The organism is Enterobacter sp. PL1 (genome assembly GCF_945957325.1).
Taxonomy (GTDB): Bacteria; Pseudomonadota; Gammaproteobacteria; order Enterobacterales; family Enterobacteriaceae; genus Enterobacter; species Enterobacter roggenkampii.
On sequence record NZ_CAMFKT010000003.1, the window covers coordinates 114,762 to 170,867 of the forward strand.

Below are 56,106 nucleotides of genomic sequence, written 5' to 3' on the forward strand. Positions count from 1 at the left end.
TCGTGCTCCGGCAGCTTTTTGCCCCCCGCGATAACGATCGGCACCGGGCAGCTGGCGGTCACTTTTTCAAAACCCTGATCCACGTAGTAGGTTTTGACGAACTGCGCCCCCATTTCGGCGGCGATGCGGCTTGCCAGCGAGAAATAGCGCGCGTCACGCGCCATCTCTTTCCCCACGCCCGTTACCGCCAGCGTCGGCATGCCGTAGCGCGCCCCTGCATCGACAAGCTTGATGATGTTGTTGATCGACTGATGCTCAAACTCGCTTCCGATGTACACCTGCGCCGCCACCGCGCAGACGTTCAGGCGCAGGGCGTCTTCCATCGCCACCGCCACGCACTCGTTGGAAAGTTCGCCCAAAATCGAGTTACCGCCGGAGGCGCGCAGCACCACCGGTTTGTTCGTCGCGGCGGGCACCTGGCTCCTGAGGATGCCGCGGGTACACATCAGCACGTCGGTTTCACCAAACAGCGGCGCGATAGAGAGGTCGATACGCTCAAGGCCGGTAGTCGGCCCCTGAAAGTAGCCGTGGTCAAAGGCCAGCATCACCGTACGGTTGCTCTGCGGATTGAAGATGCGCGCCAGCCGCGACTGCATGCCCCAGTCCAGCGAGCCGCAGCCCTTCAGGGTGAACGGCACATTTTGCTGCGGCGTGCCGATGCCAAAATCCTTGCCGTCTTTGATGTCGTCTAAATCAGCCATTTGCTCCCCCGTCAGAAATCGTATTTGCTGATGTTCTCTTTGGTGAACACCACGCGTTCCGGCAGCAGCACGATGCCGTTGCCCTTCGCCTCATACTGGTAGCCCTGCACGCTGTTCGGCTCGACCTTCAGCGTCCCGATATTTTTCACGTCCACGCTGTCGCCAACGTTAAGATCGCCTTTTTTCAGCAAACGATCGGCGACATTGACCGCAATTTTGCCCTGTTGCACCACGTCCCACAGGCCGAAGGCCTTCACCGTGCCGCGCTCAACGTACGGGCGCATCACGTTCGGCGTGCTGAACCCGACAATCGCCACCCCTTCCCGCTTCAGGTTTTCTGCCGCCTGCGCGGCAGCAGGAAGCGCGTTGGCGTCCGGGGCGATAATCGCATCCAGATCCGGATACGCTTTTAAGATCCCTTCGGCGGTCTGCAACGATTTGGTGGCGTCGTTATAGCCAAACTGGGTGGTGACGATCTGCCACTGGGGATGGTCTTTCTCGATTTTGGCCTTCGCCTCTTTCACCCACTGGTTCTGGTCGGTGACGGTCGGGCTGGAGTAGAAGAACGCCACTTTCGCGTTCGGTTTGGTGACCTGCTTGCCCGCCATCTCCACCAGCAGGCCGCCCAGCTGTTCCGGCGTCCCCTGATTGATGTAGATGCTGCGGCACTCCGGTTTGGTGTCGGAATCCCAGGTCAGAACCTTGACGCCGCGCTGCATCGCGCGCTTCAGCGCCGGACACAACCCATCCGGCGACACGGCGGAGACGATAATGGCGTTATAGCCCTGGTTGACGAAGTTATTGATGAGCTGCACCTGGCCGGAGACGCTCGGCTCGGTTGGGCCGTCGTAGGTCACGTCCACGCCAAGATCTTTCCCCGCCTCTTTCGCACCGTTGCCGCCGCTGGTGAAGAAGCCGACGCCCACCAGCTTCGGGATAAAGGCAATGCGGTCCGCCGCCTGCGCCGAAGCGAAGCTGAGGGCCATTGCCAGGACGAGCAGTTTTGTTTTCATCTTACGCTCCGGATAGTTTTCTAAAGAGAGATCGCACCCATTCGCGGTGCAGACTCAGCGAACGCCCCATCACCACCACAACCAGCAGCGCCCCCGACAGCGCGCTCGACACCTGGTTGGGGATGCCGACCATCTGTAAACCCTGTTGCAGGTACCCCACCAGCAGCGCCGCCAGCGCCGTACCGACAACCGAACCTGACCCGCCGTAGATATTGGCTCCGCCGAGCACGGCGGCGGTGAGCGCAGGCATTAAAAGATCGCGCCCCAGATCCGAACGCGCGGAGCCGAAATAGGAGACCATCACCAGCGCGGCAATCGCCGAGGCCACGCCCACCAGGCCGTACAGCACGTAGGGCATGCCGTTCACCGGCAGCGCCGCATAGCGCGCCGCGCGCGGGTTCTGCCCAATCAGGAACAAATGACGGCCAAAGCGCCCGCGGTGGGTAATGAGCCAGAAGAAGACGGTGATTACCGCGAACAAGACCAATGGGATCGGCAGACCCAACACCGTGAGGTTAGCGAACGCCGTGAAGCTGTCCGGGAAGCCGCCGATGCCCTCGTAGCCCGTCGCGCCCGCCATGCCGGAGAGCAGCAGCGCGCCGCCGCCGTAGAGGTAGAGCGTGCCGAGGGTGATCACCAGCGGGCTGATGCCGGTGTAGTGGATCAGCGCCGCATTCACCAGCCCGCACAGCAGACCCAGCAGCAGCGTCAGCGGAACGGCAACCGCCATCGGCCACCCGGCCTGCATCATCACCCCCAGCGCAATCGCGCACAGGCCGATGGTCGAGCCGAGGGAGATGTCGATCCCGCCGCTAATGATCACCAGCGTCAGCGGCAGCGCCACGATACCGATGCAGATGAAGTCGCTGGTGCTGAACAGCAGCATGTTGACGTCGAGCATGCGCGGGTTGATGGCGCCAAAGAGCAAGATCTCCAGTACCAGTAAAATCAGCAGCGCGCTTTCCCAGTTAAGCCTCATTTACGCCACCTCTTTTTTGCGTTTGGGAAACGGGGTGACGTGCTTTCCCCCTCTGTTGCCCGGCTGGAAACGACCGTACTTCAGCGCCCGCTGGTGACGCGCCAGCGCCTGACGCAGACGCCCGTCGAGCACCAGCACGCCCAGCAGCACCAGCCCGGCGATAAAGTCGTTCCACCAGGCCGGAAGCCTGAACAGCACCAGCACGGTGTCGATTTGGGTGAGGAAGAACGCACCGAGCAGCGCGCCGATCAGCGTGCCCGTGCCGCCCAGCAGTGAAATGCCCCCCAGTACGCAGGCGGCGATGGCTTTCATCTCCAGCCCGCTGCCGGTCTGGTTGGGCACGAAGCCAATCTGTGCGGCAAAGACAATCCCAGCGCAGGCCGCCAGCATGCCGTTGAGGGTAAAGGCGATCATGCGGGTGCGATTCACCGCCACGCCCAGCTGGCGCGCGGCGGCGAGGTTATCCCCCACCGCGTAGAAATCACGCCCGAACGCGGTGCGCGACAGCGTCCACGCGCCGGTGACCACGATAATCAACACCACCATGCCAAGGGGCGACACGCCGATGGCCGCAGGCTCAGAGAGGGATTTCAACCCCGGCGGCAGCCCTTCAATCCACTTTCCTCCCGTCCAGAGCAGCATCGCTCCACGGTACAGCCCCAGCGTGCCGAGGGTGGCGACAATCGCCGGGATGCGTAATCCCACCACCAGAAAACCGTTGAATGCCCCCGCCAGCGCGCCAACTGACAGCGCGAAGAGAATGGAAACGGGCAGGCTGTAGCCACTGTTCAGCGCCACGCCGACGGCGATGGCGGACAGCCCGACGGTTGACCCCACGGAGACGTCGATATTGCGGGTCAGCATCACCAGCGCCGCGCCGATCGCCAGCAGGATCAGGATCTGCGAGCTGGCGAAGATCATCCCCAGCGTCTGCAAACTCAGGTACGACGGATTGAGCGCCACCAGCACGGCGAACAGCGCCAGAATGGCGAGAAACGCGCTCAGCTCGCGGTTTTTCAGTATGATCTTCATGATTGCCCTCCAAACGCCAGCGCCATCATGCGATCGAGGCTGACCGCATGGCGCGGCAGCTCGCCGCTGAGTACGCCCTGATGCATCACCAGCACGCGATCGGCAAGGCCGGGAAACTCATCAAGATCGCTTGAGATCATCAGCACCGCCACGTTCTGCGCCGCCACGCTTTTGATAAGCTGGTAGATATCGGCGCGCGCCGAGACGTCCACCCCGCGCGTCGGTTCATCGACGATCAGCAATAACGGGTTGGCTTCCAGACAGCGTGCCAGCAGCACCTTCTGCTGGTTGCCGCCGGAGAGCGTGCGCACGGATTGATCCGCATGGTTGAGCTTGATCCCCAGCGCCCGGTGATAGCGCTCCACCACCGCGGACTCTCTTTTCCGCTGCTGCCAGAGCGACGGCTCGTTCAGCGCCACGGTGTTCCAGCGGATCGGCGCGTCGAGGAACAGGCCGGACACCTGCCTGTCTTCCGGCAGGTAGACCAGGCCTTTGTCCAGACGTGAACTTACCGGTGCGGCGGTGATGTCCTGGTTCTCCAGCCAGACGCGCCCCCCGCGCACAGGCCGCAGGCCATAGAGCGTTTCGGCAAACTCGGTGCGCCCGGAGCCTACCAACCCGGCCAGGCCGACGATCTCCCCGGCGTAGATCTCAAGGCTCAGATCGATAAACCCTTCCCCGGTAAGATCCTCCACCCGGAGCACCGGAAAGTCCTGCGGCTGGGTGCGACGATTGCCCGGCAGCGCCAGCCACAGCTTTTGCGTATCGCTGAGGGATTTCTCGCGGCTTACCGGCGTCATGGCGGCGATCAGGGCGCTATCGTCGAACTGCGCGGTTTCACCGCTGAGCACCACCGCGCCGTCGCGCATCACCGAGACGTGGCTCGACAGCATGCGAATTTCCGGCAGCTTGTGCGAGATAAACACGATCCCGACGCCGAGCGCCTGCAGAGCGCGGATCTGACGAAACAACCGTTCGGTTTCACCCGGCGTGAGGGAGGCCGTGGGCTCGTCGAGGATCAGGATCCGGGCGTTGCGCATTAATCCGCGCAGAATCTCCACCATCTGCTGATCCGCCACTTCCAGGGTGCTGGCGGCGGCGTCGAGGTTCAGCCGGCACTGCAGCTGCTCAAGTTTCTCCGCCAGCCGCTTTTCCCGATCGAGTTCGCGCGGCAGGCGGAACAGGATGTTTTCCCGCACCGTCAGGTTGGGGAACAGCAGCGGCTCCTGCGGCACGAGGTAAATGCCGAGCCTGTGCGCCTGCACGGGCGTCAGCCGCGCATATGACTGCCCCTCGACGGAAAGTTCACCCTCATCCGGCGTCTCGACTCCGGCGATGATCTTCATCAGCGTCGATTTTCCCGCGCCGTTCCCGCCCATCAGCGCGTGCACCTGGCCCGCAAGCAGCGTGAAATCAATGCCTTTTAGAACCGGCACGCCTGAGAACTGCTTGCTGATACTTCGCGCGTCGAGAAGTGGGATCATCATCGCTCCGCTATTGAACAAATGATTTTTAGATTTAATAATGTTCAAAAGCGTAGACGGTGAACTATATTTACAACCGTGCAGGGATCACAGTTTTATCGATTGAGATTCAGATAAACCAGAAACGATCGAAATGATCCGTTTTGTCGCGTGGCTCACAATTTCCCTCCGCGTCATCACGAACATATGATCTAAATTTTTATAAGAGTTCAATTATGAGCGATAAACGCACTGCGGAAGAAGGACGGTTTGCCGGGCTGGCGCTGGCGGAAGAGGAGCTGGTGGCGCGCGTGGCCTGGTGCTACTACCACGACGGGCTGACCCAGAACGATATCGGCGAGCGGCTCGGGCTGCCGCGATTAAAAATCTCCCGCCTGCTGGAGAAAGGCCGCCAGTCCGGGGTGATCCGCGTGCAGATCAACTCCCGCTACGAGGGCTGCCTGTCGCTGGAAACCGAGCTACAGCAGCGCTTTGGCCTGAAGCTGGTGCGCGTGATGCCTGCCCTAAATACGCCGCCGATGAACGTGCGGTTAGGCATTGGCGCGGCGCAGTCGCTGATGGGCGTGCTGGAGCCCGGCCAGCTGCTGGCGGTGGGGTTCGGTGAAACCACCATGAGCAGCCTGCAGCACCTGAGCGGCTTTATCAGCTCGCAGCAGATCCGCCTCGTGACGCTCTCCGGCGGCGTCGGGCCGTACATGACCGGTATCGGCCAGCTGGACGCGGCCTGCAGCGTCAGCATGATCCCCGCCCCGCTTCGCGTGTCTTCCGCCGAAGTGGCCGGGATCTTAAAACGCGAGACCAGCGTGCGGGACGTGATCCTCGCCGCCACCGCAGCCGACGTGGCGGTAGTTGGTATTGGTTCAGTAAACCAGCGCCGTGACGCCACGATCCTGCGCTCCGGCTATATCAGCGAAGGTGAACAGCTGATGTACGCCCGCAAAGGCGCGGTCGGCGACATTCTCGGCTATTTCCTCAATGCCGAAGGGGAGTGCGTTGAGGAGCTGGAGATCCACAAAGAATTACTCGGCGTCTCACTTGATGAGCTGGCGCAGCTGCCCACCATCGTTGGCGTGGCCGGCGGGGAAGAGAAAGCCGATGCGATTTATGCCGCACTGAAGGGTCGCCGTATCAATGGCCTGGTGACGGAAGAGACGACAGCCCGCGCGGTGCTGGCTCTGGCCAAATAAGAGCCCGCCCTGCGCTAACAGCGAGGCAAGCTCATGAGTTACCTTTTAGCGTTAGATGCAGGGACCGGCAGCGTTCGCGCCGTGATTTTCGATTTGCAGGGCAACCAGATTGCCGTCGGCCAGGCCGAGTGGAAACACCTGAGCGTGGAAAACGTGCCGGGGTCGATGGAGTTTGACCTCGAGACCAACTGGCAGCTGGCCTGCCGGTGTATTCATCAGGCGCTGACGCGCGCGAATCTGGGCGCGGCGGATATTCAGTCCGTCGCCTGCTGTTCGATGCGCGAAGGGATCGTGCTTTACGACCGTAACGGCGAGGCCATCTGGGCCTGCGCCAACGTCGACGCCCGCGCCAGCCGCGAGGTGGCCGAACTCAAAGAGATCCACGACAACCGTTTTGAATCCGAAGTGTATGACGTCTCCGGCCAGACGCTGGCGCTGAGCGCCATGCCGCGCCTGCTGTGGCTGGCGCACCACCGTCCGGATATTTACCGCAGGGCCGCGACTATCACCATGATCAGCGACTGGCTGGCGGCGAAGCTCTCCGGCGAGCTGGCGGTCGACCCGTCGAACGCGGGCACCACCGGCATGCTGGATCTCTTCTCCCGCGACTGGCGTCCGGCGCTTCTCGACATGGCCGGGCTGCGCGCCGATATCCTCTCCCCGGTGAAAGAGACCGGCACCGTACTGGGTGCTATAACCCGGGAGGCCGCGCAGCAGAGCGGCCTGCGCGAAGGCACGCCGGTGGTGATGGGCGGCGGCGACGTGCAGCTGGGCTGTCTGGGGCTGGGCGTGGTTCGCGCCGGACAAACGGCGGTGCTGGGCGGCACCTTCTGGCAGCAGGTGGTCAATCTGCCGCAGGTACGCACCGACCCCGACATGAACATCCGCGTGAATCCGCACGTCATCCCCGGCATGGTGCAGGCGGAGTCGATCAGCTTCTTTACCGGGCTGACCATGCGTTGGTTCCGCGACGCCTTCTGCGCGGAGGAAAAGCTGATTGCCGAGCGGATGGGGATGGACACCTATTCCCTGCTGGAAGAGATGGCCAGCCGGGTGCCGGCGGGCTCCCACGGGGTAATGCCGATCTTCTCCGACGCGATGCATTTCAAGCAGTGGTACCACGCCGCGCCGTCGTTTATTAACCTCTCCATTGACCCGGAAAAATGCAATAAAGCGACGCTGTTCCGCGCCCTGGAAGAGAACGCGGCGATTGTTTCGGCCTGCAACCTGGCGCAGATTTCACGCTTTTCCGGCGTGACGTTTGAGAGCCTGGTGTTTGCGGGCGGCGGGTCAAAAGGTGCCCTGTGGAGCCAGATCTTAAGCGACGTCACGGGCCTGCCGGTGCGCGTGCCGGAAGTGAAAGAAGCCACGGCGCTGGGCTGCGCGATTGCTGCGGGTACGGGCGCGGGGCTGTTTGCCGATATGGCCTCGACGGGCGAGCGGCTGGTGAAATGGAGCCGCGAGTTCACGCCAAACCCGGCGCACCGCGAGCTGTACGACGGCATGATGCAGAAATGGCAGGCGGTATACGCGGACCAGCTCGGGCTGGTGGACAGCGGACTGACCACGTCGATGTGGCAGGCGCCGGGGCTGGTGCGGGCAGCAGCGCCGTAAATAACGCCGGATGGCGCTACGCTTATCTGTCCTGGGGATTTGTAGACCCGGTAAGCGCAGCGCCACCGGGGAAGTTCTTTGAGATCTATCACAATCATTCGATCCCGCTTTTACCTTTCCGCTGCCGCTGGCTAAATTAGTAACTCATCCGACCACATAACAATAATTTTACACTGGAAGAGACTATGAGCCGCTACCCGTCGTTATTCGCCCCTCTCGATCTGGGGTTCACCACACTCAAAAACCGCGTGTTGATGGGCTCGATGCACACCGGGCTGGAGGAGCATCCGGACGGGGCCGAGCGTCTGGCGGCCTTCTATGCCGAGCGCGCGCGCCACGGGGTGGCGCTGATTGTCACCGGCGGCGTGGCCCCTTCCCCTTCCGGCGTCGGCATGGAGGGCGGTGCGGTGCTGAACGATGCAGCACAGCTGCCGCATCACCGCATTGTGACCGACGCGGTACACAACGAGGGCGGTAAAATCGCCCTGCAAATTCTGCACACCGGACGCTACAGCTACCAGCCGAATCTGGTTGCGCCATCGGCCATTCAGGCGCCGATTAACCGCTTCACTCCGCATGCTCTGAGCCACGACGAGATCCTGGCGCTGATTGACGACTTCGCCCGCTGCGCCGCGCTGGCGCGTGAAGCGGGCTATGACGGCGTTGAGGTGATGGGCTCCGAAGGCTACCTGATTAACGAGTTCCTCGCCGCCCGCACCAACCAGCGCGACGACGAATGGGGCGGCGACTATGCCCGCCGGATGCGCTTTGCCGTGGAGGTGGTGCGCGCGGTACGTAAACGCGCGGGCGCGGACTTTATCATCATCTTCCGCCTGTCGATGCTCGACCTGGTGGAGGGCGGCGGGACGTTTGACGAAACCGTGCAGCTGGCGCAGGCGATAGAAGCCGCGGGCGCCACGATTATCAATACCGGCATCGGCTGGCACGAGGCGCGCATTCCCACTATTGCCACGCCGGTGCCGCGCGCGGCGTTCAGCTGGGTAACGCGCAGGCTGAAAGGAAAAGTCTCTGTTCCGCTGGTCACCACCAACCGCATTAACGATCCGCAGGTGGCGGACGATGTGATTTCACGCGGCGATGCCGATATGGTGTCGATGGCGCGGCCGTTCCTCGCGGATGCCGAGCTGCTGTCGAAAGCGCAAAGCGGACGTGCGGATGAGATCAACACCTGCATCGGCTGTAATCAGGCCTGTCTGGATCAGATCTTCGTCGGGAAGGTCACCTCCTGCCTGGTTAACCCGCGCGCCTGCCATGAAACCAAAATGCCGGTGATCCCGGCGACAGCGAAAAAACGCCTGGCGGTTGTCGGCGCAGGACCTGCGGGCCTGGCGTTTGCGGTCAATGCCGCCTCGCGCGGGCACGGCGTGACGCTGTTTGATGCGCAGGGGGAGATTGGCGGGCAGTTTAATATCGCCAAACAGATCCCCGGCAAAGAGGAGTTCTACGAAACGCTGCGCTACTACCGCCGGATGATCGAGCTGACGGGCGTCGAGCTGCGGCTTAACCAGTTTGTCCACGCGGCGGATCTGGCTGATTTTGATGAGGTGATCCTGGCGAGCGGGATCGTACCGCGCACGCCTGCGATCGAGGGTATCGATCATCCAAAAGTGCTGAGCTATCTCGACGTGCTGCGTGACAAAGCGCCGGTTGGCGAGAAGGTGGCGATTATCGGCTGCGGCGGGATCGGTTTTGACACCGCGATGTATTTAAGCCAGCCGGGCGAAGCCACCAGCCAGAACATTGCCGAATTCTGCGTGGAATGGGGTATCGACACCAGCCTCAGCCAGTCCGGCGGCCTGCGACCCGAAGGGCCACAGCTGCCGAAAAGCCCGCGCCAGATCGTGATGCTGCAGCGTAAAGCCAGCAAACCGGGCGAAGGGCTGGGGAAAACCACCGGCTGGATCCACCGCGCCACCCTGCTCTCGCGCGGGGTGAAGATGATCCCGGCGGTGAGCTACCAGAAGATCGACGACGACGGGCTGCACGTCACGATCGGCGGCGAGCCGCAGCTGCTGCACGTGGATCATGTGATTTTGTGTGCCGGGCAGGAGCCGAAGCGGGATCTGGCGGATCCGCTGCGCGAGGCCGGTAAAACGGTGCATCTGATCGGCGGGTGCGACGTGGCGATGGAGCTGGATGCGCGGCGCGCGATTGCGCAGGGAACGAAATTAGCTCTGATGATCTAGAACATTGCCGGGCGGCGCTGCGCTTGCCCGGCCTACGGGTTCGAGGCCATTGTAGGCCCGGTAAGCGCAGCGCCACCGGGCAAAACAATCTTACCGACGACGTCCCAGCTTCACCGCCTTCAGCACCACGAACTTGTTATTGGTCGCAATGGTGACGCAGTTGCCGAAAATCTTCTTCAGCTTGTGGAAGTAGTCCAGGTGGCGGTTCGCCACGATGTACAGCTCGCCGTTAATCTTCAGGCAGCGGCGCGCGTGGTGGAACATCTCCCAGGCGACGTTATCCGTCAGGGCGTGCTTCTGGTGGAACGGCGGGTTACAGAACACGGCGTTGAAGCGGAACGGCTCTACCCCCGACAGCGCGTTGTTGATCATAAACTCGCAGCGGTCCAGCGCGTCCGGCATGTTCGTTTCAACGTTCAGACGGCTGGAGGCCACCGCCATCGGCGATTCGTCGCTGAACACCACGCTGGCCTCCGGGTTCTTCGCCAGCAGCGTCAGGCCAATCACGCCGTTGCCGCAGCCCAGATCGACAATTTCCCCTTCCAGATTTTCCGGCAGGTGTTCCATAAAGAAACGCGCCCCGATATCCAGACCGGTACGGGAGAAGACGTTCGCATGGTTGTGGATGGTCCAGTCGGTCCCTTCCAGTTTCCAGCTCAGCGTGTCCGGCGCGTCGGCCAGCTCGGGTGCGGCGAACGTACAGTTGATCAGGCGCGCTTTTTTCCAGGCCAGCGTCGTGGTGGTTGGGCCAAGGACCTTCTCAAACAGCTCCAGCGTCGAAGTGTGAATATCACGCGCTTTGGCACCCGCGATGATGCGGGTTTCTGGCGTGACGACCTTACGCAGCGCGCGCAGCTGTTGCTCCAGCAGCGCCATGGTTTTTGGCACTTTGATGAGCACCACGCCCGGCGCCTGCGGGTAGTCCGCGGTGCTGTCGAGGAACTTCACGCTGGATTCGTCGATGTCGTTATGGCGCAGGTTTTCACGCGTCGCCAGCTCGCTTAAGTAGGAATCGCCGATGCTGTACGGCGTGTGCTCCGCCAGGGCGCAGCCCAGCGCGCCGAAGGCGTCATTCAGGATCAAAACCGGGCCGCGGATTTCAGTGTCATCCAACTGCTGCAGCAGATATTCATCCGCCGCTTCCCACGCCTGAAGCGGGTTAACGTCGTCCGTTTCCGGGAAACGTTTAAGGTTGAGTGAACGGAAACCGTTGTCTAAGTGGCTCATCGGCCCTCCTGAATGGTAAAATTTGGCGTATCCCTGAAAAGGGTGCGTGAGTATACCCGTTTTATTGTCGATTTGGGGCGTTGATGAACCAACTTACTTATCTCCAGGGCTACCCGGAGCATTTACTTTCTCAGGTTCGCACCCTGATTGCCGAGCAAAAGCTCGGCGCGGTGCTGGAAAAACGCTACCCCGGCACCCACGATTTCGCGACCGATAAAGCCCTCTGGCAGTATACGCAGGATCTGAAAAACCGGTATTTGAAGAGCGCGCCGCCGATCAACAAGGTGATGTACGACAACAAGATCCACGTGCTGAAAAACGCGCTCGGCCTGCACACCGCCGTCTCCCGCGTGCAGGGCGGCAAGCTGAAGGCCAAGGCGGAGATCCGCGTCGCGACGGTTTTTCGCAACGCGCCGGAAGCCTTTCTGCGGATGATTGTGGTGCACGAGCTCGCACACCTGAAAGAGAAAGAGCACGACAAAGCGTTCTATTCTCTGTGCTGCCATATGGAGCCGCAGTACCACCAGCTAGAGTTTGATACCCGGCTGTGGCTTACGCATTTATCGTTAAAAGGTAATGCGGAATAGCGCACGCGAATTGTCATGATGACGTGCTACAGTGGCTAAAGGTTCCCCGCTACGGAGTACGTAAACGTTTATGATACGTTTCGCAGTCATTGGAACGAACTGGATCACGCGCCAGTTCGTCGACGCCGCCCACGAAACCGGCAAACTGAAACTTACCGCAGTCTATTCCCGCAGCCTTGAGCAGGCGCAGAGTTTTGCCAACGATTACCTGGTCGAGCATCTCTTCACCTCGCTTGATGACATGGCGCAAAGCGACGCCATTGACGCGGTCTATATCGCCAGCCCGAACGCCCTGCACTTCCCGCAAACGAAGCTGTTCCTCAGCCATAAAAAGCATGTGATTTGCGAGAAGCCGCTGGCGTCGAACATCGAAGAAGTGGAAGCCGCCATCGCGCTTGCCCGCGAAAACCAGGTGGTGCTGTTCGAAGCGTTCAAAACCGCCAGCCTGCCGAACTTCCTGCTGCTGCAGCAGTCCCTGCCGAAGGTGGGCAAAGTGCGCAAAGCGTTTATCAACTACTGCCAGTACTCGTCGCGCTACCAGCGCTATCTCGACGGCGAGAACCCGAACACCTTTAACCCGGCCTTCTCGAACGGCTCGATTATGGATATCGGTTTCTACTGCCTGGCCTCTGCCGTGGCCCTCTGGGGCGAGCCGCACGGCGTCACGGCCACCGCCAGCCTGCTGGAGAGCGGCGTGGATGCGCACGGTGTCGCGGTGCTGGATTACGGTGATTTCAGCGTGACGCTGCAGCACTCCAAGGTGAGCGATTCTGTCCTGCCGAGCGAAATTCAGGGCGAAGCGGGCTCGCTGGTTATCGAGAAGATCTCCGAGTGCCAGAAGGTGAGCTTTGTCCCGCGCGGCGGCAAAGCGCAGGAGCTGACGCAGCCTCAGCATATTAACACTATGCTCTATGAGGCAGAGGTCTTCGCCCGTCTGGTGGAAGACAACGAAGTGAATCACCCAGGCCTTGCGGTGAGCCGCACCACGGCGAAGCTGCAAACGGAGATCCGCCGTCAGACCGGCGTGGTGTTCCCGGCAGACGGCGTGAGCGCGGAAGTTATCGCGTAAAGCTGTGTAATGAAACGGCGCAGACCATTGACGAAACCGATGGTCTGACATATTTTGTTACCTGCAAAGGGGAGTAACTTCTTCGCCGGTGGATCGTCATTACGATGCGTGCAATACCGCATCCGGTCGCCGGGCAACCCTCGTGGTTGTAAGTGAGACCTTGCCGGAAGGCGAGGTCTATGCATAAAAAGCTAACGGCTATCGTCTTCTGACCATGGCCGTTTTTGTTTTTTATGTGTAAGGAAAATAGTATGCATTCTGTCGGCACTCCAATGTTGTGGGGCGGATTCGCGGTTGTCGTGCTCATCATGCTGGCGATCGACCTCTTTTTGCAGGGCCGTCGCGGCGCGCACGGTATGACCATGAAACAGGCCGCCGCCTGGTCGCTGGTCTGGGTTACTCTCTCCCTGCTCTTCTGCGCCGCCTTCTGGTGGTATCTGGCCTCGACCGAAGGCCGCGCGGTGGCCGATCCTCAGGCGCTCGCCTTCCTCACCGGCTATCTGATTGAAAAAGCCCTGGCGGTTGATAACGTCTTCGTCTGGCTGATGCTGTTCAGCTACTTCGCCGTGCCTGCGGCTCTGCAGCGTCGCGTGCTGGTGTACGGCGTGCTGGGCGCAATTATCCTGCGTACCATCATGATCTTCGCTGGCAGCTGGCTGATTACCCAGTTCGAGTGGCTGCTATACGTCTTCGGCGCGTTCCTGCTGTTCACCGGGGTCAAAATGGCGCTGGCGAAAGAGGACGGCTCCGCGATTGGCGATCGCCCGCTGGTGAAGTGGATCCGCGGCCATCTGCGCATGACCGACAAGATCGAGAGCGAGCACTTCTTCGTGCGCAAGAACGGCCTGCTGTTTGCCACCCCGCTGCTGCTGGTGCTGATTCTGGTTGAGCTGAGCGACGTGATTTTCGCCGTGGACAGCATTCCGGCCATTTTCGCGGTAACCACCGACCCGTTCATCGTCCTGACCTCTAACCTGTTCGCCATCCTCGGCCTGCGCGCGATGTACTTCCTGCTGGCGGGCGCGGCGGAGCGCTTCTCCATGCTGAAGTACGGCCTGTCGGTGATCCTGGTGTTTATCGGTATCAAGATGCTGATCGTCGATTTCTACCATATCCCGATCGCCATTTCGCTCGGCGTGGTGTTTGGCATTCTGATCGTGACGCTGATTATCAATACCTGGGTTAACCGCCAGCACGATAAGAAGCAGCAGGCTTAATGCGTTTTGCCCGGTGGCGCTGCGCTTACCGGGCCTACAACGTCACCCCGTAGGCCGGGTAAGCGCAGCGCCACCCGGCACTTTCGTTAATCAATAGTTAAAAAACATGACGCAACACGTAAAATCCAGCATTTTACGCTTCCCTCCTTTCGCGCATTCCCTATACTCGACCAGGCAAACATTTACTTACATCCGGACATAAATGTGACTAAGAGCACATTCGGAATGGAACGCAATTTCACTCAGGAATAATGTATGAGCACACAATCGACGGGTCTTTTTGCGCGCCTGGCGCAGGGAAGTCTGGTTAAACAAATTCTGGTAGGACTGGTGCTGGGTATTCTGCTGGCCATGGTGTCAAAACCTGCTGCGGAGGCCACGGGGCTGCTCGGGACGCTGTTTGTGGGCGCCCTGAAAGCCGTCGCGCCGGTACTGGTTCTGATGCTGGTCATGGCATCGATTGCCAACCACCAGCACGGACAAAAAACCAACATTCGCCCTATTCTGTTCCTGTATCTTCTGGGAACCTTCTCTGCAGCCTTAACGGCCGTGGTGTTTAGCTTCCTGTTCCCGTCCACGCTGCACCTGACCAGCGCGGCCGGTGATATCACGCCGCCGTCCGGGATTGTGGAAGTCCTTCGCGGTCTGCTGATGAGCATGGTCTCTAACCCCATCACCGCGCTGATGAGCGGAAACTACATTGGCATCCTGGTCTGGGCGATTGGTCTGGGCTTCGCGCTGCGTCACGGCAACGAAACCACGAAAAACCTGGTCAACGATTTGTCCAACGCTGTCACCTTTATGGTGAAGCTGGTGATTCGCTTTGCGCCAATCGGTATTTTCGGCCTGGTCTCCTCTACGCTTGCAACCACCGGTTTTGACGCGCTGTGGGGCTACGCGCAACTGCTGGTTGTGCTGGTCGGCTGTATGCTGCTGGTGGCGCTGGTGATCAACCCGCTGCTGGTGTTCTGGCAGATCCGCCGCAACCCGTATCCGCTGGTGCTGACCTGCCTGCGCGAGAGCGGCGTGTATGCCTTCTTCACCCGCAGCTCTGCGGCGAACATACCGGTGAACATGGCGCTGGCGGAGAAGCTGAACCTGGATCGCGATACCTATTCCGTGTCGATCCCACTGGGTGCGACCGTGAACATGGCGGGCGCGGCGATTACGATCACTGTACTGACCCTGGCGGCGGTGCATACGCTGGGTATTCCGGTGGATCTGCCAACCGCGCTGCTGCTGAGCGTGGTGGCATCGCTGTGCGCCTGCGGCGCATCCGGCGTGGCGGGCGGTTCGCTGCTGCTGATCCCGCTGGCGTGTAATATGTTCGGCATCCCGAATGAAATCGCCATGCAGGTGGTTGCCGTCGGCTTTATCATCGGCGTGCTGCAGGACTCCTGCGAAACCGCGCTGAACTCCTCTACCGACGTGCTGTTTACCGCGGCGGCCTGTCAGGCGGAAGACGCGCGTTTAGCGAAGAACGCCCTCCGCAGTTAAAAAGAAAAGCCCGGTGGCGGCTACGCCTTACCGGGCCTACAGGGTTTAGTAGGTCGGGTAAGCGCTAGCGCCACCCGACAAAGTACTTATAGCGTCACACCGCTCTTAAAGATTGCCAGCTCGCGGAAATCGTTCTTCTCGTTGCAGGTCTGCTTGCCGCTGGCAATTTCCACAATCGCATCCACGAATTCCGTCAGCAGCTGCGGCATCGCCTTGCCGTGGATAAGCTGCCCGGCATCAAAGTCAATCCAGTGTTTTTTCTTCGCCGCCAGCTCGCTGTTGGTGGCGATTTTCACCGTCGGCACAAAACCGCCGTACGGCGTGCCGCGACCGGTGCTGAACAGCACCATATGGCAGCCGGCTCCCGCCAGCGCGCTGGTGGCGACCGCATCGTTACCGGGCGCGCTCAGCAGGTTCAGACCGTGCGTTTTCAGGCGCTCGCCGTAGCGCAGAACGTCAACCACCTGGCTCGCGCCCGCTTTCTGGGTGCAGCCGAGGGATTTCTCTTCCAGCGTGGTGATCCCTCCCGCTTTGTTACCCGGCGACGGGTTCTCATAAATAGGCTGATTGTGGGCAATGAAGTACTGCTTGAAGTCGTTCACCATGGTGACGGTTTTTTCAAACGTCTCCTCGTCGCGGCAGTGGCTCATCAGAATACGTTCCGCACCGAACATCTCCGGCACCTCGGTCAACACCGTCGTGCCGCCGTTGGCGATCACATAGTCCGAGAAGCGCCCCAGCATCGGGTTGGCGGTGATACCGGACAGGCCATCAGACCCTCCGCACTCCAGACCAAACTTCAGCTCGCTCAGCTTGCCCGGCTCGCGCTTGTCGTGGCGCATCACCTCATACAGCTGATGAAGCTGTTCGACGCCCGCTTCCACTTCGTCGTCCTGATGCTGGCACACCATAAAGTGCACGCGCTCAGGGTCAAACTCACCGAGCGTCTCGCGGAAGGCGTCCACCTGATTGTTCTCGCAGCCCAGGCCAATCACCAGCACCGCGCCCGCGTTCGGGTGGCGCACCATGTTTTGCAGCATGGTTCGGGTGTTGATGTGGTCGTCACCCAGCTGGGAGCAGCCGTAGGTGTGGCTGAACAGATGCACGCCGTCAGTCCCTTCGGCATCGTTGGTCTCTTTCAGGAAGCGCGTCTGGATCTGACGCGCAATCCCGTTCACGCAGCCGACGGTCGGGAGGATCCACAGCTCGTTGCGGATCCCCACGTCGCCGTTTGCGCGGCGGTAGATCTGCACCCCACGATCCGCCGCCTGCTCTTGTGCCGCAGGTAAATCAGGTTGATAGCTGTACTCGTCCAGATCGCTCAGATTTGTGCGGGCGTTGTGGGAATGGATGTATTCACCCGGCGCAATATCCGCCAGCGCATGACCGATGGGCAGACCGTACTTCACCACGTTCTCCCCTTTGGCGATGGGGATCAGGGCAAACTTATGTCCACGTCCAACGGACTGGCGTAACGTCACCGACTGGTTGTCGAAGGTGACTTCCGTCCCTTCGGTTAAATCTGCCAGCGCGACGGCCACGTTATCCAGCGAATGGATTTTGATGTATTGCATATCAACCTCAAACGGCCCTAGTTCAGTTCAATGGCGAAGTAGTCACGCGCATTGTTAAAGCAGATGTTTTTCACCATGTCGCCCAGCAGCTGGATATCCGCCGGCGCTTCGCCTGCGTGCACCCAGCGGCCAATCATCTGGCACAGAATGCGGCGGAAGTATTCATGACGGGTATAGGACAGGAAGCTGCGGCTGTCGGTCAGCATGCCGACAAAGCGGCTCAGCAGGCCAAGCTGCGCCAGCTGCGTCATCTGACGCTCCATGCCGTCTTTCTGATCGTTGAACCACCAGCCGGAGCCGAACTGCATCTTGCCCGGCATCCCTTCGCCCTGGAAGTTGCCGATCATCGTGCCCAGCACTTCGTTATCGCGCGGGTTCAGGCAGTAGAGAATGGTTTTCGGCAGCAGGGTTTGTTCGTTCTGTTTGCTCAGCAGTTTTGACAGCTCTTCCGCCAGCGGACGGTCGTTGATGGAGTCAAAGCCCACGTCCGCACCCAGCAGTTTAAACTGGCGCTGGTTGTTATTGCGCAGCGCACCGATGTGGTACTGCTGTACCCAGCCGCGACGCGCGTATTCGGCACCGAGGAACACCAGTACCGCCGTTTTGAACTGCGCCACTTCGTGCTCACTCAGGGCTTCGCCGGAGAGGCGACGCGCCAGAATGCTGTCCAGCTCGGCCTCGTTTGATTCCGCAAACAGCACCACGTCCAGCGCGTGGTCAGAGACTTTACAGCCGTGCGCCGCGAAGTGATCCAGACGTTTGGTCAGCGCGGTTTGCAGATCGGCGAAACGACGGATGTCGGTATCGGACACTTCCGCCAGCTTCGCCATGTAGTCGTTGAACGTGGCCTGCTCAATGTTGAAGGCTTTGTCCGGGCGCCAGCTTGGCAGCACTTTGATATCAAAAGAGGTGTCTTTGGCGACAACGGCATGATGCTCCAGGGAGTCAATCGGATCGTCGGTGGTGCCGACCATCTTCACGTTCATCTGCTTCATGATGCCGCGCGCGGAGAAGTTATCCTGCGCCAGGAGCGCGTTGCACTGGTCCCAGATTTCATCGGCGGTCGTTGGAGAGAGCAGTTTGCCGGTGATGCCAAACGGGCGACGCAGCTCAAGGTGCGTCCAGTGATAGAGCGGGTTACCGATGGTGTGCGGGACGGTCGCCGCCCAGGCGTCAAACTTCTCGCGATCGGTCGCATCGCCGGTGCACAGGCGCTCAGCCACGCCGTTGGTGCGCATCGCACGCCATTTGTAATGGTCACCCTTCAGCCAGATGTCATACAGGTTTTTGAAACGGTAATTTTCGGCAACCTGCTGCGGCGGCAAATGGCAGTGGTAGTCGAAAATCGGCTGATCTTTTGCATAGTCGTGGTACAGGCGGCGAGCAAATTCGGTATCTAACAGAAAATCGTCGGTCATAAACGGCGTCATTATCGTCTTCCTCATTACGGGAGCGTCAGAAAGCGTATGTTCATATGCTGCAAAGTTATCACACCAATTTCCACCATCCGACGTTTTTTTCGTGAGTGAGATCAATAAACGCAGACAAATACATTACCCAAATTGGGGTAAATCCTTCTACAAGCCGCGCCAGTACTGGCTTGAAGCGACACGAATAATGTCCCCACAAAGAATCATACATTTGTGATGTCACTCACCTTTTAAAGCTGTATGACAAGTTATCTTTTCGCCGTCGCAAACTATAAGCCGACGGAATGCATTCCTGGTGTCAGTTACACCAGATTTAACGGTACGGAAACCGACTTATGCAGATGACTTTTGGCAAGGTTCGGGCCGTTCCGGGACATTTCCCGGTTACGCCCCTCCCGTTACTGAACGGCTCCCGGCAACGGTCGAGCGGTTACCGTGTCCCGGCACGGCAATACTATAACGATGAGGTTTTACATGCGTAAAATTAAAGGGTTACGTTGGTACATGATCGCACTGGTGACGTTAGGCACCGTGCTGGGCTACCTGACGCGTAACACCGTCGCAGCCGCAGCGCCGACGTTAATGGAAGAGCTGCATATCTCCACGCAGCAATACTCCTACATCATTGCTGCCTATTCCGCGGCGTACACCATCATGCAGCCTGTTGCAGGCTACGTGCTGGATATCCTCGGTACCAAAATCGGCTATGCCTTCTTCGCCATCGCCTGGGCGGTGTTCTGCGGAGCCACCGCGCTGGCGGGCAGCTGGGGCGGCCTGGCGCTGGCGCGCGGTGCGGTCGGTGCGGCAGAAGCCGCGATGATCCCGGCGGGACTGAAGGCCAGTTCCGAGTGGTTCCCGGCAAAAGAGCGCTCTATTGCTGTCGGCTACTTCAACGTGGGTTCGTCCATCGGGGCGATGATTGCGCCGCCGCTGGTGGTGTGGGCTATCGTGATGCACAGCTGGCAGATGGCTTTCATCATTTCCGGCGTGCTGAGCTTCGCCTGGGCAATCGCGTGGCTGGTTTTCTATAAGCACCCGCGCGATCAGAAAAAACTCTCCGAAGAAGAACGCGAGTACATCATTGGTGGTCAGGAAGCGCAGCATCAGACCAACAACGGCAAAAAAATGACCGTCTGGCAGATCCTGGGCACCCGTCAGTTCTGGGGGATCGCCCTGCCGCGTTTCCTGGCGGAACCGGCCTGGGGGACCTTCAACGCGTGGATCCCACTGTTCATGTTTAAAGTCTACGGCTTTAACCTGAAAGAGATCGCAATGTTCGCCTGGATGCCGATGCTGTTCGCTGACCTGGGCTGTATCGTGGGCGGCTACCTGCCGCCGCTGTTCCAGCGCTGGTTTGGCGTGAACCTGATCGTTTCCCGTAAGATGGTGGTCACCATGGGCGCACTGCTGATGATTGGCCCGGGCATGATCGGCCTGTTCACCAGCCCGTACGTGGCCATCGCCCTGCTGTGCATCGGTGGTTTTGCGCACCAGTCCCTGTCCGGCGCGCTGATTACGCTCTCGTCTGACGTCTTCGGTCGCAACGAAGTGGCCACCGCCAACGGCCTGACCGGGATGGCCGCCTGGACCGCGAGTACGATGTTCGCGCTGGTCGTCGGCGCGCTGGCGGATACCATCGGCTTCAGCCCGCTGTTTGCAGTACTGGCGGTCTTCGACCTGCTGGGCGCGGTGGTGATCTGGACGGTGCTGAAAAGCAAATCGGCAGAGGAGCTGGCAAAAGAGTCACTCGGGAAACCGGCCACGCAGAGTTAGCCTTGCTGTGCCGGGTGGCGCTACGCTTACCCGGCCTACAAACCCCGTAGGCCCGTGCAAGCGAAGCGTCGCCGGGCATTTAAAGGCCACTCAGTAGTGGCTTTTTTAATGGCAAAATCTGGAGAGTGGCACGCAAAAGTGGTATAACAAATCATCTGCCGTACCCTGCCTGGAGCGCATATGGAAATCACCGAACCACGTCGTTTATATCAACAACTTGCTGCGGAGCTGAAAGATCGCATCGAGCAAGGGGTCTATCTTGTCGGTGATAAACTGCCCGCCGAGCGCTTTATCGCGGATGAAAAAAGCGTCAGCCGCACCGTGGTGCGTGAAGCGATCATCATGCTGGAAGTCGAAGGCTACGTTGAGGTACGCAAAGGCTCCGGCATTCACGTCATTTCCAATCTGCCGAAACACTCTCCCGTCGCGGACGAGAGTCTGGAATTCGCCAGCTACGGTCCGTTTGAGCTGCTCCAGGCTCGCCAGTTGATTGAAAGCAACATTGCCGAATTTGCGGCGACGCAGGTGACCAAGCAGGACATCATGAAGCTGATGGAAATCCAGGAGAATGCCCGCAAGGAAAAATGTTTCCGCGATTCAGAGTGGGATCTGCAGTTCCACGTCCAGGTCGCACTGGCAACCCAGAATACGGCACTGGCGGCAATCGTTGAGAAAATGTGGACTCAGCGCGTTCACAACCCGTACTGGAAAAAACTGCACGACCATATCGATTCCCGTACCGTCGACAACTGGTGTGACGATCACGATCAAATCCTTAAAGCGCTGATTCGTAAAGATCCGCACGCCGCTAAGCTGGCGATGTGGCAGCACCTGGAAAACACTAAGCAGATGCTGTTCAATGAAACCAGCGACGACTTCGAATTTAACGCTGACCGCTATCTTTTCGCCGATAATCCCGTTGTTCATCTCGATACGGTCCCCAGTGCCGCAAAATAGATGACCTTCCCGCTGGCAGGCGCTTCGCTGCGCCTTCCGGCGAACGTGGGTAAGCAAAACATATATAGTGTCAGCCTTTGTAAATCCCCTCGCTCACTTTCTGGGCTTACGCCAAAATCAACTCACGCCTGCAAATTCTGTGACGCAGAACGTTGGGCTTTGTTACAATTGGATTCACTTCGTTATTTTGTAAGTTAGTGCTTGCTAACCAGCCAATTAACAGGGAACAGTGTTGGCCACACCGCAATGTGTCCGCGAGCGACCATAATGAAATCACAACCATGTCGCCGTGCTGTTTGTCCCGGATAACAGGCATGACGTTAACCGATTTCCAGGAACACTGAATGGAACTTTTGACCCAACTACTGCATGCCCTCTGGGCGCAGGATTTTGAAACGCTGGCCAACCCTTCCATGATTGGCATGCTCTATTTCGTCTTGTTTATGATCCTGTTCCTTGAGAACGGCTTGCTGCCTGCTGCTTTCCTGCCCGGTGACAGTTTACTGGTGCTTGTCGGCGTGCTGTGCGCTAAAGGGGCGATGGCATTCCCGCAAACTATTTTGTTACTGACCGTCGCTGCGAGTCTCGGCTGCTGGGTCAGCTACATCCAGGGAAGATGGCTGGGCAATACCCGGATCGTCCAGAACTGGCTCTCGCACCTGCCTGCACATTATCACCAGCGGGCGCACCACCTTTTCCATAAGCACGGGCTTTCTGCGCTGCTGATTGGCCGCTTTATCGCCTTTGTACGCACCCTGTTGCCGACCATTGCCGGTCTGTCGGGGCTGAGCAGCGCGCGCTTCCAGTTCTTTAACTGGATGAGCGGCCTGCTGTGGGTACTGATTCTGACGACGCTCGGCTATGCGTTGGGGAAAACGCCAGTCTTTATGAAATATGAAGACCAGCTGATGTCCTGCCTGATGCTGCTGCCTGTGGTGCTGCTGGTCTTCGGTCTGATCGGCTCGCTGGTCGTCCTGTGGAAAAAGAAATACGGAGCCAGAGGCTAACGATGGCTATCTCACCGCTCGCCCTGCGCCGTTTTGCCTGCGCCGTGATAACACTGGTGGTGCTCAGCGCCATGCTGCTGGCATGGAGCGCGCTTTCGCACCAGGAATCCACGCTGGCCATTCGCCCGGTGAACCAGGGTGCCAGCGTGCCTGACGGTTTTTCTGTCTGGCACCATCTGGACGCGAACGGGATCCGCTTTAAAAGCATCACCCCGCAGGACGATGTTTTACTGATCAAATTTGATTCCCGTGCGCAAAGTGCCGCCGCAAAAGTGGTTCTCGACCGTACGCTGCCGCACGGGTATATCATCGCTCAGCAGGAAGATGACAGCCAGCCTGCTGCCTGGCTGTCGCTGATTCGCGATACGTCGCATCGGTTTGGATAATTACCAGGATTCCGAATCTTTTCACTCACTTTGGTGAATCCCCCGTTTACTTACTATGCTTAAGTACGCGGAGCACCCCTCGAATGTACTCCGCATAACTTTGGATAGCGGCTTACGCCGCAACACAATGGAAGGTTTCGATAATGAAATTCCGCATGACTCTGGCTCTGGCCCTTTTTTCTTTAAGCACAGCATCCTTCGCAAATTCTCTCTGTCAGGAGAAAGAACAGGATATTCAGCGTGAGATCGGTTATGCCGAAAAGCATAACAATCAGCACCGTGTTGATGGTCTTAAAAAAGCGCTGAGCGAAGTGAAAGCGAACTGTTCAGACAGCAAGCTGCGTGCCGACCACCAGAAGAAAATCGCTGAACAGAAGGACGAGATAGCCGAGCGCCGTCGCGACCTGCAGGAAGCGAAAGAGAAAGGGGATGCGGAAAAAATTGCTAAGCGCGAGAAGAAGTTGAAAGAAGCGCAGGACGACCTGAAAGCGCTGGAAGCTCGCGATTATTGAGTTAACGGAAATCTCAACAGGAGAGAATCATGTCAAAAGATACGACGTCTGAACATCTGCGCGCTGAACTGAAATCCCTGGCCGATACCCTGGAAGAGGTGCTGAACTCCTCTGCTGACAAGTCAAAAGAAGAGGTCAGCAAGCTGCGCAGCAAGGCGGAGCAGGCGCTGAAAGAGAGCCGCTATCGCCTGGGTGAAACCGGCGATGCGCTGGCAAAACAGACCCGCGAAGCGGCCGCGCGTGCGGACGAATACGTGCGTGATAATCCATGGACGGGTGTCGGAATTGGTGCCGCAGTCGGTGTGGTACTGGGTGTCCTGCTGACGCGTCGTTGATATGGAAGATCCTCGTCACGCACAAGGGCCTGCTAACAACGTCCTCGGCATCGGCCAGCGTATTTTGACGACGCTGGTCGGGATTGCCGAAACGCGCGTCCGGCTGGCAGTGGTCGAACTGGAGGAGGAGAAAGCGAACCTCTTCCAGATGCTGCTGATGCTTGGACTGACCATGCTCTTCGCCGCGTTTGGTCTGATGAGCCTGATGGTGTTAATCATCTGGGCCATTGACCCGCAGTATCGTCTTAACGCCATGATTGCCACGACCGTCGTTCTGCTGGTCGCGGCGCTGATTGGCGGCATATGGACGCTGCGTAAAGCGCGTAAGTCCACGTTCCTGCGCCATACGCGTCAGGAGCTGGCTAACGATCGCGCCCTGCTGGAGGATGACAAGCCGTGAGCGGTAAAGCCGAACGTCAAAAGCGAAAAGCGTACCTGCTAAGCCAGATCCAGCAGCAACGGCTGGATCTGTCGGCCAGCCGTCGCGACTGGCTTGACGCGACGCGACGGTTTGACCGGGGCTGGAACACCTTCCTGAGCCTGCGTTCATGGGCGCTGGTCGGTAGCAGCGTGATGGCTATCTGGACGGTTCGTCATCCAAATATGCTCATCCGCTGGGCGCGCCGTGGTTTTGGTGCCTGGAGCGCCTGGCGTCTGGTGAAAGCCACGATCCGTCAGCAGCAATTACGCTAGCCTTCTCGCCGGGTGGCGGCTACGCCTTACCCGGCCTACTTACACGCGTAGGACGGGTAAGCGCAGCGCCACCCGGCAAAATCCTCCCCCTTCCTTACTCAATATCTTTGAAGAAGATTGACAGTTTTCCTTGCTAACAATCGCCCACCGTCACGTTTATGATGCTCTCCATCGACAGCAACGACGCGGTATCTACCCGGAATTGCAGACAAATAACGTTCAGCCGCTGATGTGGTTTCCTGGAGAGTAAAATGAAAAAATTAGAAGATGTTGGTGTACTGGTCGCGCGTATTCTGATGCCAATTCTGTTCATCGTGGCAGGTTGGGGCAAAATCACCGGTTATGCGGGTACCCAGCAGTATATGGAAGCCATGGGCGTTCCGGGGTTCCTGTTGCCACTGACCATTCTTCTTGAGTTCGGCGGCGGCCTGGCAGTGCTGTTCGGCTTCCTGACCCGCACCACCGCGCTGTTTACCGCAGGCTTCACCCTGCTGACCGCGTTCATCTTCCACAGCAACTTTGCGGAAGGCGTGAACTCACTGATGTTCATGAAAAACCTGACCATCGCGGGTGGCTTCCTGCTGCTGGCCGTCACTGGCCCGGGCGCATACAGCATCGACCGCGTTCTGAATAAGAAATGGTAAGCACGCTATACTGAATAAACACAAAGCGAGGAGACATCTCCTCGCTTTTGCTATCTGACGGAGGAGAAAAAATGGGACAACTCGTAGACGGCGTCTGGCAGGATGTCTGGTATGACACCAAATCCACCGGAGGTCGCTTTAAGCGCTCTGTTTCGGCCTTCCGTAACTGGCTGACCGCCGACGGCGCACCAGGCCCGAGCGGCGAAGGCGGCTTCGCGGCTGAGAAAGATCGTTATCATCTTTATGTTTCCCTCGCCTGCCCGTGGGCCCACCGCACGCTGATCGTGCGCAAGCTTAAAGGTCTCGAATCCTTCATTCCGGTTTCCGTGGTCAACCCGCTAATGCTGGAAAATGGCTGGACGTTTGACAGTGATTTCCCTGCGGCAACCGGCGACGATCTTTATCACCACGATTTCCTGTACCAGCTATATCTGCGCGCCGATCCGCACTACACCGGGCGCGTGACCGTGCCGGTGCTGTGGGACAAGAAAAACCAGACGATTGTCAGCAATGAGTCTGCGGAAATCATCCGCATGTTCAATACCGCGTTTGACGCGCACGGCGCCCGTGCCGGAGATTACTATCCGGTGGAACTGCGCGAGAAAATTGATGAGCTGAACGGCTGGATTTACGACAACGTCAATAACGGTGTCTATAAGGCCGGTTTCGCCACCAGCCAGGAAGCGTATGACGAAGCGGTCGGAAAGGTGTTTGAATCGCTGGAACGCCTGGAACAGATCCTGGGCCAGCATCGCTACCTGACGGGCGATCGCCTGACGGAAGCGGACATTCGCCTGTGGACCACGCTGGTTCGCTTTGATCCGGTCTATGTCACCCACTTTAAGTGCGACAAGCACCGCATCAGCGACTACCTGAACCTGCATGGTTTCCTGCGCGACATCTACCAGATGCCGGGCATCGCGGAGACGGTCGACTTCGACCATATTCGCACCCACTATTTCCGCAGCCACAAGACCATCAACCCGACGGGTATTATCTCCATCGGTCCGTGGCAGGATCTGGATGAACTGCACGGGCGCGACGTCCGTTTTGGATAAATATTAAGGGCATCACCAGATGCCCTTTTTTAATTCACAATCTCCATCTATTCTTACCTCGATCGCTTAGAAAACAAGTGATTGACTGACTAATGAGGCAAGGAAAATGGACTGGTATTTAAAAGTACTGCGCAACTACATTGGATTTGGTGGCCGCGCCCGCCGCAAAGAGTACTGGATGTTCGTTCTGGTGAACTTCATCCTCATCATGGTGCTGGGTATTGTGGATAAAATTCTTGGCTGGGAGCGGGCTGGCGGTGAAGGCGTGCTGACCACCATTTATGGCCTGTTAGTCCTGCTGCCATCGTGGGCGGTATTGTTCCGTCGGCTGCACGACACCGATCGTTCAGCGTGGTGGCTATTGCTGCTGTTGATCCCGATAGTGGGCTGGATCGTGATTCTTATCTTCAACTGCCAGAGCGGCACCCCAGGTGAAAACCGCTTTGGTCCCGATCCTAAGATCGGCGCGTAAAATAACGCCCGGTGGCGCTTACGCTTACCGGGCCTACTCGTTTATTTATTGTGGTGGGCGAAGAGTTTGGGTATTTCGCGCAGGCACCATGATTTGGCTTCGCCCATGCTGTCGCGACGCCACGCCATAATGATATCCACTTCGCTGGTGTACTCCGGACTCACGACCCGCAGCCGCCCTTCCGCAATATCTTTCTCCACAAACGGGTACGGCATCGTCGCCACGCCCAGACCGGCCAGCAGCGCCTGCCGTTTGTCTTCCAGTGAGGTCACCGTCAGACGTGGCTGTTTATCCAGCAGCTGCACCGTCAGCACCGGACGCTCGCGCGCGGTATCCGCGACCGCCACGCCGCGATATTTCACGCGCGTCACTTCGGAGAGCGGCTCCGGCTCCTGGTGAATCGGATGGTTGGGGGCGGCAACGTAGACGTTCATGACGCTGTAGAGCTTGCGCGAGTTGATTTCCGATGAGGAACGGAAGTGCATGTCCGGCGCAATAACGATATCTGCCCTGCCCGTCTCCAGGCGCTCCCATGCCCCTGCCAGCACCTCGGTGATGATCGACAGCTGCGTATTAGCCTTCGCCGCCAGGCGGTCCACCAGCGGAAACAGCGCTTCGGTCGGCACCAGCGCTTCGGCCACGAGCGTCAGATGGGTTTCCCAACCGCGCGCCAGCGCTTCGGCGTCAGTCGTCAGCTTATCCGCCGCTTCCAGCAGCACGCGGCCGCGCTCCAGCAGCATTCGGCCGACATTGGTGAATTTTGTTCGATGACCGGAGCGGTCAAAAAGCACCACGTCCAGCTCTTCCTCCAGCTTCTGCATGGTGTAGCTCAGCGCAGACGGAACGCGCCCCAGTTCATCGGCCGCCGCCGCAAAACTGCCGCGTCGGTCAATCGCGTCCATGACGCGAAGCGCCTCAAGCGTCAATGCTCTCTCTTTAGCCATCTCGTTCTCATTCAGGAAATTTGAACATACCAGGCAGAATATCTGGCTAACAATGAAGCGTCCATACCTTTACCATTGTTTTAGTGTAAAGAGAGGTCAAGTTTATGATTACGACAAGAACAGCTAAACAGTGCGGACAAGCCGATTTCGGTTGGCTGCAGGCCCGCTACACCTTTTCCTTTGGACACTACTTTGACCCTAAACTCCTCGGTTACGCTTCACTGCGCGTGTTGAACCAGGAAGTGCTCGCCCCGGGCGCCTCCTTCCAGCCGCGTACGTACCCGAAAGTCGATATCCTGAACCTGATCCTGGAAGGCGAGGCAGAATACCGCGATAGCGAGGGCAATCATGTCCAGGCAAAGGCTGGCGAAGCGCTGTTAATTTCCACGCAGCCGGGCATCAGCTACAGCGAGCATAACCTCAGCAAAGACAAAACGCTGACCCGCATGCAGCTGTGGCTCGACGCCTGCCCTGAGCGGGAAAATCCGCTGGTACAGAAGTTAGATTTAACGGGCGATAAGCAGCAGCTGATTGCATCCCCTGATGGCAGCAAAGGGAGCCTGCAGCTGCGTCAGCAGGTGTGGCTGCACCATATCGAGCTGAAGAAAGGTGAGCAGGCAAGCTTCCAGCTTCACGGCCCGCGCGCCTATCTGCAGTCGATTCACGGTACGGTGCATGCGGTGACGCACGCGGAAGAGAAAGAAGCGCTCACCTGCGGCGACGGCGCGTTTATTCGTGATGAAGCGAATATTACCCTGGTGGCGGATACGCCGCTGCGCGCGCTGCTGATTGATTTGCCGGTTTAAAGAACGCCCTCACCCTAACCCTCTCCCACAGGAGAGGGAACCGATAGAGCCCTGAACTCGCTACACCTTACTCGCCATGATCTCAATAATCTGCCGGTCCGTGGCCTGCATCGAGCGGCACGCCAGGGCGCACAGGTTCGCGATCGACTGCTCCACATCGTGCGCGACAATCCCCTCGTTGCCCGTCACGCCCGACTCATCCAGCGCCATCATCACCGCTTTCCAGGCGCTGCTGACGCTGGTGGAGACCTTCATGGCGCAGCTGTTTGACGCCCCGTCGCAGATCATCCCGCTGACGTCACCGATCATACTGCCGATCGCCATTGCGATGGTCTGGTAACGGCCACCCATCAGCCACGCCATGCCCGCCGCAGCGCCCATCGCCGCCGTTGTCGCCGCGCACAGTGCGGACAGGCGAGGAAGCTGGTGATGGATATAGATCGCGGACAGATGCGACAGCATCAGCGCCCGCGCCAGCCGTTCGTCACCGGCCTGAAGGTGCTCAGCCACAACAACGACGGGCATGGTGGCGGTGATCCCCTGGTTACCGGAGCCCGAATTGCTCATCGCCGGCAGCGTTGCGCCCCCCATCCGGGCATCCGAGGCGGCGCTGGTGCGAATAACAATGTCTGAACCCAGATCCTGCGCCAGCCATCCGCGCGAGCGCTGCTTCTCAAGCGTTGCGCCAATATGCAGCCCCCACTTCCCGCTGAGCCCTTCGCGGGAGAGCGCATCGTTCAGTTGCCCTGCTTTCAGGATGAAGCGAATGGCCTCAAACGGCACCTGCTCGACAAATTCCAGGATCTGCGACAGCGTAGCGTGCGACAGTACTGCCAGCGGGTTGTCATCCACCTCGGTCACGGGCTTATCCAGCGTAAAGCGCGTTTCCCCCTGGCAAACCACTTCCACCACCCGGGTATGCCCGCCCGCGATGGTCACCATTGCCGAGAGATCCCCGGCATAAACGCAGGCGCGGGAATAGAGGATCTCATCGCAGGGCTCCTGCAGTTTTACCTGCACTTGCCCTGCCTCAAGCAGGGCTTTGGCGCGGACCAGTGCATCGGCTGTGGCATTTTTCAACACCTCCAGTCCGGCGTGCGCGTTACCGCCAATCGCGCCCAGCGCCGCCGCAATCGGTAATCCGACCATGCCGGTACCCGGTACCGTCACGCCCAGCCCGTTTTTCATCAGGTTCGGCGAGACCCACGCCTCAATCCGTGTGACCTCCCCCGGCAGAAGGTCTGCGGCAGTCGCACAGGCCAGTGCCAGAGAGACGGGTTCGGTGCACCCAAGGGCAGGCTTCACTTCTTCCTGCACCGCGCGAATAAATTGATTCCATAAAGGATGAGTTTGCTCAGACATCGTTACGACCTTAATTACCCTCAGGAGAATGCGAGGAAAGGAGAAACACAAAGCAGCAGTCCGGTGATGACAATAATCACCAGCGATACGCCTTTATATTTATGCAGCGCCGGTACCTTGTAGACCAGCCATGCCGGGATCAGACAGCCCACCATGCCGAAGATGGGGCTACAGATGGAGGTGAAGCTCAACACCGGCGCGTTCAGGACTATCGCGCTCCAGGCCAGCAGAATGGCGAACAGCATAATCCCGCGCTGGACGGCGTTTTCATTGATTCTTTCTGCCGGCATTTTGCGGCGCAGGATGTTCATGACGATACCCTGCGTGGCCTCGCGGAAGCCGAGGTAGACGCCGAAGAACGCGGTCATCACGGCGAAGATATTGAGGATCACGCTGACGATTTTGACCCAGCCCGCGCCGTCGCCGCTGATAAACTGCGCCGCAATCGCCAGGGCAGAGATATTCTGCTCGTAGGCTTTGACCGCCTCATCGTGCCCCATCGCCAGGGTGAAAGAGACGGCATAGAAGAAGACCGTCACAAACAGGACACCAAAAGCAATGTTCATCGCCCGCAGCGCCTTATGGCGCGCCACCTCCACCGATTTTTCACGCGAGCGGTAAGAGATCACCATCGGGCTGAGGGTCTGAATAAAGAGAATGGAGGTTAAGGTAAAGGGCAGCGTAATGATGGCGTTTTTAATCAGCAGCCCCATCGGCGGCAGCATGCCCACGTTGGCTAAATGCCAGAGGCCGATCATCGACAGGCCCAGCGCGGCAACTACGAATAATTTGGTCAGCACCATCAGGCTGGACACTTTAAACAGCAGCTTTTCACCGCGTGAAGAAATCGCGACCAGAATGCAAATCAGGAATAAACCGTAGAACGGATTTTCCGAGAGCAAACCGTCGGTCACGCCGAAGGTGTGCAAATACGAGGCGCTGTCGTTGGTAATGGCCGTGGAATAGACAAACATCCAGATCACCAGCATCACGAAATAGAGCGCACCTAATAAAATCCCCCAGTTCTTACCCAAATACCCGCTAATTACGCTCGGGTAGTCTTTGCATTCCGGGGATTCTGCCAGCGTGTTAATAAACAACCGTTGGAATAAATACATGGCGGGATAACCAATAATGGACGAGAGCAAAAATACCCACAGCCCCATTAATCCGACTTGTACCGGGAGAAAAACAATCCCCGCGCCGATAGCCATCCCAATACTCATGATGACCCAACCCGTGTCGGTGCTGTCGAATTTGATCGCCTCTCGCCACTCGCTTTCACTCATTCCCGCCCGCCTTGCCGCAGGGGAATCATTCACAATGACACTGCTGTTTGTTGCCGTATCCATGGGGCACTCGCTTATTTTGTAGGGTAAACAGTTGTTTTTATAAGGTTCCGATCGCCAGCGATGGCGATTCAGATGGCAGCAGGTGCTTGTTATTGATGTGAGAAAATCTTAACCGGAGCGAGGGAGAAAAAAGTCACAATTTTTATGTGGTTTTTCTGCATTGAGAGTAAAACATTCTATTAAACCATAAAAAACAGATAGTATTTTCTAAAAGTGATGCAGTTCAAAAAAATCATATCATCATTAAAACGATAATATTTCAGAATTTATAAAGATGGATCACCTCCTCTCAGCCATTACTTTTTTATAGGATGATATTTCAACAAACCACCTGATGATTACGGTTATACTATGGACAGCGTTGAAGAGCTCAATGGAACCTACTTTTATAAAGGTGTATGCAACATCTCAGCATCTGAGTTATTTTTTTGGATTTTTCTGGATGCCACCGATGAACAGTTCGGCGGATTAAAGGATGTCATAATGATGGCCACTATGATTCTTGGTTTACCGATACTTGAAACCAGAACAAAGCCAGAAACGGCTACAATCGGCACATCTGTGGCATCTAAATACCTGCGAGATCTACTGAATGTACAGCTACCACATCGACTACCTACAATTACACTTGCAAGCTTTAAATACCGAAAACCAATGTATACCAAAAACTTAGGTGCGTTCATTGGCCGTTGGATACCTGCTCTAGGGATAACCATACTTGCTGCAGATGTTGCAATGATAAGTTACAAAACGCTTTCAAGATATAATACGATTGCTCACCCAAAAGACCGGATTTGGTGAAGATGAACAGTGAAGCTGATGTTTTAAAATTCTTCAGGGACAATTTACCAGAACAAGGAACATTTACCGGTAAGCGAATCCCACTTGAGATGGATGATGTTCTACAGGATTACACCGACCTGGATGATATCGTATATGCGATTGAGAGATTCGAAAAAGAGTACCTTATCGAAGTTAACACAGAAAATTATTTCCCCTGGACTCAAACCTGGTTTTTCAGGAAATGGTTTACTAAAGAACCGGTTGAGCAAATATCAAAACCATTGACGGTAAGAATGTTTGCCGACGCGGTTAAAGCAGGTAAATGGATACACGATTGATATTTTGAAGGAGTATTTATAATGGCCGTACCTGTTCACATTTGGTTCTATGACGACGCTGGTTCACTCATTAAAGGTTCATGTGATGTTCAGGATCGTGAAGGGAGTATTGAAATTAGAGGTTTAACCCATAATTTGAGTATTCCAACCGACCCACTCTCCGGAAGATTAACCGGAACGAGGAAACACGCTCCTTTTCTTTTCGAGAAGGAAATTGATAGCTCATCTCCCTATCTTTATAAGGCGGTAGCGACAGGACAAAACCTTAAGAAAGTTGAGATTAGATATTACCGAATTAATGACGCAGGTTTGGAGGTAGAATATTTTAAAACTGAGCTGGACTGTGTGAAAGTTGTCTCTATCTCCCCAATTGTTAACGATACTCGTCACTGTCCTGGTACTGGCCACCTTGAATCTATTCAATTGCGCTACGAAAAAGCGACCTGGACCTATTGCGACGGGAACATTCAATTCTCTGATGCCTGGAATGAACGTGTATCAGCATGAAAGTCAGGATCATTCCTCACAGAATCTAATTAAAGCGATTCTGTGAGGTTTCAGTTTAAATGATTGATTCCTGCTTACTCAGCCAGCGCGTTAGCCATATCCGTTCTAATCTGTTTGCGCTGTTCCGCCGTCAATACCTGGCTGACGTCGAAGTAATATTTCACGCGGTAATAGCGGGTCTGCTCTTCAATTTTGCTGAATGCACTAAGCTGGCTTTTCACCGTGCTTTCGTCCCATTTGCCCGCCTGGAACATGTCGATCAGCGCACCGTCCTTCACGCCCGCCATCGGGATCTTGCTGACATTTTGTTCCAGCTGCTTATGCAGATCTTCAATCTTTTTCACCTGCTCATTGCTGAGCTTCAGGTGCTGTACCAGAGGATCCTGGGACGGTGACGGGGCAGCCTCAACGTTCGCGGCCTGCGCCGTAAAACTGCACACCACCAGTGAAGCAGCAGCCAACGCAATGCGGGTCATTTTCATCATCTTACAGTCCTTACATGCTGTTATAGGAAAAAGCAGGAGCATTGTTTTTCAAGAGCGGATGAATATGTGTGAGTAATTATATAAACAATTTTGTATGTTTAGCGGGCAAAAAAATGCCCCCTGCAGTGAGGGGGCATGAGAGTAGGTTTTCGTCAAATCGCCTGCGTAAACGTCCTCGAAATCACGTCCTGCTGCTGCTCGCGTGTCAGCGCATTAAAGCGCACCGCATAGCCCGAAACGCGGATCGTCAGGTTCGGGTAATTCTCCGGATGCGCAATGGCATCGAGGAGCATCTCCCGGTTCATCACGTTAACGTTCAGGTGCTGCCCACCCTCAATAGACGCTTCGTGATGGAAGTACCCGTCCAGCAGCCCTACCAGGTTGGTTTTGCGCACCAGCTCGTCTTTGCCCAGCGCCTGCGGCACGATGGAGAAGGTGTAAGAGATCCCGTCTTTGGCATACGTGAACGGCAGCTTGGCGACCGACGTTAACGAGGCCACCGCCCCTTTTCTGTCACGGCCGTGCATGGGGTTCGCGCCTGGGGCAAACGGCGTGCCGCCGCGTCGTCCGTCCGGCGTGTTCCCGGTCTTCTGCCCGTAAACCACGTTGGAGGTGATGGTCAGGATCGACTGAGTCGGCACCGCGTTGCGGTAGGTTGGCAGCGCCTGAATTTTCTTCATAAAGCGTTCCACCAGGTCGCAGGCGATGCTGTCCACGCGGTCATCGTTGTTGCCGTACTGCGGGTAATCCCCTTCTATCACGAAATCGACCGCCAGACCGGTATGGTCGCGCACCGGCTTCACCGTGGCGTATTTAATGGCGGACAGGGAATCCGCCGCTACCGACAACCCGGCAATGCCGCAGGCCATGGTGCGGTAAACGTCCCGATCGTGAAGCGCCATCAGCGAGGCTTCGTAGCTGTACTTATCATGCATGTAGTGAATGAGATTCAGGGCGCTGATGTACTGCACCGCCAGCCAGTCCATAAAGTGATCGAGGCTCGCCATTACGGTGTCGTAATCCAGCACGTCGTCCAGCAGCGGCTCGGTTTTCGGCCCCACCTGGATCTTCAGCTTCTCGTCCACCCCGCCGTTGATTGCGTACAGCAGCGTTTTGGCGAGGTTGGCGCGCGCGCCGAAGAACTGCATCTGCTTGCCGATCACCATCGGGCTGACGCAGCAGGCAATGGCGTAGTCGTCGCTGTTGAAGTCCGCACGCATCAGATCGTCGTTCTCATACTGCAGCGACGAGGTAACGATCGACACCTGCGCGGCGTATTTCTTGAACGCGATCGGCAGCTGTTCTGACCAGAGGATCGTCAGGTTCGGCTCCGGCGCGGGGCCCATGGTGTGGAGCGTGTGCAGATAGCGGAAGCTGTTTTTGGTCACCAGCGTGCGGCCGTCCAGCCCCATGCCGCCGATCACTTCCGTGGCCCAGATCGGATCGCCGGAGAAGAGCGTGTCGAATTCCGGCGTGCGCAGGAAGCGCACCATGCGGATCTTCATGATGAAGTGGTCGATCAACTCCTGCGCCTGCACCTCGTTCAGCCGCCCCGCCTGCATGTCGCGTTCGATGTAGATATCGAGGAACGAGGCCGTGCGCCCCAGCGACATGGCTCCGCCGTTCTGGGATTTTACCGCTGCCAGGTAGGCGAAATAGAGCCACTGCACCGCTTCCTGGGCGTTCATCGCCGGGCGTGAGATATCAAAGCCATAGTTCGCCGCCATCTGCTGGATCTGCAGCAGCGCGCGCTTGTGTTCCGCCAGCTCTTCGCGCAGGCGGATCGTCGCCTCCAGATCTTCGCCGCGCTCCAGCCGGCCCTGCAGATCGGCGAACTGAAGCTCACGCTCGCGCACCAGATAGCGGATACCGTAGAGCGCCACGCGGCGGTAATCACCGATAATGCGCCCGCGCCCGTAGCCGTCCGGCAGACCGGTCAGCACGCCGGATTTACGGCAGCGCATCATCTCCGGCGAATAGACGTCAAACACGCCCTGGTTGTGGGTTTTGCGCAGGTCGGTAAACAGGTATTCAAACTGCGGATCCATCTCCCGGCCATAGGCTTCAAACGAGCTGCGGATCATGTTGATCCCGCCGTACGGATGCAGGGCGCGCTTGAGCGGCTTGTCGGTTTGCAGGCCGACGATCGTCTCCAGATCCTGGTCGATGTAGCCCGGCCCGTGGGCCGTAATGGTGGTGGCAATGTTGGTGTCAAAATCCACCGGGGCGTGGGTGGCATTCTCCTGACGAATGCCGACCATCACCTTCTGCCACAGCGCCGTCGTTGCTGGCGTCGCCTGCGCGAGGAAAGCTTCATCGCCTTCATAAGGGGTGTAGTTATGCTGAATAAAATCGCGGACGTTGACGGCGTTTTTCCATTCTTCACCGCGAAACCCGGCCCATGCGTCGCTGTAGGGCGCGACGCCCGTTTCGATTGTTACTTTCATCAGATTCTCGCTTTATCAGGCGTAAGCCGCAGCCGGGGTAACCTTCCCAAGACGGAGGGCGTCCAGCGCGATCATTTTTTCTTCGTTGGTAGGGATCACCGCGCAGACCACGCGGGAGGTATCAGTGGAGATGACGCGCTCACCCGCGCTGCCCGGCAGGGCATTTTTGGCGTCGTCGAGGCGGATGCCGAACACTTTCAGATGTTCCGCCACCAGCGCGCGGACAAGCGTTGAGTTTTCGCCGATGCCGCCGGTAAAGACCACGCCATCGAGGCGGTGCAGCGACGCCGCGTGCCCGGCGATATGTCGCGCTATACGGTGAACGAAGATCTGGATAGCCAGCTGCGCCCGCTCATTACCGGCGTACCAGGCTTTCTCCAGCGCGCGTAAATCGGAGGAGATGCCGGAGATCCCCAGCAACCCGGACTCTTTGTTGACCACGCGCTCCAGATCCTCAAACGACTGACCGGTCTGCTGGGCAATCCACGCCATCGCGCCAAAATCCACGTCGCCGCAGCGCGTGCCCATCACCAGCCCTTCCAGCGGCGTCATGCCCATGGACGTATCCACGCTCTCGCCGTTACGCACCGCGCAGATGGACGCCCCGTTGCCGAGGTGGGCAATCACCAGGCCGCTGTCATCGGGGGACAGCCCAAGCAGCGAATGCGCCTGCGCGGCTACGTAGCGGTGAGAGGTGCCGTGGAAGCCGTAACGGCGCACGCCCAGCGCTTCAAAATAGCGGTACGGCAAACCGTACAGGTACGCCTGCGGCGGCAGCGTCTGGTGGAAGCTGGTATCAAATACCGCGACCTGCTGCACGCCCGGAAACAGGCGCTCTGCGGCTTCCACGCCGCTCAGGTTGGCGTAGTTATGCAGCGGCGCCAGCGGGGAGACCTGGCGGATCTGCTCAATCACCTCTTCCGTAATCAGGGTCGACTCGCTGAAGAGGTCACCGCCGTGCGCAATGCGGTGGCCAATTAAGGCCACGCTGCTCATCAGGTCACGCTTCTCCAGCTCCAGGGCGATGGCAGCCAGCGCCCCTTCGTAGTCCTGGTGAGCCAGTGTGGCTGGCTCACCCCCGTTCACGGAAATAAAGGCTTTATCCGTGTTGATGCCGTCTGCAATGCCCGTCATCAGGGCGTCGCAGCTGCTGGCATCGAGCACCGAAAACTTAACAGAGGACGAACCGCAGTTAATTACCAGTACAACCGGAAACTCAATCATCATGTGACTCCGCTCTTCCTGAGCAATGGTTTAGAACAGTTTGTAAACGATATTCAGAATGGTCAGCAGGCCCACAACCGTGACGAAGATGTTCTCGGGTTTGCCCTTATATTTCGCCATGGCCGGTGCTTTGCGGATGGCGTACATCGGCAGCAGGCACAGCAGAGAGGCGATGATTGGCGCGCCCATGGCTTCGATAAGGTCGAGAATGTTCGGGTTGGCGTACGCGACAACCCAGGTGGAGCCCATGATGAACACCATGCTGATGGTGTTCAGTTTGCCGACAGAGACCTTCTTCTTATCGCCTTTGTAGCCGAACTTGAGGATCAGGCCATTCAGCCCTTCCAGCGTGCCCAGGTAATGACCGAAGAAAGATTTGAAGATAGCGACCAGGGCAATAATGGAAGCGCCATATTCCAGTACCGTCGCGAACGTCGATTTAGTGCCGGACATGGAGGCAAAGTGGTTCGCCAGGTAAGAGAGCACCGGAATGTTCTGCGCTTTGGCGTCCGCCATGTTCTGCGGAGAGAGCGTAAACAGGCAGCTAAAGGCGAAGAACATCACCACGGCGACCATCAGCATGCTGGCGCGACCGATGATTTTGGAACATTTCTGCTCGGTGAATTCTTTACCGAACTCCGGCTCGTACTCTTCGCGCTTGGAGACCACAAACGAGGAGACGATAGGCGAGAAGTTGAAGGAGAAGACCATGATGGAGATCCCCAGCCACACCGTGACCAGAATGCCGTCATGGCCGGTGAAGGCGATATCGCTCAGGTTGACCTGGTCGATCACCGCGGAGTTCCAGTAAGGGATCAGCGACAGGGAAATCAGCACCAGACTGGCAATAAACGGGAACACCAGGAAGCTCATCACCTTCACCATCAGGTCTTTACCAAACCAGATAACAAAAGCCATCAGCAGCAGCAGGAACAGCGCCACCACGCCGCGGTTTAGCGCAGGCAGCTGGAGCTGGTTTTCCCAGAAGGTCATGAAGGTGTTAGTAATAGTGACGCCGTAAATCCACAGCAGCGGGCAAATGGCAAAGAAGTAGAGGAACGTGATCACCACCCCACCGGTTTTACCGAAATGCTCTTCCACCGTTTCGGTGATGTTGCCGGAGACGTTGCTGCCGGACAGGCAGAGGCGCGCCAGCGCGCGGTGGCAGTAAAACGCTATCGGGAACGCGAGAACCAGCATCAGCAGGATAGGGATTAAGCCCCCAAAGCCTGCGCGAATGGGGAAGAACAGCACGCCTGCGCCAATGGCGGTACCAAACAGGCCAAGCGTCCAGGTGGTATCAGACTTACGCCAGGAGGACGTTTTTGTCTGGCCAACGATAATGCTTTCTGTGTTGCTCATAGGTCACCTTTATGCGTCAACGAAGCCGGTAATTTGGGAAACACGGGAGAGATCGATATTGCCGCCGGAAATAATGCAAACGGTTTTACGGCCCTGAATATAGTGGTCAAGCTTGCCGCTTAATAACGCGGCACAGGCCAGCGCGCCGGCGCCTTCCGTCACCACTTTATTTCGCTGAATAAGGGCAATCATGCTGTTGCGAATATCGTCTTCGCTCACCAGCACAATGTCATCGACCAGTTCACGAACGATTTCGAAGGTTAATTTACCCGGACGAGAGACGTCGCAGCCGTCGGCTAACGTGCCGGTAACGCGATGGTTGGTTATTTCTCCTGCCTGCCAGGAGGCTGCCATTCCGTGCACGTTTTCAGACTGTACGCCGATAATATTAATGGTCGGGTTGATGGATTTAATCGCCGTTGCAATCCCGGCAATTAATCCGCCGCCGCCGATAGGGACAATGACGTTATCCACGTCGTATAAATCTTCGAGAATTTCCAGACCGATGGTGCCCTGCCCGGCGATCACTTTGGCGTCATCGTAAGGCGGAATAAAAATGCGCCCTTCCATCTCGACGATTTCGCTCACTTTAGCGATGGTGTCGTTGAAGTTCTCACCGTGGAGCACCACTTCCGCCGAGTAGTCGCGGGTCGCGGCCACTTTAGATTTTGGTGCGCCCATCGGCATCACCACTTTACCGTCGATGCCGAGCATGGCGCAGGAGAGCGACACTCCTTGCGCGTGGTTTCCCGCAGAGCAGGCGACCACGCCTTTGCGCTTTTCAGCATCGGTCAGCGAGCTTAATTTATTAAACGCGCCGCGAATTTTGAACGAACCGGTACGCTGCATGTTCTCAAACTTAAGGAATATTTCGCCCTTACACCGTTCGCTGAGATAATTCGAGCGCGGCATACCGGTTTTATATATCTTGCCTACCAGTCGTTTTCTGGCGTCCTGAATATCTTCAATGGTTACCGGGAGATCGTAGGTAATATGCATAATATCCTCGTTATAATAATTCATTCTTTTCAGGCAAAGTCAGGGTATCAGAGCGTTAATACGTTAAGCTCTGGGTATTTTTAAAATTAAAACTTATTATTCATCGTCGTCTTTCGATATTCATCGACGAATATTGTTTAGCCAGCTCAACTAATACTGACGCCGATTTTTTAATCCTGTAATTTTTAGACCACACGGCAGCATAACGCGCCACGGGTAATTCTTCTTCCACGGGCAGCACAATAAATTGATCCGAACCGAATGGGGCAATCATGTCGCGGGGAATCACCGTCAGATAATCGGCATTCAGGACAAGGTTATAAATGGTGACGACGGAATCGGTCTGGACGATGTTTTCGATGCTGATGTGGTTATCTTGCAGAGTGGTCAGAAGTTCTTTGTAGTAGCCCATATCGGTTTGCGGCATCACCCACTGCTCGTGCGTAAGCGATGCCAGTGTCGTCGGGCCGGTGCACGTTCGCGTTTTGCTGGCGACCAGCACAAACTCAGACTCAAACAGCGGTTCGACGTGCAGATCCTGCAGCAGCATTTCATCGCTCAGCGTGCCTATAGCGAAATCCAGACGACCATCGCGAATGGCCGGGAGGAAAGAGGAGAGCTGAGCTTCATACATTGAGACGCGCGCTTTCGGGAACACTTCCTTGAATTTTTTGATCATCTCAGACAGGAAGGTAAAACCAATCAGCGACGGATAGCCAAAGGAGACATCCATAACGGTGCTAAAACTGAGACTATTGATTTCGCTCACCATGTTTTTCATTTCACGCGTGATCGACTCGGAGTACGAGAGCAGAACCTGGCCTGCAGCCGTCAGTTTTACGCCCGTATTTTTACGTACCATCACTTCCACACCGAAGTAAGATTCGATATCGCTGATGATTTTGCTGACGGCGGGTTGCGTCAGGCCCAGTTGTCTTGCAGCAGAACCTATGGAGCCACTTTTAATGACTTCCTGAAATACCACGAGGTGCTGTGTTTTCGGTAGAATAATAGTGTTCATAATATTCTGCGCTTATTTCCCTATGACGGGGTGAATTCTACTCAATAATGTTTCAGGGGGTATGTGCTGTTACTCACAATTTGCTTTGAGCAACCCTTAACTCACGCTTCAAAAACCCATTAAAAACCTTATAAATCAATGGATTGAAGGTAATTAAATACGCTACAACGCTGATATTGATCAACAAAAATAGCGCTAATAAATTTATTTTATGGCGATAACCCGGATTTATTTCACCGTTCTTAAAAAAACAATAAAGACGATATTTCAGGCAATTAAAGGCTAATAAATAACCGTCATTTGTTTGAAACATACTTCCATTTAAGCCATTTTTTACGACGTAAATTTTCAAATTTCAGGAAAAGAGTGGAATACGTCACATATTCACGGAGGAAATGTATTTGATTTCAATAAGCGCATATCAAACGAGAAAAGATTTACGAACATTAAGCTAACAATCATAACAAATTATCAATACTACAGATCGCCGGTTTTTTAGATATAAATTTTGTGATGGCGATCGTCTGCAGATTCCGAGGCGGAACCGTCGAGTGAAAAACAGTGAAATGTGCTTAATGTCGCAAATATGAGAATTGATGTCGTTTGTGTGGTGCCGGATGGCGCTGCGCTTACCCGTTCGTCGTGGTTGTCCGCCGGGGTAATTCCCGGCGACTTATCCAGCCCCTCGTCACAATGATTGCCGTATTAAACTACTATTTCCAGACACCACAACGACTCTTGTCGTTTGTACACATCAGAACTTTTTGTTCCGGAAGCGGGTATACATCATCAGATAGCGTTTCAGATTGCGTAGCGTCATCAGTTTCATCAGGGTTTGCGGGCGCATCTTTTTGTTGCGAATGTAGTATAGAGTGAAGAGCTGATATTTTTTACTCGATACGTCTAATTTGGCTTTGTGTTTCCGGTAAAAACGTAGATAACCTGAAAACTTTCGTCCTGAGCAGGTAATGCGGGCTTCGCCGTGATTGACATAAAGCACCTGTGTGATGTCATCCAGTTTGAAAGGTTCACCGAAGGTTTCTGCAAGCCGATAAAAAGCATCATAATCCTGAGCAGCAGGCAAGGCGTCGTCGAACAGGATCTGCTGCATTCTACTGGTTAAGGTCAGCATTTGGTTGCCTATAATATTCCGTTTATCAAACAGGCTTTTTTTATAAGCCGGTTTCGGATACACCTGTAATTCATCAGGATGATGATATCCGGTACCGTCACAGAGATAATCATTTGCGTACAAAAAACTGTGCAACTGAAGTTTATGTTGCCAGGTAAGAAAAGAGGACAGGCGTGTCGGCAGCCATTCATCATCATCATCCAGACCCGTAATAAGGTCACCACGGGCCATTCTTATAGCCTGATTTCGGACTGCACAAGCACCAGAGTTAAATTCATTGCGAATATAGGTAATGCGTGGGTCATTCAGTTCAGTGATATACGTCAAGAGCTGGTCAAATGACGATGAGAAATCATCAATGATAATGAGTTCCCAGTGCACATAGTCTTGATTCAGCACCGATTGTATGGCTCTGATCGTCAATGCCTGGCGGTTCCAGGTTGGCATGTAGATGGAGATGAGTGGTAGGGATAGTGGCGTATCACTTTCATTTTGTTCATGTTCCGTCAATAACCTGACATCATGGATATCACTTCCAGTAAAATCCACGCAAGTACAATTAGCGTGACTAAAAATTGTACCTTCCGTTTTACAGTAGCTAAGATTAGCGCCTGCAAGGTTGGCACAGGAGAAATCGGCTCCTCGAAGATCACAAAACGAAATATCGCATCCCGATAAATTAATATTGCGTAAATAGAGCCCCCTGAGATCCATAAATCGCAGGTCTGCACCTGCCAAATCAGGCTGATATCGGTGATTTTTAAGTATATTTTTATGATATTGGATTAGTTTTTTTAGTTTGTTTTTTCTGTCCATGCTCAAACGAATACCGATGAAAAAATTAGGCATTGAGTTAAGCGCTCTTAACATTCTATAGCAATAGTCCCTCTTCATTTTCAGAAATTAATTAGGGACAAACTGTATTCATTAACGTTTTATTTATTTTTCTCATACATTGTAGTGAGCCAGGGTGGTCTGTAGAGCCAATATTGTCAGTAAATAAATATGAATCGCAATCCAGAGACATACATATAAACTGAAGGCAGACGGAAATGAAGGCTGTCGCGGTTGCAAGGTTTCAGGATAGTCGGGATGGAACAGCCGTTGGTGTGCCTCGTTTGTATCACAGTCTGTGTCACATTTTCACCAGGGAAAGCCTGAGACACACCAACGTATTGTTTTAGAAGAAGTTGAAGCTGACCGATAAGCCGGGTTCTGTCGTGGACAGTCATTCATCTAGGCCAGCAATCGCTCACTGGCTCAAGCAGCCTACCCGGGTTCAGTACGGGCCGTACCATGTGAACCCCTATTTGGCCTTGCTCCGGGTGGAGTTTACCGTGCCACGGACTGTTACCAGCCGCGCGGTGCGCTCTTACCGCACCCTTTCACCCTTACCTGATCCCGCTTGCGCGGGCCATCGGCGGTTTGCTCTCTGTTGCACTGGTCGTGGGTTTCCCCCCCAGGCGTTACCTGGCACCCTGCCCTATGGAGCCCGGACTTTCCTCCCCTCCGCCCGTCTCCCCCGAAAGGGACGACGACGAAGCGGCGACTGTCTGGTCAGCTTCGGCGCGCAGTATAGAGGGTTTGCGCGCCGCTGTCACCCTCGGCTGTGGGTAAGCCGTGATTAACGCGCCACTTCCACCTTCGCCAGTTTTTCGTAGTAGCATGCAATTGCGCTGTGATCGGCCGTGCCCAGGCCATCGGCACGCAGCGCCTGCATCATCTCCATGACCGCCGCGGTCAGCGGCAGCTGTGCGCCCACGCCGTGGGAAGTGTCCAGCGCGTTCGCCAGATCTTTAATATGCAGGTCGATGCGGAAACCGGGTTTGAAATTGCGATCCATGACCATGGGCGCTTTGGCATCCAGCACCGTACTGCCCGCCAGACCGCCGCGAATAGCCTGGTAGACCAGGTCCGGATTGACGCCCGCTTTGGTCGCCAGCGTCAGCGCTTCAGACATGGCGGCAATGTTGAGTGCCACGATCACCTGGTTTGCCAGCTTGGTCACGTTACCCGCGCCGATCTCCCCGGTGTGTACCACGGAGCCCGCCATGGCTTTCATCAGGTCGTAAAATTTATCGAAAATAGCTTTATCGCCGCCGACCATGACCGACAGCGTGCCGTCGATGGCTTTCGGCTCGCCGCCGCTGACCGGTGCATCCAGCATATCGACGCCCTTCGCCTTCAACGCCTCGCTGATTTCACGGCTCGCGAGCGGTGCGATAGAGCTCATATCGATCAGCACCAGGCCCGGTTTCGCGCCGTCGATAATGCCGTTTTCACCCAGCGCGACTTCTTTGACGTGCGGGGAGTTTGGCAGCATGGTGATGATGACATCGCACTGCTCGGCAATGGCTTTCGCGGTGGTGGCTGCCTCTGCGCCAGCCGCTATCACCTCAGCCACGGCCTGTGGATTATGATCGGAGACCACCAGCGAGTAACCTGCTTTGATGAGGTTCTTACTCATTGGTTTACCCATGATCCCCAGGCCAATAAAACCCACTTTCAGCGTCATAATCTGTTTCCTCAATGATGGTTATTTTTTAAAAGCGTCCGCTAATTTCTGCGTAGCCGAGCGGAAAACGCCGAGGTCGCTGCCGACGGCAACAAACGTGGCTCCCCACTCCAGGTAGCGGCGGGCGTCAGCCTCAACCGGCGCCAGAATGCCGCACGGCTTGCCGTGTGCTTTGGCGCGGGCAAAGATGTGCTGGATCGCGCGCTGCACGTCAGGGTGGCTGGCGTTACCCAGATGGCCAAAGGCCGCAGCCAGATCGCTTGGGCCGACGAAGATCCCGTCCACGCCGCTTGTGGCGGCAATCGCGTCGACGTTATCGACGCCCTGCTGGCTCTCGATCTGAACCAGAATGGTGATGTTGCTGTTGGACTGCGCGAAATAGTCCGGGACGGTGCCAAACATATTGGCGCGGTGCGAAACGGAAACGCCGCGGATCCCTTCGGGAGGATAGCGCGTTGACGCCACGGCCAGCGCCGCTTGCTCTTCCGTCTCCACAAACGGGATCAGGAAGTTGTAGAAGCCGATATCCAGCAGACGCTTAATAATCACCGGTTCGTTGGTGGGGACACGCACCACCGGGGCACTGTTGCTGCCTTTCAGCGCCATCAGCTGCGGAATAAACGTGCTGATATCGTTTGGTGCATGTTCGCCGTCCAGCACCAGCCAGTCGAAACCGGCCAGGCCCAGCACTTCGGTGCTGATAGGGTTTGCCAGCGCGGACCAGCAGCCAATCTGAATCTGGTGCGCTGCGAGAGCCGCTTTAAATTTATTCGGGAAGATAGCGTTATTCATCGTATTTACCTTTTTAATTCCGCAGCCTTTTTCAGCATCATTTTATTTATTCAGACACCGCGCCAGCATGATATTTATTATTCGGACATATTCTGGCGTAATAAAATCGTCATTCAGTATAAGATGCAATCCACGACCGCACATTGTTTTAATGCTCAGGTATTACGCTATTTTTTGATAAAAATTTTTGCATATGCACAAAGCACTGGGCGCTAATGCACAGAATCAAGGATTACGGGCTCGCGAGCGATCGGGATCACATTTTGATATTGAATCTGCTGACATGCTTTATTTCTGAAAGCCGCGTATTTATTTCTACCATCAGAAAAATGGCTGAACCTATTATCAGAATTTTGCTGGAGAATACTGACCAATGGCCGACATTGAAATTCGACAGGCACCGCCGACGGCGTTTTATATAAAAGTGCACGACGCCGATAACGTGGCGATTATCGTCAACGACAATGGCTTAAAAGCAGGAACCCGCTTCCCGGACGGGCTGGAACTGACTGAGCATGTTCCGCAGGGACACAAAGTCGCCCTGGTGGATATCCCTGCTGAAAGCGAAATTGTGCGTTACGGTGAAGTCATCGGCTATGCCGTTCGTTCGATACCGCAGGGAAGCTGGGTGGAGGAGTCGCTGGTGGCGCTGCCAGAAGCGCCGCCGCTGAACACGCTTCCGCTGGCAACCCGCGTGCCGGAACCGCTTCCCCCGCTGGAAGGCTATACCTTTGAAGGCTATCGCAATGCGGACGGCAGCGTCGGCACTAAAAATCTGCTCGGCATTACCACCAGCGTGCACTGCGTGGCGGGCGTCGTGGATTACGTGGTGAAAATCATCGAACGCGATCTGCTGCCAAAATACCCGAACGTCGACGGCGTGGTGGGACTGAACCACCTCTACGGCTGCGGCGTGGCGATTAACGCGCCCGCTGCGGTGGTGCCTATCCGCACCATCCACAATATCGCTCTGAACCCCAACTTTGGCGGCGAGGTGATGGTCATTGGCCTGGGATGTGAAAAGCTCCAGCCCGAGCGCCTGCTGCAAGGCACGGAAGATGTCAAAGCCATTCCGACAGACGAGGCCAGTATCGTGCGCCTGCAGGACGAACGCCACGTCGGTTTCCGCTCAATGGTCGACGATATTTTGCAGGTAGCAGAACGCCATCTGGACAAGCTCAACCGCCGCCAGCGCGAAACGTGCCCGGCGTCGGAGCTGGTGGTCGGAACCCAGTGCGGCGGCAGCGATGCCTTCTCCGGCGTGACGGCCAACCCGGCGGTGGGCTTTGCATCCGATCTGCTTGTACGCTGCGGCGCCACGGTGATGTTCTCCGAGGTGACTGAAGTGCGTGACGCCATCCATCTGCTGACGCCGCGCGCCGTTAATAAAGAGGTCGGCAAGCGACTGCTTGAGGAGATGGCCTGGTACGATAACTATCTCGATATGGGCAAAACCGACCGCAGCGCCAACCCGTCTCCGGGCAACAAGAAAGGCGGCCTGGCAAACGTGGTGGAAAAAGCCCTCGGCTCTATTGCCAAATCCGGGCAGAGCGCCATTGCAGAAGTGCTCTCTCCGGGCCAGCGCCCGACGAAACGCGGCCTTATCTACGCCGCAACGCCGGCCAGCGATTTTGTGTGCGGCACGCAGCAGGTGGCATCCGGCATTACGGTACAGGTCTTTACCACCGGGCGCGGCACGCCGTACGGCCTGATGGCGGTGCCGGTGATCAAGATGGCGACCCGCACCGAGCTGGCAAACCGCTGGTATGACTTAATGGATATTAACGCGGGCACCATCGCCACCGGAGAAGAGAGCATTGAGGACGTGGGCTGGAAGCTGTTCCACTTCATTCTGGATGTCGCCAGCGGGCGAAAGAAAACCTTCTCGGACCAATGGGGATTGCATAATCAGCTGGCGGTGTTTAACCCGGCACCGGTGACGTGATTTTCCGTCCCACATCTATCCCGCATTTAGGTAACCCGTCGGACACGCCGCAAACCTTCCAGGTTGAGGCGATACCTGCTAGCTAAAAGACACATAACGATCCGTAGGTCGGATAAGGCGTAGCCGCCACCCGGCAAAAACCGGCAGGGGATGCCTTACTCCCCCTGCTGCTCCAGCGCATACTTATACAACGCATTTTTCTTCACGCCGTGAATTTCTGCCGCCAGCGCAGCGGCTTTCTTCAGCGGCAGTTCCGACTGCAGCAGCGCCAGCGTGCGCAGCGCGTCGGCAGGAAGGGCGTCTTCTTCCGCCTTGTGCCCTTCGACGATCAGCACCATTTCACCCTTGCGGCGGTTTTCGTCTTCCTTCACCCACGCCAGCAGCTCGCCCACCGGTGCGCCGTGGATGGTTTCCCAGGTTTTGGTCAGCTCGCGCGCCAGCACCACGTAGCGGCCTTCCCCCCAGACGGTCACCATATCTTCCAGGCTCTCCAGCAGGCGGTGCGTGGATTCGTAGAAAATCAGGGTGCGCGGTTCCGCTTCCAGCTCTTTTAAGACGTCGCGGCGGCCTTTGGATTTAGCAGGCAGAAAGCCTTCATAGCAGAAACGGTCAGACGGCAGACCTGCGGCGCTTAACGCCGCAATCGCGGCGCACGGGCCCGGCAGGGGCACAACCCGAATACCGGCTTCGCGACAGGTACGCACCAGGTGATAGCCCGGATCGTTGATCAGCGGCGTACCGGCATCGGAGACCAGAGCAATGTTCTGCCCCTCTTTCAGCTTCGCCACCAGCGTTTCGGCTTTTTGTTGCTCATTGTGATCGTGCAGGGCAAACAAACGGGCGTTAATCGCGAAATGTTGCAGCAGCAGGCCGGTGTGGCGGGTATCTTCAGCAGCAATTAAATCAACAGCTTGCAGTACGGTGAGCGCACGTTGGGTAATATCAGACAAATTCCCGATAGGAGTAGGTACAATATAAAGCTGGCCTTGAGAATTATCTGCCGTTTCGTGTTGTTTCATTGTTTCGTCCGTATTGCCGATTTAATATTGAGCATTGCGTAAAAAAAATCACTGGATACAGTATGGTACCGTTAACGTTTCTTCGAAAAAAAGCCACGCGCAGCGTGCCGCTTCTGCTGGCAGCCCTGATCTTTGCAGGCTGTGGCACTCAGGCACCTGACCAGAGCACCGCCCATCTCCAGGGTTCTGCTCAGGCTGATTCTGGCTTTTATCTGCAACAAATGTCGCAGAGTTCAAATGATACCAAGACCAACTGGCAATTACTCGCCATTCGTGCACTGCTGAAAGAGGGTAAAACCCAGCGGGCAGCCGAACTGTTTAACCAGTTGCCAAAAGATCTTAACGACGCACAGCGTCGCGAGCAGAGCCTGCTCTCTGCCGAGCTGAAAGTCGCGCTGAAAGATTACGCCGCGGCGAAGAAGATCCTCGGTGATATCGACGTAAGCGCGCTGGATAAAAACCAGCAGGCGCGCTTCTGGCAGGCGGGTATTACCGCTGAGCAGGGACGCCCTTCGCTGACCTTGCTCCGCGCGCTCGTCGCGCAAGAGCCGCTGCTTGGCGGTGCTGATAAGCAGAAAAATATTGATGCCACCTGGCAAGCGCTGGCGTCGATGACGCAGGAACAGGCGCAGGCGCTGGTCATCAACGCGGATGAAAACGTCCTGCAGGGCTGGCTGGATCTGCAGCAGATGTGGTTTAACAACCGCAGCGATCCAAAAATGTTGAAAGCCGGCATTACGGACTGGCAGACGCGCTACCCGCAAAACCCGGGCGCGAAAATGCTGCCAACCCAGCTGGTGAACGTGCAGAACTTTAAGCCAGCGTCCACCAGCAAAATCGCCCTGCTTCTGCCGCTCAACGGCCAGGCGGCGGTGTTTGGACGTACCATTCAGCAGGGTTTTGAAGCGGCGAAAAACGGCACGACGTCGGTAGCCGGCAGCGCCGTTCCCGCACAGGCAGCCCAGGCGGCTAATGTGAATAATGATGTTGTCAGCCCATCCGCCGCAGAGACCAGCGACCTGACCACGGCGCAAGCGCCAGCGCAGGGCACGATGCAAAACCCTGTGACGGCCCCGACGACGCCTCCAGCTGAAGCTGCACCGGCTACAGAAGCACCTGCGGCCCAGGCTCCGGCCGAGACGCAAACGGCACCAGCTCCTGCCACAACAGCAGAACAGCCTCAACAGCAGCCTGCACAACCCGCGGCTCAACCTGCCGCGCAGCCGCAGGCCGTGGCAACCACCAGCGCCAACCCGGGCGCTGAATTGAAAATCTACGACACCAGCTCGCAGCCGCTTGACCAGGTGCTGGCGCAGGTACAGCAGGACGGGGCGAGCATCGTTGTCGGTCCGCTGCTGAAGAACAACGTGGAAGAGCTGATGAAGAGCAATACCACGCTGAACGTGCTGGCGCTCAACCAGCCAGAGCAGGTTCAGAACCGGGCCAATATCTGCTACTTCGCGCTCTCTCCAGAAGATGAAGCCCGCGATGCGGCGCGTCATATTCACGAGCAGGGTAAGCAGGCTCCGCTGCTGCTCATCCCACGCAGCACGCTGGGCGATCGCGTGGCCAATGCCTTTGCCGATGAGTGGCAGAAGCTGGGCGGCGGCGTGGTGCTGCAGCAGAAATTCGGTTCCGTCTCTGAACTGCGCGCAGGCGTAAACGGCGGGGCGGGTATCGCACTTAACGGTAGCCCGGTCACCGCGAGCCTGCCACAGCAGCAGGGCGTGACGATTGGCGGCCTGACGATCCCTGCGCCGCCAACCGACGCGCAGATTAGCGGTGGCGGTAAAGTGGATGCGGCCTATATCGTTGCCACGCCGCAGGAGATCGCCTTTATCAAACCGATGATTGCGATGCGTAACGGCAGCCAGAGCGGCGCAACGCTCTACGCCAGCTCCCGCAGCGCACAGGGCACCGCAGGCCCGGATTTCCGTCTGGAAATGGACGGTCTGCAGTACAGCGAAATCCCGATGCTGGCCGGCAGCAATCCATCCCTGATGCAGCAGGCGCTGAGCGCGGTGCGTAACGATTACTCTCTGGCGCGTCTGTATGCGATGGGGGTTGATGCGTGGGCGCTGGCAAACCACTTTACCCAGATGCGTCAGGTGCCGGGCTTCGAGCTTAACGGCAACACCGGCGATCTGACCGCGACCCAGGATTGTGTGATTAACAGGAAGTTATCATGGCTCAAATACCAGCAGGGGCAGATCGTCCCGGCCAGTTAAGCCGCAAACAAACCGGCGATGCGTGGGAGTTAAAGGCGCGTCGCTGGCTTGAAGGCAAAGGACTGCGTTTTATCGCCGCCAACGTCCGTGGACGTGGTGGCGAAATCGACCTGATCATGAAAGACGGTCAGGTCATTGTGTTTGTAGAAGTGCGCTTTCGACAGTCCTCCCGTTTTGGCGGTGCTGCCGCCAGCGTGACGCTCGCCAAACAACATAAATTATTACAGACTGCCCACTTGTGGCTTGCCCGCCATAATGGGAGTTTTGATACTGTGGATTGCCGGTTCGATGTGATAGCCTTCACCGGAAATGAGATCGAATGGCTTAAAAACGCTTTTGGCGAAGACGCATAATTAAGATTTAAAAGGGATAACGTGCTCGAAAGAATTAAAGTGTGCTTCACAGAAAGCATCCAGACTCAGATTGCCGCGGCGGAAGCCCTTCCGGATGCTATCTCGCGTGCCGCAATGACGCTGGTGCAATCCCTGCTAAACGGCAACAAAATCCTCTGTTGTGGCAACGGCACGTCAGCCGCCAACGCACAGCATTTTGCTGCCAGCATGATCAATCGTTTTGAAACAGAACGCCCCAGTTTACCTGCCATTGCACTTAATACCGATAATGTGGTCTTAACGGCGATTGCTAACGATCGTCTGCATGACGAAATTTATGCAAAGCAGGTGCGAGCCCTGGGTCATGCCGGAGATGTGCTGCTGGCTATCTCCACGCGCGGCAATAGCCGGGATATTGTCAAAGCTGTTGAAGCCGCCGTCACCCGCGACATGACAATCGTGGCCTTAACCGGCTATGACGGGGGTGAGCTGGCGGGTCTGCTTGGGCCGCAGGATGTGGAAATCCGCATTCCGTCTCACCGGAGCGCACGCATACAGGAGATGCATATGCTCACGGTGAACTGCTTATGTGACTTGATCGATAACACGCTTTTCCCTCACCAGGATGATTAAGGAGTTCTTATGAAGGCTTTATCGACCCTCGCAGTCCTTATGTCTGCATTACTGCTTCAGGGATGTATCGCTGCGGCCGTTGTGGGTACCGCCGCAGTAGGCACCAAAGCGGCAACCGATCCGCGCACTGTGGGAACACAGGTGGATGACGGTACGCTGGAGCTGCGCGTCAACAGTGCGCTGTCGAAAGACGAACAGATCAAGAAAGAGGCGCGTATCAACGTGACGGCTTATCAGGGCAAAGTGCTGCTGGCAGGCCAGGCGCCGAATATGGAGCTCGCCTCGCGTGCGAAACAGATTGCGATGGGCGTTGAAGGGACCACAGAGGTGTTTAACGAAGTGCGTCAGGGCAAGCCAATTGGTTTGGGTGATGCCTCTTCCGATACCTGGATCACCACCAAAGTACGTTCCCAGCTGCTGGGCTCGGACCAGGTGAAATCTTCTAACGTGAAGGTGACAACGGAAAACGGTGAAGTGTTCCTGCTGGGTCTGGTGACCGAACGTGAAGGGAAAGCGGCGGCCGATATCGCCAGCCGGGTGAGCGGCGTGAAGCACGTCACCACCGCGTTTACTTACATTAAATAAAAAAATCCCCTCAAGTGAGGGGATTTTTTTGTAGGCCCGGTAAGCGTAGCGCCACCGGGCGTTTTTCACAGAAGCGCAATACTTCCCACCATCACCCCGCTCAACGCCACCAGCCCCGCGGTGAGCCATAGCGCTTTCGCCGGGAATGACTTACGCAGCATAATCAGCGACGGCAGGCTGATGGCCGGTAACGTGATGAGCAATGCCAGTGCCGGTGCGGTGCCCATGCCGGCCAGCATCATGGTCTGAACAATAGGAATTTCTGCGGCGGTAGGGATCACAAACAGGCAGCCTGCAACGGCCATCGCAATGACCCACAACAGCGTGTTGTCGATAGCGCCATCCGCATGCGGGAAGAGCCAGACGCGCGCCGCCCCGAGAACCAGCACCGCCAGGATATAGACCGGGATGGTGCTCCAGAAAAGCTGCCATAGCGCCCTGCCCCAGCGCGCAAAGAACCCGCCCTGCGGCTCGCTGACGTCCAGCTCAACAGACGCGGACTCTGGCGTCTTATCCTTCACCAGATTTTGCACCAGCGTCGCCACCACCAGCACGGTCAGCAGTCCGGCCACCAGACGAATGAACGCGAAATGCCAGCCCAGGACAAAGCCCATAAAAACCAGCGTCGCCGGATTGAGCAGCGGGTTGCCCATCCAGAACGCCAGCGCGCCGCCCATCGACACGCGCTGGCGGCGCATCCCTGCCGCCACGGGCGCAGCGCAGCAGGAGCACATCATGCCCGGCAGGGAGAAGATCGTTCCCAGCAGCGTCCCCTGAAAGCGCGGCTGTCCGAGGGTTTTCATCAGCCAGTTGCGCGGGATCAGCACCTGAATCAGTGAGCCCAGGATCACGCCTAAGACGGCGGCCTTCCAGACGGCAAGGAAGTAGACCATGGCATAGTCCCACGCCGCCTGAAGCGGGCTGGCATCCGCCTGAGCGAGAATAGATTTACCGATGCTGTGCGTTTCGGCGGCGGTGAAGGCTTTGCCGTAATACGGCTGCCATTTCACGTACCAAAGGCCAACAATGACCACGAGAAAGAAGAGTGCGGGCTTCCACCATTGAACAGGTGTTGCCGCCTGAGATGAAGACTGACCAGTCATAGCATTCCCCGGAGAGTATGAGTAATTAGCCGGGGGAGTTTACGCCTCGCCCTGCGCGATTTCACGCAGTTTTGCCGAAGGGATAATGTTTACGCCCGCTTTCGACGGAGCCAGTCCCTCTTTTAACATCGCACGCGCGACGTCCCGCGCCTCGATAGATTTCCAGTTGCCGGGCAGGATCCGAAACAGCGGGGCAAATATCGACTCGTTAAAGCGGCGCTCGTCCCGGTGGCCGATCAGCATTGAGGGGCGCACAATCGTCAGCTGCTCCCATTTCTGCGCAATCAGCGCATCCTCCATCTTGCCCTTCACCTTGTTGTAGAAGAAAGGCGATCCGGCACTGGCGCCCAGCGCGCTGACCACCAGAAAATGTCTGGCTCCCAGCTTTTTCGCCGTAAGCGCGGTGTCCACCACCAGCGTATAGTCGGCGTGGATAAATGCCTCTTTGCTCCCCGCCTCCCGCCGCGTGCTACCCAGACAGCAAAAGGCGATATCAATCGGGTCCTGGACCTGCGCCAGCGCATCCGTCAGCTGGGGATCGTGCGGATTAAAGACGCCGGAGATGTCCGCCAGCGGTCGACGCGTCGGGGCGGCGATGTAGTTCACGCGGCGATCCTGAATCAGCAGCCGCAGCAGATGATCGCCCACTAACCCGGTAGCCCCGGTAATCAATACCTGACTCATCGTATCCCCTTTACAGAATTGTCCGTTTGCGAACTCGGCATCGTCGACCACACTTAGAAGTCTGTTACAGGTAAGTATTTACCACAAGCGGAGAAAAATCAGTCTGAAGCCAAAACAACGGAGGAAGCATGGGCAAGAAAATCGCAGTCTTGATTACCGACGAGTTTGAAGATTCAGAGTTCACCTCTCCTGCAGAGGCGTTCCGCAAGGCAGGACATGAGGTCATCACCATTGAAAAAGAGGCGGGCAAAACGGTGAAAGGCCATAAGGGCGAGGCCAGCGTGACCATCGACGAGACTATCGATAACGTGAGCCCCTCAGATTTTGACGCCCTGCTTTTACCCGGCGGCCATTCACCGGATTCCCTGCGCGGAGACGAGCGCTTCGTGACCTTCACCCGGGACTTTGTCTCTACCGGCAAACCGGTCTTTGCCATCTGTCACGGCCCGCAGCTGCTCATCAGCGCGGAGGTTGTACGCGGGCGTAAGCTCACGGCGGTGAAACCGATCGTTATCGATCTGAAAAATGCGGGCGCCGAGTTTTACGATCAGGAGGTGGTCAACGACAAAGACCAGCTGATCACCAGCCGGACCCCGGACGATCTCCCGGCGTTTAACCGCGAAGCGCTACGCCTGCTCGGCGCGTAACCAGTGCAGCTTCTTGCCAAAGCCCAGGGTGTTGTCGGTAAATTTCAGCTCATCGAGGCGGATCTCCCACACCGGGGCTTTTAGCGCAGCGGCGACCGGAAAGCGGCGCGTGTAGTGCTTGCGACGCGCGTCGCTCTCTTCTCCGTCCAGGCGACGGATTTCCCCCTTAAACTGTACCCCACGGATCAGCGCGACTGTCTTCGGCTGGCCATTTACCGTGCCCGCGACTTTTGCCTGCTGACCGGCCATCTGCGCATGACGCGTTTTGTCTTCGCTCATGACGTAAAATGCGACGCGCTCCGGATCGTAGTAGTAAAACGCGTTTGCGCACCACATCTCACCCTCGCTGTAGACGCACCAGGTGACGACGTGCTGCTTCGCCAGCCAGCGGTTAATGGCGGCCAGTGTTTCCATTTTCGTTCTCTCTCATGCTATGGTGCGTTCACCTTAACATACTGAATCTGTTTACCGTGTGCTGGTTTCTCTATCTTGTCCGAACCGCTGATAACGCACTCTACACCGGGATCACCACCGATGTGACGCGGCGTTTTTTACAACATCAAACGGGGAAAGGGGCAAAAGCGCTGCGGGGGAAAGGAGAATTACAGCTCGCCTTTTCGGCGCCCGTCGGTGACCGATCGCTGGCGCTCAGGCTGGAATACCGCATCAAACAGCTGACGAAGCGCCAGAAAGAGCGCCTCGTGACCGGAGACGGCTCCTTTGAGGCGCTACGCGAGAGCCTGATTAAAAGCGATTGAAATGGTCGTGGTATTCGACCAGACCATTGACGCCGTTGAGCGCGTCGTCCGCCAGACGGTGCACCTGGAAAGCGGATTCCGTACCCGGCCAGCGGCAGCGCAGATCGTAATGCGCGGCCTGCTCGAAGCCCAAACGGCCATAGAATGCCGGATCGCCCAGCGTTACAACGGCCGCATAACCGAACTCATTGAGCGAATCCAGCCCTTCATAGACCAGCTGGCGCGCCAGCCCCTGCCCGCGATAGTTTTCATCCACCGCCAGCGGTGCCATACCGACCCACTGAAGCTCTTCGCCCTGAACGATGACCGGACTGAAGGCAACATAGCCCACCACCTGACCTTCATCATCGGTGGCAACCAGCCCCAGCGTGATCAGGCCGTCTTCACGGAGATCGTGGACCAGTTGGGCTTCCGCATCGCTCTCAAAAGCGCGGCGTAATAACGCATCGATACCCGGTGCATCAATCCCAATTTCGACTCGAATCAGCATGGCTCACCTACTGAAGTGTGTTTACTGTCCGGCGGGGTTTTCAGCCCGGCCTCAACGAAATCTGCCATTTGCATTAACATCACGCGCAGCGCTTTCGGCATCTGCTCAAGCTCAATGGCATCCATTAAATTCTTAACGTACAGGCCCAGCTCCGTGTCGCCTTCAATCACCAGACGGCGCTGGAAGAAGAGCGTATCCGGATCCTGCTTGCGCGCGGCAATCATCAGCAGATCGCTGGCGTTGGCGCTAAAGCTCACGTCCGCCTCGGCGGCTTCGCGGACGATCAGCTGGTCATTCTCAACGGAGGTAAACCAGCGCAGCCCGATGTCACGCACCTCAATGCTCAACCAGCGGCCTTCCAGGAATTCCAGCTCGCCATCCTGCAGCGCCTGGCGGAACTGCCAGCTCAGGACCTGCTCCAGCACCTGACGTTTAAGCGCGAACGGCGCCAGCTTTACCGGCACGCTCAGCATTGATGGGCCAAATTGTACGAGACGTGAACGCAGTTTATCCAGCACGAGCTTTACTCCCTGATATCTATAGTCCTGCTATTTTGCCATATCCGACGCATAACATAGCGGCGTAAATCAACAAACCGTCGTCCGGACAACCTCATTATTGGTGCCATCAATACGCCATTAGCTGCCTTAAATCAAAAATTGTCGCGTATGGGTTAATTAAAATCCCAGCTCGTTAACATTTTTGCGATCGACAACATCAGGATAAATTATGGAGCTGCTCTGCCCTGCCGGAAACCTTCCGGCGCTTAAGGCGGCCATCGAAAATGGGGCCGATGCGGTCTATATCGGGCTGAAAGATGACACCAATGCCCGCCATTTTGCTGGCCTCAACTTTACGGAGAAAAAGCTTCAGGAAGCCGTTAACTTCGTTCATCAGCACCGCCGCAAACTACATATCGCCATCAATACCTTTGCTCATCCTGACGGCTACGCCCGCT

At 56.8% G+C, this 56,106-nt stretch carries 56 protein-coding genes, 1 other RNA gene and 1 pseudogene (2 of these 58 running past the window's edge); 30 read left to right on the forward strand and 28 right to left on the reverse strand.

All coding sequences use genetic code 11. The features are described from left to right. The 5 genes in view from lsrF to lsrA are tightly spaced (at most 11 nt apart) and all read right to left on the reverse strand, a layout consistent with a single transcriptional unit that may run on beyond the window. Window positions 1-701, reverse strand: partial view of a 3-hydroxy-5-phosphonooxypentane-2,4-dione thiolase gene (gene lsrF, locus N6P30_RS03940; protein WP_023294620.1) — the 5' portion only. 187 nt of this gene lie to the left of the window's left edge; only the first 701 of its 888 coding nucleotides appear in the window; it begins with the start codon at window positions 699-701; its stop codon lies off the left edge, out of view. An 11-nt stretch (window positions 702-712) separates the two neighbouring features. Next, window positions 713-1,714, reverse strand: a complete 1,002-nt coding sequence (gene lsrB, locus N6P30_RS03945) for an autoinducer 2 ABC transporter substrate-binding protein LsrB (protein WP_023294621.1) — start codon at window positions 1,712-1,714, stop codon at window positions 713-715. A 1-nt stretch (window position 1,715) separates the two neighbouring features. Further along, window positions 1,716-2,693 (reverse strand): autoinducer 2 ABC transporter permease LsrD, encoded by a 978-nt coding sequence (lsrD, locus tag N6P30_RS03950; protein WP_023294622.1) that lies wholly within the window; start codon window positions 2,691-2,693, stop codon window positions 1,716-1,718. After that, on the reverse strand, window positions 2,694-3,725 hold the full coding sequence (lsrC, locus tag N6P30_RS03955) for an autoinducer 2 ABC transporter permease LsrC (protein ID WP_023294623.1): 1,032 nt from the start codon (window positions 3,723-3,725) through the stop codon (window positions 2,694-2,696). Next, window positions 3,722-5,209, reverse strand: coding sequence for an autoinducer 2 ABC transporter ATP-binding protein LsrA (gene lsrA, locus N6P30_RS03960; RefSeq protein ID WP_023294624.1), 1,488 nt, complete (start codon window positions 5,207-5,209; stop codon window positions 3,722-3,724). Before lsrA ends, lsrC begins: the two co-directional genes overlap by 4 nt. A gap of 215 nt (window positions 5,210-5,424) precedes the next feature. Between lsrA and lsrR the strand changes: the two genes are divergently transcribed. The 3 genes from lsrR to N6P30_RS03975 all read left to right on the forward strand — a co-directional run bounded on the left by lsrR (window position 5,425) and on the right by N6P30_RS03975 (window position 10,217). Further along, a complete protein-coding gene (gene lsrR / locus N6P30_RS03965; RefSeq protein WP_008503156.1) occupies window positions 5,425-6,396 on the forward strand; it encodes a transcriptional regulator LsrR in 972 nt (323 codons plus the stop codon). A 33-nt stretch (window positions 6,397-6,429) separates the two neighbouring features. Further along, on the forward strand, window positions 6,430-8,010 hold the full coding sequence (gene lsrK / locus N6P30_RS03970) for an autoinducer-2 kinase (protein ID WP_023294625.1): 1,581 nt from the start codon (window positions 6,430-6,432) through the stop codon (window positions 8,008-8,010). A 185-nt stretch (window positions 8,011-8,195) separates the two neighbouring features. Beyond that, window positions 8,196-10,217, forward strand: coding sequence for an NADPH-dependent 2,4-dienoyl-CoA reductase (locus N6P30_RS03975; RefSeq protein WP_023294626.1), 2,022 nt, complete (start codon window positions 8,196-8,198; stop codon window positions 10,215-10,217). Window positions 10,218-10,307: 90 nt separating this feature from the next. Here N6P30_RS03975 and rlmG read toward each other — a convergent pair whose 3' ends face one another. Further along, window positions 10,308-11,444 carry a 23S rRNA (guanine(1835)-N(2))-methyltransferase RlmG gene (gene rlmG, locus N6P30_RS03980; protein ID WP_023294627.1) on the reverse strand — a complete coding sequence of 379 codons (1,137 nt, stop codon included), beginning with the start codon at window positions 11,442-11,444 and terminating at the stop codon, window positions 10,308-10,310. 83 nt (window positions 11,445-11,527) lie between these two features. On the opposite strand from rlmG, the gene N6P30_RS03985 reads away from it, so the two are divergent. The 4 genes from N6P30_RS03985 (at window position 11,528) to sstT (ending at window position 15,814) form a co-directional block, all read left to right on the forward strand. After that, the gene (locus N6P30_RS03985; RefSeq protein ID WP_023294628.1) at window positions 11,528-12,031 is read left to right on the forward strand and encodes a YgjP-like metallopeptidase domain-containing protein; all 504 of its coding nucleotides are present in this window, start codon (window positions 11,528-11,530) and stop codon (window positions 12,029-12,031) included. A 70-nt stretch (window positions 12,032-12,101) separates the two neighbouring features. After that, window positions 12,102-13,100: a Gfo/Idh/MocA family protein gene (locus N6P30_RS03990; protein ID WP_021242366.1), complete on the forward strand. Its 999-nt coding sequence runs from the start codon at window positions 12,102-12,104 to the stop codon at window positions 13,098-13,100. A 251-nt stretch (window positions 13,101-13,351) separates the two neighbouring features. Then, the gene (locus tag N6P30_RS03995; protein ID WP_021242367.1) at window positions 13,352-14,317 is read left to right on the forward strand and encodes a TerC family protein; all 966 of its coding nucleotides are present in this window, start codon (window positions 13,352-13,354) and stop codon (window positions 14,315-14,317) included. Window positions 14,318-14,572: 255 nt separating this feature from the next. Then, window positions 14,573-15,814, forward strand: a complete 1,242-nt coding sequence (gene sstT, locus N6P30_RS04000) for a serine/threonine transporter SstT (RefSeq protein ID WP_008503149.1) — start codon at window positions 14,573-14,575, stop codon at window positions 15,812-15,814. Between the two features lie 86 nt (window positions 15,815-15,900). Here the strand turns inward: sstT and N6P30_RS04005 are convergent, their stop codons facing one another. Both N6P30_RS04005 and uxaC read right to left on the reverse strand, forming a co-directional pair. Beyond that, complete coding sequence (locus tag N6P30_RS04005) at window positions 15,901-17,388, reverse strand: UxaA family hydrolase (RefSeq protein ID WP_023294629.1); 1,488 nt, start codon at window positions 17,386-17,388, stop codon at window positions 15,901-15,903. Between the two features lie 17 nt (window positions 17,389-17,405). Further along, a complete protein-coding gene (gene uxaC, locus N6P30_RS04010; protein ID WP_023294630.1) occupies window positions 17,406-18,818 on the reverse strand; it encodes a glucuronate isomerase in 1,413 nt (470 codons plus the stop codon). 474 nt (window positions 18,819-19,292) lie between these two features. Here uxaC and N6P30_RS04015 point away from each other — a divergent pair, with 474 nt between their 5' ends. From N6P30_RS04015 to N6P30_RS04065, 11 genes are all read left to right on the forward strand, one after another. Beyond that, a complete protein-coding gene (locus N6P30_RS04015) occupies window positions 19,293-20,591 on the forward strand; it encodes an MFS transporter (protein ID WP_008503146.1) in 1,299 nt (432 codons plus the stop codon). A gap of 180 nt (window positions 20,592-20,771) precedes the next feature. Then, entirely contained in the window at window positions 20,772-21,548 is a 777-nt protein-coding gene (exuR, locus tag N6P30_RS04020; RefSeq protein WP_008503145.1) for a transcriptional regulator ExuR, read from the forward strand. A 344-nt stretch (window positions 21,549-21,892) separates the two neighbouring features. Continuing rightward, a complete protein-coding gene (gene yqjA, locus N6P30_RS04025) occupies window positions 21,893-22,555 on the forward strand; it encodes a DedA family general envelope maintenance protein YqjA (protein ID WP_008503144.1) in 663 nt (220 codons plus the stop codon). A gap of 2 nt (window positions 22,556-22,557) precedes the next feature. Beyond that, window positions 22,558-22,941: an EnvZ/OmpR regulon moderator MzrA gene (gene mzrA / locus N6P30_RS04030; protein ID WP_023294631.1), complete on the forward strand. Its 384-nt coding sequence runs from the start codon at window positions 22,558-22,560 to the stop codon at window positions 22,939-22,941. 143 nt (window positions 22,942-23,084) lie between these two features. Then, entirely contained in the window at window positions 23,085-23,453 is a 369-nt protein-coding gene (locus N6P30_RS04035; protein WP_008503142.1) for a DUF1090 domain-containing protein, read from the forward strand. Between the two features lie 29 nt (window positions 23,454-23,482). Then, window positions 23,483-23,788: a YqjD family protein gene (locus N6P30_RS04040; RefSeq protein WP_008503141.1), complete on the forward strand. Its 306-nt coding sequence runs from the start codon at window positions 23,483-23,485 to the stop codon at window positions 23,786-23,788. 1 nt (window position 23,789) lies between these two features. Further along, window positions 23,790-24,188 (forward strand): phage holin family protein, encoded by a 399-nt coding sequence (locus N6P30_RS04045; RefSeq protein WP_014885329.1) that lies wholly within the window; start codon window positions 23,790-23,792, stop codon window positions 24,186-24,188. Beyond that, entirely contained in the window at window positions 24,185-24,481 is a 297-nt protein-coding gene (locus N6P30_RS04050; protein WP_023294632.1) for a YqjK-like family protein, read from the forward strand. Before N6P30_RS04045 ends, N6P30_RS04050 begins: the two co-directional genes overlap by 4 nt. A 251-nt stretch (window positions 24,482-24,732) precedes the next feature. Beyond that, window positions 24,733-25,125 (forward strand): DoxX family protein, encoded by a 393-nt coding sequence (locus tag N6P30_RS04055; RefSeq protein ID WP_023294633.1) that lies wholly within the window; start codon window positions 24,733-24,735, stop codon window positions 25,123-25,125. A 71-nt stretch (window positions 25,126-25,196) separates the two neighbouring features. Then, entirely contained in the window at window positions 25,197-26,183 is a 987-nt protein-coding gene (locus N6P30_RS04060) for a glutathione S-transferase family protein (RefSeq protein ID WP_023294634.1), read from the forward strand. Between the two features lie 106 nt (window positions 26,184-26,289). Continuing rightward, window positions 26,290-26,655, forward strand: coding sequence for a DUF805 domain-containing protein (locus tag N6P30_RS04065; RefSeq protein ID WP_023294635.1), 366 nt, complete (start codon window positions 26,290-26,292; stop codon window positions 26,653-26,655). Window positions 26,656-26,696: 41 nt separating this feature from the next. Here N6P30_RS04065 and N6P30_RS04070 read toward each other — a convergent pair whose 3' ends face one another. Then, window positions 26,697-27,599 (reverse strand): LysR family transcriptional regulator, encoded by a 903-nt coding sequence (locus tag N6P30_RS04070; RefSeq protein ID WP_023294636.1) that lies wholly within the window; start codon window positions 27,597-27,599, stop codon window positions 26,697-26,699. A gap of 104 nt (window positions 27,600-27,703) precedes the next feature. Between N6P30_RS04070 and N6P30_RS04075 the strand changes: the two genes are divergently transcribed. Continuing rightward, complete coding sequence (locus N6P30_RS04075) at window positions 27,704-28,405, forward strand: pirin family protein (protein WP_023294637.1); 702 nt, start codon at window positions 27,704-27,706, stop codon at window positions 28,403-28,405. Window positions 28,406-28,465: 60 nt separating this feature from the next. Here N6P30_RS04075 and N6P30_RS04080 read toward each other — a convergent pair whose 3' ends face one another. Next, window positions 28,466-29,767, reverse strand: a complete 1,302-nt coding sequence (locus tag N6P30_RS04080; RefSeq protein WP_023294638.1) for a serine dehydratase subunit alpha family protein — start codon at window positions 29,765-29,767, stop codon at window positions 28,466-28,468. A gap of 20 nt (window positions 29,768-29,787) precedes the next feature. Continuing rightward, window positions 29,788-31,119 carry an amino acid permease gene (locus N6P30_RS04085; protein ID WP_023294639.1) on the reverse strand — a complete coding sequence of 444 codons (1,332 nt, stop codon included), beginning with the start codon at window positions 31,117-31,119 and terminating at the stop codon, window positions 29,788-29,790. A 351-nt stretch (window positions 31,120-31,470) separates the two neighbouring features. Between N6P30_RS04085 and N6P30_RS04090 the strand changes: the two genes are divergently transcribed. From N6P30_RS04090 to N6P30_RS04100, 3 genes are read left to right on the forward strand one after another with little or no spacing between them, the layout of a single operon-like run. After that, window positions 31,471-31,920, forward strand: a complete 450-nt coding sequence (locus N6P30_RS04090; protein WP_032653558.1) for an STM2901 family protein — start codon at window positions 31,471-31,473, stop codon at window positions 31,918-31,920. 2 nt (window positions 31,921-31,922) lie between these two features. Beyond that, window positions 31,923-32,240 (forward strand): DUF1493 family protein, encoded by a 318-nt coding sequence (locus N6P30_RS04095; protein ID WP_023294640.1) that lies wholly within the window; start codon window positions 31,923-31,925, stop codon window positions 32,238-32,240. Window positions 32,241-32,261: 21 nt separating this feature from the next. Beyond that, window positions 32,262-32,747, forward strand: a complete 486-nt coding sequence (locus N6P30_RS04100) for an Hcp family type VI secretion system effector (protein ID WP_023294641.1) — start codon at window positions 32,262-32,264, stop codon at window positions 32,745-32,747. Window positions 32,748-32,821: 74 nt separating this feature from the next. Here the strand turns inward: N6P30_RS04100 and N6P30_RS04105 are convergent, their stop codons facing one another. The 11 genes and pseudogenes from N6P30_RS04105 to garL all read right to left on the reverse strand — a co-directional run bounded on the left by N6P30_RS04105 (window position 32,822) and on the right by garL (window position 44,724). Further along, window positions 32,822-33,232 (reverse strand): Spy/CpxP family protein refolding chaperone, encoded by a 411-nt coding sequence (locus tag N6P30_RS04105; protein WP_023294642.1) that lies wholly within the window; start codon window positions 33,230-33,232, stop codon window positions 32,822-32,824. Window positions 33,233-33,384: 152 nt separating this feature from the next. After that, window positions 33,385-35,679, reverse strand: a complete 2,295-nt coding sequence (gene pflB, locus N6P30_RS04110) for a formate C-acetyltransferase (protein WP_023294643.1) — start codon at window positions 35,677-35,679, stop codon at window positions 33,385-33,387. A gap of 15 nt (window positions 35,680-35,694) precedes the next feature. Further along, entirely contained in the window at window positions 35,695-36,903 is a 1,209-nt protein-coding gene (gene tdcD, locus N6P30_RS04115; RefSeq protein WP_023294644.1) for a propionate kinase, read from the reverse strand. Window positions 36,904-36,933: 30 nt separating this feature from the next. Next, window positions 36,934-38,265, reverse strand: a complete 1,332-nt coding sequence (gene tdcC / locus N6P30_RS04120) for a threonine/serine transporter TdcC (RefSeq protein ID WP_008501506.1) — start codon at window positions 38,263-38,265, stop codon at window positions 36,934-36,936. 9 nt (window positions 38,266-38,274) lie between these two features. After that, the gene (gene tdcB / locus N6P30_RS04125) at window positions 38,275-39,264 is read right to left on the reverse strand and encodes a bifunctional threonine ammonia-lyase/L-serine ammonia-lyase TdcB (RefSeq protein ID WP_023294645.1); all 990 of its coding nucleotides are present in this window, start codon (window positions 39,262-39,264) and stop codon (window positions 38,275-38,277) included. 100 nt (window positions 39,265-39,364) lie between these two features. Then, the gene (gene tdcA / locus N6P30_RS04130; protein WP_045334575.1) at window positions 39,365-40,285 is read right to left on the reverse strand and encodes a transcriptional regulator TdcA; all 921 of its coding nucleotides are present in this window, start codon (window positions 40,283-40,285) and stop codon (window positions 39,365-39,367) included. A gap of 754 nt (window positions 40,286-41,039) precedes the next feature. Further along, window positions 41,040-41,927, reverse strand: coding sequence for a colanic acid biosynthesis glycosyltransferase WcaA (gene wcaA, locus N6P30_RS04135; protein ID WP_225828892.1), 888 nt, complete (start codon window positions 41,925-41,927; stop codon window positions 41,040-41,042). A gap of 24 nt (window positions 41,928-41,951) precedes the next feature. Beyond that, window positions 41,952-42,311: pseudogene (locus N6P30_RS04140) on the reverse strand (pentapeptide repeat-containing protein); the annotation flags it as partial. A gap of 294 nt (window positions 42,312-42,605) precedes the next feature. Continuing rightward, window positions 42,606-42,982, reverse strand: an RNA gene (gene rnpB, locus N6P30_RS04145) — RNase P RNA component class A. A gap of 59 nt (window positions 42,983-43,041) precedes the next feature. After that, window positions 43,042-43,932, reverse strand: a complete 891-nt coding sequence (gene garR, locus N6P30_RS04150) for a 2-hydroxy-3-oxopropionate reductase (RefSeq protein ID WP_008501502.1) — start codon at window positions 43,930-43,932, stop codon at window positions 43,042-43,044. 21 nt (window positions 43,933-43,953) lie between these two features. Beyond that, window positions 43,954-44,724, reverse strand: coding sequence for a 2-dehydro-3-deoxyglucarate aldolase (gene garL, locus N6P30_RS04155; RefSeq protein WP_023294648.1), 771 nt, complete (start codon window positions 44,722-44,724; stop codon window positions 43,954-43,956). A gap of 373 nt (window positions 44,725-45,097) precedes the next feature. Between garL and garD the strand changes: the two genes are divergently transcribed. Then, complete coding sequence (garD, locus tag N6P30_RS04160; RefSeq protein WP_023294649.1) at window positions 45,098-46,669, forward strand: galactarate dehydratase; 1,572 nt, start codon at window positions 45,098-45,100, stop codon at window positions 46,667-46,669. A gap of 155 nt (window positions 46,670-46,824) precedes the next feature. Here the strand turns inward: garD and rsmI are convergent, their stop codons facing one another. Further along, window positions 46,825-47,688: a 16S rRNA (cytidine(1402)-2'-O)-methyltransferase gene (gene rsmI / locus N6P30_RS04165; protein ID WP_023294650.1), complete on the reverse strand. Its 864-nt coding sequence runs from the start codon at window positions 47,686-47,688 to the stop codon at window positions 46,825-46,827. 62 nt (window positions 47,689-47,750) lie between these two features. On the opposite strand from rsmI, the gene N6P30_RS04170 reads away from it, so the two are divergent. The 4 genes from N6P30_RS04170 to dolP are packed head-to-tail and all read left to right on the forward strand — an operon-like array spanning window position 47,751 to window position 51,466. Beyond that, complete coding sequence (locus tag N6P30_RS04170) at window positions 47,751-49,916, forward strand: penicillin-binding protein activator (RefSeq protein WP_023294651.1); 2,166 nt, start codon at window positions 47,751-47,753, stop codon at window positions 49,914-49,916. After that, a complete protein-coding gene (locus N6P30_RS04175) occupies window positions 49,874-50,269 on the forward strand; it encodes a YraN family protein (RefSeq protein WP_021242244.1) in 396 nt (131 codons plus the stop codon). Before N6P30_RS04170 ends, N6P30_RS04175 begins: the two co-directional genes overlap by 43 nt. 21 nt (window positions 50,270-50,290) lie before the next feature. Further along, complete coding sequence (diaA, locus tag N6P30_RS04180) at window positions 50,291-50,881, forward strand: DnaA initiator-associating protein DiaA (RefSeq protein WP_003861754.1); 591 nt, start codon at window positions 50,291-50,293, stop codon at window positions 50,879-50,881. 9 nt (window positions 50,882-50,890) lie between these two features. Then, window positions 50,891-51,466, forward strand: coding sequence for a division/outer membrane stress-associated lipid-binding lipoprotein (gene dolP / locus N6P30_RS04185; RefSeq protein ID WP_008501489.1), 576 nt, complete (start codon window positions 50,891-50,893; stop codon window positions 51,464-51,466). Window positions 51,467-51,531: 65 nt separating this feature from the next. On the opposite strand, the gene N6P30_RS04190 is transcribed toward dolP, so the two are convergent. After that, complete coding sequence (locus N6P30_RS04190) at window positions 51,532-52,569, reverse strand: permease (protein WP_023294653.1); 1,038 nt, start codon at window positions 52,567-52,569, stop codon at window positions 51,532-51,534. 39 nt (window positions 52,570-52,608) lie between these two features. Beyond that, window positions 52,609-53,253: an NAD(P)H-binding protein gene (locus tag N6P30_RS04195; protein ID WP_023294654.1), complete on the reverse strand. Its 645-nt coding sequence runs from the start codon at window positions 53,251-53,253 to the stop codon at window positions 52,609-52,611. Between the two features lie 128 nt (window positions 53,254-53,381). Between N6P30_RS04195 and N6P30_RS04200 the strand changes: the two genes are divergently transcribed. Next, entirely contained in the window at window positions 53,382-53,900 is a 519-nt protein-coding gene (locus N6P30_RS04200; protein WP_008501486.1) for a type 1 glutamine amidotransferase domain-containing protein, read from the forward strand. Here the strand turns inward: N6P30_RS04200 and N6P30_RS04205 are convergent. Then, window positions 53,880-54,314: a YhbP family protein gene (locus N6P30_RS04205; protein ID WP_021242247.1), complete on the reverse strand. Its 435-nt coding sequence runs from the start codon at window positions 54,312-54,314 to the stop codon at window positions 53,880-53,882. The genes N6P30_RS04200 and N6P30_RS04205 overlap by 21 nt on opposite strands. Window positions 54,315-54,328: 14 nt before the next feature. Here N6P30_RS04205 and N6P30_RS04210 point away from each other — a divergent pair, with 14 nt between their 5' ends. Beyond that, complete coding sequence (locus tag N6P30_RS04210) at window positions 54,329-54,658, forward strand: GIY-YIG nuclease family protein (RefSeq protein WP_023294655.1); 330 nt, start codon at window positions 54,329-54,331, stop codon at window positions 54,656-54,658. On the opposite strand, the gene N6P30_RS04215 is transcribed toward N6P30_RS04210, so the two are convergent. After that, complete coding sequence (locus N6P30_RS04215; protein WP_008501483.1) at window positions 54,645-55,148, reverse strand: GNAT family N-acetyltransferase; 504 nt, start codon at window positions 55,146-55,148, stop codon at window positions 54,645-54,647. The genes N6P30_RS04210 and N6P30_RS04215 overlap by 14 nt on opposite strands. Beyond that, window positions 55,142-55,666, reverse strand: a complete 525-nt coding sequence (locus tag N6P30_RS04220; RefSeq protein WP_023294656.1) for an SCP2 domain-containing protein — start codon at window positions 55,664-55,666, stop codon at window positions 55,142-55,144. The genes N6P30_RS04215 and N6P30_RS04220 overlap by 7 nt, the downstream gene beginning before the upstream one ends. A 211-nt stretch (window positions 55,667-55,877) precedes the next feature. On the opposite strand from N6P30_RS04220, the gene N6P30_RS04225 reads away from it, so the two are divergent. Continuing rightward, a protein-coding gene (locus N6P30_RS04225) for a peptidase U32 family protein (RefSeq protein WP_023294657.1) crosses the window boundary here: on the forward strand, window positions 55,878-56,106 show its 5' end (the start). 767 nt of this gene lie beyond the right edge of the window; the window shows 229 of its 996 coding nt (coding positions 1-229); the start codon lies at window positions 55,878-55,880; the stop codon falls past the right edge of the window.

What these genes read in the sequence shown, in the direction of transcription:
- lsrB (WP_023294621.1), bottom strand. Translation starts at nt 1,714, where the DNA reads ATGAAAACAAAACTGCTCGTCCTGGCAATGGCCCTCAGCTTCGCTTCG.
- lsrD (WP_023294622.1), bottom strand. Translation starts at nt 2,693, where the DNA reads ATGAGGCTTAACTGGGAAAGCGCGCTGCTGATTTTACTGGTACTGGAG.
- lsrC (WP_023294623.1), bottom strand. Translation starts at nt 3,725, where the DNA reads ATGAAGATCATACTGAAAAACCGCGAGCTGAGCGCGTTTCTCGCCATT.
- lsrA (WP_023294624.1), bottom strand. Translation starts at nt 5,209, where the DNA reads ATGATCCCACTTCTCGACGCGCGAAGTATCAGCAAGCAGTTCTCAGGC.
- lsrR (WP_008503156.1), top strand. Translation starts at nt 5,425, where the DNA reads ATGAGCGATAAACGCACTGCGGAAGAAGGACGGTTTGCCGGGCTGGCG.
- lsrK (WP_023294625.1), top strand. Translation starts at nt 6,430, where the DNA reads ATGAGTTACCTTTTAGCGTTAGATGCAGGGACCGGCAGCGTTCGCGCC.
- N6P30_RS03975 (WP_023294626.1), top strand. Translation starts at nt 8,196, where the DNA reads ATGAGCCGCTACCCGTCGTTATTCGCCCCTCTCGATCTGGGGTTCACC.
- rlmG (WP_023294627.1), bottom strand. Translation starts at nt 11,444, where the DNA reads ATGAGCCACTTAGACAACGGTTTCCGTTCACTCAACCTTAAACGTTTC.
- N6P30_RS03985 (WP_023294628.1), top strand. Translation starts at nt 11,528, where the DNA reads ATGAACCAACTTACTTATCTCCAGGGCTACCCGGAGCATTTACTTTCT.
- N6P30_RS03990 (WP_021242366.1), top strand. Translation starts at nt 12,102, where the DNA reads ATGATACGTTTCGCAGTCATTGGAACGAACTGGATCACGCGCCAGTTC.
- N6P30_RS03995 (WP_021242367.1), top strand. Translation starts at nt 13,352, where the DNA reads ATGCATTCTGTCGGCACTCCAATGTTGTGGGGCGGATTCGCGGTTGTC.
- sstT (WP_008503149.1), top strand. Translation starts at nt 14,573, where the DNA reads ATGAGCACACAATCGACGGGTCTTTTTGCGCGCCTGGCGCAGGGAAGT.
- N6P30_RS04005 (WP_023294629.1), bottom strand. Translation starts at nt 17,388, where the DNA reads ATGCAATACATCAAAATCCATTCGCTGGATAACGTGGCCGTCGCGCTG.
- uxaC (WP_023294630.1), bottom strand. Translation starts at nt 18,818, where the DNA reads ATGACGCCGTTTATGACCGACGATTTTCTGTTAGATACCGAATTTGCT.
- N6P30_RS04015 (WP_008503146.1), top strand. Translation starts at nt 19,293, where the DNA reads ATGCGTAAAATTAAAGGGTTACGTTGGTACATGATCGCACTGGTGACG.
- exuR (WP_008503145.1), top strand. Translation starts at nt 20,772, where the DNA reads ATGGAAATCACCGAACCACGTCGTTTATATCAACAACTTGCTGCGGAG.
- yqjA (WP_008503144.1), top strand. Translation starts at nt 21,893, where the DNA reads ATGGAACTTTTGACCCAACTACTGCATGCCCTCTGGGCGCAGGATTTT.
- mzrA (WP_023294631.1), top strand. Translation starts at nt 22,558, where the DNA reads ATGGCTATCTCACCGCTCGCCCTGCGCCGTTTTGCCTGCGCCGTGATA.
- N6P30_RS04035 (WP_008503142.1), top strand. Translation starts at nt 23,085, where the DNA reads ATGAAATTCCGCATGACTCTGGCTCTGGCCCTTTTTTCTTTAAGCACA.
- N6P30_RS04040 (WP_008503141.1), top strand. Translation starts at nt 23,483, where the DNA reads ATGTCAAAAGATACGACGTCTGAACATCTGCGCGCTGAACTGAAATCC.
- N6P30_RS04045 (WP_014885329.1), top strand. Translation starts at nt 23,790, where the DNA reads ATGGAAGATCCTCGTCACGCACAAGGGCCTGCTAACAACGTCCTCGGC.
- N6P30_RS04055 (WP_023294633.1), top strand. Translation starts at nt 24,733, where the DNA reads ATGAAAAAATTAGAAGATGTTGGTGTACTGGTCGCGCGTATTCTGATG.
- N6P30_RS04060 (WP_023294634.1), top strand. Translation starts at nt 25,197, where the DNA reads ATGGGACAACTCGTAGACGGCGTCTGGCAGGATGTCTGGTATGACACC.
- N6P30_RS04065 (WP_023294635.1), top strand. Translation starts at nt 26,290, where the DNA reads ATGGACTGGTATTTAAAAGTACTGCGCAACTACATTGGATTTGGTGGC.
- N6P30_RS04070 (WP_023294636.1), bottom strand. Translation starts at nt 27,599, where the DNA reads ATGGCTAAAGAGAGAGCATTGACGCTTGAGGCGCTTCGCGTCATGGAC.
- N6P30_RS04075 (WP_023294637.1), top strand. Translation starts at nt 27,704, where the DNA reads ATGATTACGACAAGAACAGCTAAACAGTGCGGACAAGCCGATTTCGGT.
- N6P30_RS04080 (WP_023294638.1), bottom strand. Translation starts at nt 29,767, where the DNA reads ATGTCTGAGCAAACTCATCCTTTATGGAATCAATTTATTCGCGCGGTG.
- N6P30_RS04085 (WP_023294639.1), bottom strand. Translation starts at nt 31,119, where the DNA reads ATGGATACGGCAACAAACAGCAGTGTCATTGTGAATGATTCCCCTGCG.
- N6P30_RS04090 (WP_032653558.1), top strand. Translation starts at nt 31,471, where the DNA reads ATGGACAGCGTTGAAGAGCTCAATGGAACCTACTTTTATAAAGGTGTA.
- N6P30_RS04095 (WP_023294640.1), top strand. Translation starts at nt 31,923, where the DNA reads ATGAACAGTGAAGCTGATGTTTTAAAATTCTTCAGGGACAATTTACCA.
- N6P30_RS04100 (WP_023294641.1), top strand. Translation starts at nt 32,262, where the DNA reads ATGGCCGTACCTGTTCACATTTGGTTCTATGACGACGCTGGTTCACTC.
- N6P30_RS04105 (WP_023294642.1), bottom strand. Translation starts at nt 33,232, where the DNA reads ATGATGAAAATGACCCGCATTGCGTTGGCTGCTGCTTCACTGGTGGTG.
- pflB (WP_023294643.1), bottom strand. Translation starts at nt 35,679, where the DNA reads ATGAAAGTAACAATCGAAACGGGCGTCGCGCCCTACAGCGACGCATGG.
- tdcD (WP_023294644.1), bottom strand. Translation starts at nt 36,903, where the DNA reads ATGATTGAGTTTCCGGTTGTACTGGTAATTAACTGCGGTTCGTCCTCT.
- tdcC (WP_008501506.1), bottom strand. Translation starts at nt 38,265, where the DNA reads ATGAGCAACACAGAAAGCATTATCGTTGGCCAGACAAAAACGTCCTCC.
- tdcB (WP_023294645.1), bottom strand. Translation starts at nt 39,264, where the DNA reads ATGCATATTACCTACGATCTCCCGGTAACCATTGAAGATATTCAGGAC.
- tdcA (WP_045334575.1), bottom strand. Translation starts at nt 40,285, where the DNA reads ATGAACACTATTATTCTACCGAAAACACAGCACCTCGTGGTATTTCAG.
- garR (WP_008501502.1), bottom strand. Translation starts at nt 43,932, where the DNA reads ATGACGCTGAAAGTGGGTTTTATTGGCCTGGGGATCATGGGTAAACCA.
- garL (WP_023294648.1), bottom strand. Translation starts at nt 44,724, where the DNA reads ATGAATAACGCTATCTTCCCGAATAAATTTAAAGCGGCTCTCGCAGCG.
- garD (WP_023294649.1), top strand. Translation starts at nt 45,098, where the DNA reads ATGGCCGACATTGAAATTCGACAGGCACCGCCGACGGCGTTTTATATA.
- rsmI (WP_023294650.1), bottom strand. Translation starts at nt 47,688, where the DNA reads ATGAAACAACACGAAACGGCAGATAATTCTCAAGGCCAGCTTTATATT.
- N6P30_RS04170 (WP_023294651.1), top strand. Translation starts at nt 47,751, where the DNA reads ATGGTACCGTTAACGTTTCTTCGAAAAAAAGCCACGCGCAGCGTGCCG.
- N6P30_RS04175 (WP_021242244.1), top strand. Translation starts at nt 49,874, where the DNA reads ATGGCTCAAATACCAGCAGGGGCAGATCGTCCCGGCCAGTTAAGCCGC.
- dolP (WP_008501489.1), top strand. Translation starts at nt 50,891, where the DNA reads ATGAAGGCTTTATCGACCCTCGCAGTCCTTATGTCTGCATTACTGCTT.
- N6P30_RS04190 (WP_023294653.1), bottom strand. Translation starts at nt 52,569, where the DNA reads ATGACTGGTCAGTCTTCATCTCAGGCGGCAACACCTGTTCAATGGTGG.
- N6P30_RS04195 (WP_023294654.1), bottom strand. Translation starts at nt 53,253, where the DNA reads ATGAGTCAGGTATTGATTACCGGGGCTACCGGGTTAGTGGGCGATCAT.
- N6P30_RS04200 (WP_008501486.1), top strand. Translation starts at nt 53,382, where the DNA reads ATGGGCAAGAAAATCGCAGTCTTGATTACCGACGAGTTTGAAGATTCA.
- N6P30_RS04205 (WP_021242247.1), bottom strand. Translation starts at nt 54,314, where the DNA reads ATGGAAACACTGGCCGCCATTAACCGCTGGCTGGCGAAGCAGCACGTC.
- N6P30_RS04210 (WP_023294655.1), top strand. Translation starts at nt 54,329, where the DNA reads ATGCTATGGTGCGTTCACCTTAACATACTGAATCTGTTTACCGTGTGC.
- N6P30_RS04215 (WP_008501483.1), bottom strand. Translation starts at nt 55,148, where the DNA reads ATGCTGATTCGAGTCGAAATTGGGATTGATGCACCGGGTATCGATGCG.